Origin of the sequence: Aeromonas rivuli (assembly GCF_000820045.1) — a bacterium.
GTDB classification, from domain to species: Bacteria; Pseudomonadota; Gammaproteobacteria; order Enterobacterales; family Aeromonadaceae; genus Aeromonas; species Aeromonas rivuli.
This window is the reverse complement of the sequence record NZ_CDBJ01000079.1, coordinates 1-57,283: the sequence shown is the minus strand read 5'-3', so window position 1 is coordinate 57,283 and position 57,283 is coordinate 1. Positions and strand designations below refer to the sequence as shown.

The 57,283-nt window shown below is 61.6% G+C and carries 51 protein-coding genes, 1 tRNA gene and 1 other RNA gene (1 of these 53 cut by a window edge); 34 read left to right on the top strand and 19 right to left on the bottom strand.

Features of this window, described 5'->3' with window-relative positions; genetic code table 11:
- The 7 genes from BN1130_RS18140 to ydiJ all read right to left on the bottom strand — a co-directional run.
- On the bottom strand, positions 1-1,248 hold the 5' portion of the coding sequence (locus BN1130_RS18140; RefSeq protein ID WP_042043727.1) for an MFS transporter. It extends 15 nt beyond the left edge of the window; the window shows 1,248 of its 1,263 coding nt (coding positions 1-1,248); the start codon lies at positions 1,246-1,248; its stop codon lies off the left edge, out of view.
- A gap of 182 nt (positions 1,249-1,430) precedes the next feature.
- A complete protein-coding gene (locus tag BN1130_RS18135) occupies positions 1,431-2,639 on the bottom strand; it encodes an MFS transporter (protein ID WP_042043726.1) in 1,209 nt (402 codons plus the stop codon).
- Between the two features lie 106 nt (positions 2,640-2,745).
- Positions 2,746-3,675, bottom strand: coding sequence for a LysR family transcriptional regulator (locus BN1130_RS18130; protein WP_042043724.1), 930 nt, complete (start codon positions 3,673-3,675; stop codon positions 2,746-2,748).
- Positions 3,676-3,918: 243 nt separating this feature from the next.
- On the bottom strand, positions 3,919-5,802 hold the full coding sequence (locus tag BN1130_RS18125; RefSeq protein ID WP_042043723.1) for a DEAD/DEAH box helicase: 1,884 nt from the start codon (positions 5,800-5,802) through the stop codon (positions 3,919-3,921).
- Positions 5,803-5,994: 192 nt separating this feature from the next.
- On the bottom strand, positions 5,995-6,444 hold the full coding sequence (locus BN1130_RS18120) for a hotdog fold thioesterase (RefSeq protein WP_042043722.1): 450 nt from the start codon (positions 6,442-6,444) through the stop codon (positions 5,995-5,997).
- Between the two features lie 87 nt (positions 6,445-6,531).
- Entirely contained in the window at positions 6,532-7,020 is a 489-nt protein-coding gene (locus tag BN1130_RS18115; RefSeq protein WP_042043721.1) for a hypothetical protein, read from the bottom strand.
- Positions 7,020-10,079, bottom strand: a complete 3,060-nt coding sequence (gene ydiJ / locus BN1130_RS18110) for a D-2-hydroxyglutarate dehydrogenase YdiJ (RefSeq protein WP_042043719.1) — start codon at positions 10,077-10,079, stop codon at positions 7,020-7,022. The genes BN1130_RS18115 and ydiJ overlap by 1 nt, the downstream gene beginning before the upstream one ends.
- A 169-nt stretch (positions 10,080-10,248) precedes the next feature.
- On the opposite strand from ydiJ, the gene BN1130_RS18105 reads away from it, so the two are divergent.
- The 3 genes from BN1130_RS18105 to BN1130_RS18095 all read left to right on the top strand — a co-directional run bounded on the left by BN1130_RS18105 (position 10,249) and on the right by BN1130_RS18095 (position 13,685).
- Positions 10,249-11,175, top strand: coding sequence for a cation diffusion facilitator family transporter (locus BN1130_RS18105; RefSeq protein WP_042043718.1), 927 nt, complete (start codon positions 10,249-10,251; stop codon positions 11,173-11,175).
- Positions 11,176-11,552: 377 nt separating this feature from the next.
- Complete coding sequence (locus tag BN1130_RS18100) at positions 11,553-12,065, top strand: hypothetical protein (RefSeq protein ID WP_042043716.1); 513 nt, start codon at positions 11,553-11,555, stop codon at positions 12,063-12,065.
- Between the two features lie 498 nt (positions 12,066-12,563).
- On the top strand, positions 12,564-13,685 hold the full coding sequence (locus BN1130_RS18095; RefSeq protein WP_042043714.1) for an alkene reductase: 1,122 nt from the start codon (positions 12,564-12,566) through the stop codon (positions 13,683-13,685).
- Positions 13,686-13,752: 67 nt separating this feature from the next.
- Here BN1130_RS18095 and BN1130_RS18090 read toward each other — a convergent pair whose 3' ends face one another.
- Positions 13,753-14,772: an adenosine deaminase gene (locus tag BN1130_RS18090; RefSeq protein ID WP_042043713.1), complete on the bottom strand. Its 1,020-nt coding sequence runs from the start codon at positions 14,770-14,772 to the stop codon at positions 13,753-13,755.
- 214 nt (positions 14,773-14,986) lie between these two features.
- On the opposite strand from BN1130_RS18090, the gene BN1130_RS18085 reads away from it, so the two are divergent.
- The 4 genes from BN1130_RS18085 to asnB all read left to right on the top strand — a co-directional run bounded on the left by BN1130_RS18085 (position 14,987) and on the right by asnB (position 19,913).
- Positions 14,987-15,736, top strand: a complete 750-nt coding sequence (locus tag BN1130_RS18085) for an HAD-IIA family hydrolase (protein WP_042043712.1) — start codon at positions 14,987-14,989, stop codon at positions 15,734-15,736.
- A 60-nt stretch (positions 15,737-15,796) separates the two neighbouring features.
- The gene (locus tag BN1130_RS18080) at positions 15,797-17,401 is read left to right on the top strand and encodes a cation:proton antiporter domain-containing protein (RefSeq protein ID WP_042043711.1); all 1,605 of its coding nucleotides are present in this window, start codon (positions 15,797-15,799) and stop codon (positions 17,399-17,401) included.
- A 228-nt stretch (positions 17,402-17,629) separates the two neighbouring features.
- Positions 17,630-18,010 (top strand): cupin domain-containing protein, encoded by a 381-nt coding sequence (locus BN1130_RS18075; RefSeq protein WP_042043710.1) that lies wholly within the window; start codon positions 17,630-17,632, stop codon positions 18,008-18,010.
- 238 nt (positions 18,011-18,248) lie between these two features.
- On the top strand, positions 18,249-19,913 hold the full coding sequence (gene asnB / locus BN1130_RS18070; RefSeq protein ID WP_042043709.1) for an asparagine synthase B: 1,665 nt from the start codon (positions 18,249-18,251) through the stop codon (positions 19,911-19,913).
- A 93-nt stretch (positions 19,914-20,006) separates the two neighbouring features.
- Here the strand turns inward: asnB and ltaE are convergent, their stop codons facing one another.
- The 3 genes from ltaE to BN1130_RS18055 all read right to left on the bottom strand — a co-directional run bounded on the left by ltaE (position 20,007) and on the right by BN1130_RS18055 (position 22,434).
- Positions 20,007-21,026: a low-specificity L-threonine aldolase gene (gene ltaE, locus BN1130_RS18065; RefSeq protein ID WP_042043708.1), complete on the bottom strand. Its 1,020-nt coding sequence runs from the start codon at positions 21,024-21,026 to the stop codon at positions 20,007-20,009.
- Between the two features lie 238 nt (positions 21,027-21,264).
- Positions 21,265-21,960, bottom strand: coding sequence for an SDR family oxidoreductase (locus tag BN1130_RS18060; RefSeq protein ID WP_042043706.1), 696 nt, complete (start codon positions 21,958-21,960; stop codon positions 21,265-21,267).
- A 66-nt stretch (positions 21,961-22,026) separates the two neighbouring features.
- A complete protein-coding gene (locus tag BN1130_RS18055) occupies positions 22,027-22,434 on the bottom strand; it encodes a helix-turn-helix domain-containing protein (protein ID WP_042043705.1) in 408 nt (135 codons plus the stop codon).
- A 106-nt stretch (positions 22,435-22,540) separates the two neighbouring features.
- Between BN1130_RS18055 and BN1130_RS18050 the strand changes: the two genes are divergently transcribed.
- On the top strand, positions 22,541-23,440 hold the full coding sequence (locus tag BN1130_RS18050; RefSeq protein ID WP_042043704.1) for an aldo/keto reductase: 900 nt from the start codon (positions 22,541-22,543) through the stop codon (positions 23,438-23,440).
- Between the two features lie 78 nt (positions 23,441-23,518).
- Here BN1130_RS18050 and rbp read toward each other — a convergent pair whose 3' ends face one another.
- Complete coding sequence (gene rbp / locus BN1130_RS18045; protein WP_083940371.1) at positions 23,519-23,797, bottom strand: RNA-binding regulator; 279 nt, start codon at positions 23,795-23,797, stop codon at positions 23,519-23,521.
- 206 nt (positions 23,798-24,003) lie between these two features.
- Positions 24,004-24,555 carry a hypothetical protein gene (locus BN1130_RS18040; RefSeq protein ID WP_042043703.1) on the bottom strand — a complete coding sequence of 184 codons (552 nt, stop codon included), beginning with the start codon at positions 24,553-24,555 and terminating at the stop codon, positions 24,004-24,006.
- Between the two features lie 160 nt (positions 24,556-24,715).
- Here BN1130_RS18040 and mepA point away from each other — a divergent pair, with 160 nt between their 5' ends.
- From mepA to nuoN, 21 genes are all read left to right on the top strand, one after another.
- Positions 24,716-25,462, top strand: coding sequence for a penicillin-insensitive murein endopeptidase (mepA, locus tag BN1130_RS18035; protein WP_042043701.1), 747 nt, complete (start codon positions 24,716-24,718; stop codon positions 25,460-25,462).
- A gap of 55 nt (positions 25,463-25,517) precedes the next feature.
- Positions 25,518-26,108 carry a LemA family protein gene (locus BN1130_RS18030; RefSeq protein WP_042043700.1) on the top strand — a complete coding sequence of 197 codons (591 nt, stop codon included), beginning with the start codon at positions 25,518-25,520 and terminating at the stop codon, positions 26,106-26,108.
- Positions 26,105-26,836, top strand: a complete 732-nt coding sequence (locus BN1130_RS18025) for a TPM domain-containing protein (protein ID WP_042043697.1) — start codon at positions 26,105-26,107, stop codon at positions 26,834-26,836. The genes BN1130_RS18030 and BN1130_RS18025 overlap by 4 nt, the downstream gene beginning before the upstream one ends.
- A 24-nt stretch (positions 26,837-26,860) precedes the next feature.
- A complete protein-coding gene (locus BN1130_RS18020) occupies positions 26,861-27,478 on the top strand; it encodes a TPM domain-containing protein (RefSeq protein ID WP_042043696.1) in 618 nt (205 codons plus the stop codon).
- A gap of 177 nt (positions 27,479-27,655) precedes the next feature.
- Positions 27,656-27,743 (top strand) — tRNA-Ser (locus BN1130_RS18015).
- 54 nt (positions 27,744-27,797) lie between these two features.
- A non-coding RNA gene (locus BN1130_RS21860) (RtT sRNA) lies at positions 27,798-27,926 on the top strand.
- Positions 27,927-28,246: 320 nt separating this feature from the next.
- Positions 28,247-29,005: a flagellar motor protein gene (locus BN1130_RS18010; RefSeq protein ID WP_042043695.1), complete on the top strand. Its 759-nt coding sequence runs from the start codon at positions 28,247-28,249 to the stop codon at positions 29,003-29,005.
- On the top strand, positions 28,983-29,858 hold the full coding sequence (locus tag BN1130_RS18005) for a MotB family protein (RefSeq protein ID WP_157014085.1): 876 nt from the start codon (positions 28,983-28,985) through the stop codon (positions 29,856-29,858). The genes BN1130_RS18010 and BN1130_RS18005 overlap by 23 nt, the downstream gene beginning before the upstream one ends.
- A 255-nt stretch (positions 29,859-30,113) precedes the next feature.
- On the top strand, positions 30,114-30,518 hold the full coding sequence (locus BN1130_RS18000) for an NADH-quinone oxidoreductase subunit A (RefSeq protein ID WP_042043692.1): 405 nt from the start codon (positions 30,114-30,116) through the stop codon (positions 30,516-30,518).
- A gap of 29 nt (positions 30,519-30,547) precedes the next feature.
- Positions 30,548-31,222, top strand: coding sequence for a NuoB/complex I 20 kDa subunit family protein (locus BN1130_RS17995; protein ID WP_042043690.1), 675 nt, complete (start codon positions 30,548-30,550; stop codon positions 31,220-31,222).
- Positions 31,223-31,224: 2 nt separating this feature from the next.
- Positions 31,225-33,030 (top strand): NADH-quinone oxidoreductase subunit C/D, encoded by a 1,806-nt coding sequence (gene nuoC / locus BN1130_RS17990; protein ID WP_042043688.1) that lies wholly within the window; start codon positions 31,225-31,227, stop codon positions 33,028-33,030.
- Between the two features lie 48 nt (positions 33,031-33,078).
- Positions 33,079-33,621: an NADH-quinone oxidoreductase subunit NuoE gene (gene nuoE / locus BN1130_RS17985; RefSeq protein WP_042043686.1), complete on the top strand. Its 543-nt coding sequence runs from the start codon at positions 33,079-33,081 to the stop codon at positions 33,619-33,621.
- On the top strand, positions 33,618-34,985 hold the full coding sequence (nuoF, locus tag BN1130_RS17980) for an NADH-quinone oxidoreductase subunit NuoF (protein WP_042043684.1): 1,368 nt from the start codon (positions 33,618-33,620) through the stop codon (positions 34,983-34,985). Before nuoE ends, nuoF begins: the two co-directional genes overlap by 4 nt.
- A gap of 62 nt (positions 34,986-35,047) precedes the next feature.
- Positions 35,048-37,777, top strand: coding sequence for an NADH-quinone oxidoreductase subunit NuoG (gene nuoG, locus BN1130_RS17975; protein ID WP_042043682.1), 2,730 nt, complete (start codon positions 35,048-35,050; stop codon positions 37,775-37,777).
- On the top strand, positions 37,774-38,742 hold the full coding sequence (nuoH, locus tag BN1130_RS22420; RefSeq protein WP_042043681.1) for an NADH-quinone oxidoreductase subunit NuoH: 969 nt from the start codon (positions 37,774-37,776) through the stop codon (positions 38,740-38,742). Before nuoG ends, nuoH begins: the two co-directional genes overlap by 4 nt.
- A 9-nt stretch (positions 38,743-38,751) precedes the next feature.
- On the top strand, positions 38,752-39,294 hold the full coding sequence (gene nuoI, locus BN1130_RS22415; RefSeq protein WP_005324242.1) for an NADH-quinone oxidoreductase subunit NuoI: 543 nt from the start codon (positions 38,752-38,754) through the stop codon (positions 39,292-39,294).
- Between the two features lie 9 nt (positions 39,295-39,303).
- A complete protein-coding gene (nuoJ, locus tag BN1130_RS17960) occupies positions 39,304-39,855 on the top strand; it encodes an NADH-quinone oxidoreductase subunit J (protein WP_042043679.1) in 552 nt (183 codons plus the stop codon).
- A complete protein-coding gene (nuoK, locus tag BN1130_RS17955; RefSeq protein WP_041205926.1) occupies positions 39,852-40,160 on the top strand; it encodes an NADH-quinone oxidoreductase subunit NuoK in 309 nt (102 codons plus the stop codon). The genes nuoJ and nuoK overlap by 4 nt, the downstream gene beginning before the upstream one ends.
- Positions 40,157-42,004: an NADH-quinone oxidoreductase subunit L gene (gene nuoL, locus BN1130_RS17950; RefSeq protein ID WP_042043677.1), complete on the top strand. Its 1,848-nt coding sequence runs from the start codon at positions 40,157-40,159 to the stop codon at positions 42,002-42,004. Before nuoK ends, nuoL begins: the two co-directional genes overlap by 4 nt.
- Before the next feature lie 68 nt (positions 42,005-42,072).
- Positions 42,073-43,590, top strand: a complete 1,518-nt coding sequence (gene nuoM / locus BN1130_RS17945) for an NADH-quinone oxidoreductase subunit M (protein ID WP_042043676.1) — start codon at positions 42,073-42,075, stop codon at positions 43,588-43,590.
- Between the two features lie 49 nt (positions 43,591-43,639).
- Complete coding sequence (gene nuoN / locus BN1130_RS17940) at positions 43,640-45,103, top strand: NADH-quinone oxidoreductase subunit NuoN (protein ID WP_042043675.1); 1,464 nt, start codon at positions 43,640-43,642, stop codon at positions 45,101-45,103.
- A 71-nt stretch (positions 45,104-45,174) separates the two neighbouring features.
- Here nuoN and purL read toward each other — a convergent pair whose 3' ends face one another.
- Complete coding sequence (gene purL, locus BN1130_RS17935; RefSeq protein ID WP_042043674.1) at positions 45,175-49,059, bottom strand: phosphoribosylformylglycinamidine synthase; 3,885 nt, start codon at positions 49,057-49,059, stop codon at positions 45,175-45,177.
- 150 nt (positions 49,060-49,209) lie between these two features.
- On the opposite strand from purL, the gene mltF reads away from it, so the two are divergent.
- Together mltF and BN1130_RS22710 are read left to right on the top strand one after the other, a co-directional pair.
- A complete protein-coding gene (mltF, locus tag BN1130_RS17930) occupies positions 49,210-50,712 on the top strand; it encodes a membrane-bound lytic murein transglycosylase MltF (RefSeq protein WP_042043672.1) in 1,503 nt (500 codons plus the stop codon).
- A 192-nt stretch (positions 50,713-50,904) separates the two neighbouring features.
- The gene (locus BN1130_RS22710) at positions 50,905-51,042 is read left to right on the top strand and encodes a hypothetical protein (RefSeq protein WP_198135310.1); all 138 of its coding nucleotides are present in this window, start codon (positions 50,905-50,907) and stop codon (positions 51,040-51,042) included.
- A gap of 72 nt (positions 51,043-51,114) precedes the next feature.
- Here BN1130_RS22710 and BN1130_RS17925 read toward each other — a convergent pair whose 3' ends face one another.
- A complete protein-coding gene (locus BN1130_RS17925; protein WP_042043671.1) occupies positions 51,115-51,495 on the bottom strand; it encodes a diacylglycerol kinase in 381 nt (126 codons plus the stop codon).
- Positions 51,496-51,639: 144 nt separating this feature from the next.
- Here BN1130_RS17925 and BN1130_RS17920 point away from each other — a divergent pair, with 144 nt between their 5' ends.
- Both BN1130_RS17920 and aac(6') read left to right on the top strand, forming a co-directional pair.
- On the top strand, positions 51,640-52,704 hold the full coding sequence (locus BN1130_RS17920) for a 3-deoxy-7-phosphoheptulonate synthase (protein ID WP_042043670.1): 1,065 nt from the start codon (positions 51,640-51,642) through the stop codon (positions 52,702-52,704).
- Between the two features lie 6 nt (positions 52,705-52,710).
- A complete protein-coding gene (gene aac(6') / locus BN1130_RS17915) occupies positions 52,711-53,169 on the top strand; it encodes an aminoglycoside 6'-N-acetyltransferase (protein ID WP_042043669.1) in 459 nt (152 codons plus the stop codon).
- A 21-nt stretch (positions 53,170-53,190) separates the two neighbouring features.
- On the opposite strand, the gene BN1130_RS17910 is transcribed toward aac(6'), so the two are convergent.
- The 4 genes from BN1130_RS17910 to BN1130_RS17895 all read right to left on the bottom strand — a co-directional run bounded on the left by BN1130_RS17910 (position 53,191) and on the right by BN1130_RS17895 (position 56,642).
- The gene (locus tag BN1130_RS17910; protein ID WP_042043667.1) at positions 53,191-53,970 is read right to left on the bottom strand and encodes an ATP-binding cassette domain-containing protein; all 780 of its coding nucleotides are present in this window, start codon (positions 53,968-53,970) and stop codon (positions 53,191-53,193) included.
- Positions 53,954-54,961, bottom strand: coding sequence for a vitamin B12 ABC transporter permease BtuC (gene btuC / locus BN1130_RS17905; protein WP_042043665.1), 1,008 nt, complete (start codon positions 54,959-54,961; stop codon positions 53,954-53,956). The genes BN1130_RS17910 and btuC overlap by 17 nt, the downstream gene beginning before the upstream one ends.
- 97 nt (positions 54,962-55,058) lie before the next feature.
- A complete protein-coding gene (locus BN1130_RS17900; protein ID WP_042043664.1) occupies positions 55,059-55,835 on the bottom strand; it encodes a substrate-binding periplasmic protein in 777 nt (258 codons plus the stop codon).
- A gap of 39 nt (positions 55,836-55,874) precedes the next feature.
- Positions 55,875-56,642, bottom strand: a complete 768-nt coding sequence (locus tag BN1130_RS17895) for a substrate-binding periplasmic protein (RefSeq protein WP_042043663.1) — start codon at positions 56,640-56,642, stop codon at positions 55,875-55,877.
- 175 nt (positions 56,643-56,817) lie between these two features.
- On the opposite strand from BN1130_RS17895, the gene BN1130_RS17890 reads away from it, so the two are divergent.
- Complete coding sequence (locus BN1130_RS17890) at positions 56,818-57,171, top strand: DMT family protein (protein WP_042043662.1); 354 nt, start codon at positions 56,818-56,820, stop codon at positions 57,169-57,171.
- Positions 57,172-57,283 lie beyond the last annotated feature (112 nt).

The window sequence follows — 57,283 nt, the reverse complement described above, 5'->3', positions numbered from 1 at the left end:
ATGGGGCTCGGCCAGCTCCACATCGGGTCTGGGCTCGAGCTCGGCGCTCATGGGCGTATTGGGTGGCACCGGCATAAACTGCTGGTGCTCCGCCAGGGGAACCGGTGCTCGCACCCGCTGGCGCCATATCAGAAACAGCGTCAACAGCGCACCACAGAGGCAAAAGTAGGCAAACAACCCTTGCGGGCCAAACAGGTGGATGGCAGTCGGCGCCAAGACGGGTCCTATCATGGCTCCCAGGCTATAGGCGAGCAGCAACCCCTGGTTGGCACTGAGTACCTGATCCGGCTTGAGCTCATCACAGGCATGACTGAGGCTCAGAGGGTAGATGGAGAACGCCAGGCCCCCAAACAGGAAGATGAGCCCGGTCATCAGCCACTGAGGCTGCGGGGCTGGCAGTATCACCATCAGCAAGGCGATGACGGAGAGCAAGGCGGCAAGGACCCCGATGATGAGTCGCCGATCGAAACGGTCCGATATGCGGCCTATGGGGTACTGCAGACACATGCCCCCCAGGATCACCACGGCCATCATGTTGGCAACCCGCTCGATGGGATAGCCACTGTCGGTGAAAAACAGCGGCAGCAACCCATAGATGGCCCCCAGAATGAGACCCGAGGTCATGCTGCTCCACATGCCCGCCGGGGTGAGGCGGAACAACTCGAGAAAGCCCACCTTCTGGGGCTGGATCATGGCTGGCATGGCCACCCGGGAGAGAGCAAGCGGGATCACGGAGAGGGAGGCGGCCATGGCGCACAGGGCGAAGGGCACCAACATCATGGGATCGATGACCTTGAGCAACAGCTGACCCGCCGCCAAGGCGCCATAGAGCAATATCATGTAGAGGGACATCAGCTTGCCCCGGTTGGCCGGGGTGCTGGAGACCAGCATCCAGGATTCGAGCACCACAAACAGGCCGCCGGTGGCAAAGCCTCCCAGCAGCCTGAGTCCGGCCCAGACCCAGGGATCGACAATGAGGCCATGCAGGATGGTCAGGGTGCAGATGAGGGAGGCATAGGCGGCGTAGGCACGGATATGGCCCACCCTGATGATGAGGCGGGCATTGGCGAAGGAACCGAGCACCAGTCCGGCAAAGTAGGCGCCGGACACCAATCCTATGGCCTGCGCATCCACCTGCTCGGCCGAGAGCCGTACCGTCAGCAGTGTGCTCATCAAGCCATGACCCAGAATGAAGATCACCAGACTGATCAGCGGGGAAATCACCCCTTGCAACCGCGTTGCCACCATAAACAGGCCACCCTCATTTTCAAGCCAGAACCACACAGGCTACGGATAAATGGCGCAGGCTTCAACCCGCACGGCGCCACCCAGCTCGGTTGAACGACCGCCATGGTTCACTCAGCCCCCGTATAATCTGCCCATGGGCAGAGACAAGCTCCCCCGCGGCTTCGTTGCCAGCACCGCCTGTTTCAGACGCTGGTCGAGGGGGAGATCCCCTTGGTCATGACCCCATAGAGCAAGGCCAGCAGTGCCAACCCGAAGCCAAGGCAGCCCACCCCCATCCAACCCGCCTGCTGCCAGGCCAGCATGGCACCGCTGGAGCCCAGGGTGCCCCCCAGGAACATCGCCACCATGAACAGGGTATTGATCCTGCCTCTCGCCTCGCCCCTCAGTCCATAGATCAGGTGTTGATTGGCGATCAAGGCACTCTGTACCCCCAGATCCAGCAAGATAACCCCCATCGCCAACCCAAACAGCGAGTGCCATGTCTCAAAGAGCCCCCATGCCAGCACCACCAGTAGCGCCCCCGCCAGCACCACGGGCTTAGCGCCCACTCTGTCCGCCATCCGTCCAGCAAGCGGCGCGGCCAGCACGCCGACGATGCCGATCACCCCGAACAGACCGGCTGCTTCAGCCCCGAGACGGTACTCGGAATGGGCCAGATAGAATGCCAGCACCGTCCAGAATGCGCTGAACGAACCAAACAGCAGCGCCTGGATCAGGCTAGCCCTGCGCAGAGCGGGCTCCTCCCGCCACAGGACACTCAGTGAACGCAGCAAGCGTCCATAGCTCATGGTGGAACGAGGCAGATGCAAGGGGATCATCCTGGCCATCAACACAGCCCCCAGCAGGGCAAGCGGCGCCCCTAGCCAGAACATGGCGCGCCAGCTGGCGTAAGCGGTAATAAAACCCGCCAGGGTACGACTCAAAAGGATGCCGCTTAACAGCCCGCTCATCACGGTGCCGACAATGGCCCCCCGCCTGGCTGGGTCGGCCAGCGCCGCCGCGACCGGCACTATCTGCTGGGCCGCCGTCGCCCCCACCCCGAGTATCACTGACGCCACCATCAATCCGACGGCCCCCGTCGCCATCGCGGCCATCACCGAGGCGACTGCAATCAGCCCAAACTGCCCCACGATGAGCCAGCGGCGCTCAAGTACATCCCCCAGTGGCACCAGGAACAGCAAGCCGGCGGCATAGCCCAGCTGAGTCAGCATGGCAATCATGGGAATGGCAGGCTGATCGGGGAAATCCCGTGCCATCACCTCCAGCATCGGCTGGTTGTAATAGATATTGGCGACGGCCAGGCCACAGGAGAGCGCCATGGCGAAGATAAGCGAGCGGCTGATGGCAACCTTGGGCAAGGTTGTCGACCGGCTTGATGGCGATGATGTCATGACACTCTCCTGGTAGATGATGGGCACACCGTGGCGCGCACGAACCTGATGAAGAGAGCATAACGATGGCCAAGAGACTCCGGTAGACGAGTGATCGCCATAACACTTATTCCACCGAGGAATGGCCCTGTTCCTTGTCGGCTGTCCGCTGAAGGCCAGCCAAGGCGGCCACGAATGCCACAAACGCGCGGGACTTGGCGCTTGACTGACGCCCCGCAGGAAACAACGCCCACAATGAGAGGCGGGGAAGCTGCCACTCGGGGAGCACCCTGATCACCTCGCCACTGGCCAGCTCGGGGGCAAACATCCACTCGGAACCTATGCCTGGTCCCACGCCAGCTAGCACAGCGGCGCGAACCCCCTCGGCGGCAGACACGGTCAGCCGCCCCTGGCCGGTAAACACAACCTGCTCTTCCCCACGGCAAAAGAGCCACTGCTGGCTCATACCGGGCTGGGGGCTATAGAGCACGAGTGGATGATCTTGCAGCTCTCGCGGGGATACGGGCAGACCTCGGCTCGCAAACCAGGCTGGCGTGCCCACGACGCTCATTGCGCAGTCAGCCAGCTTGCGAGCGACCACCCCGGAATCACTCTGCTCCCCCAGCCGCAGGGCCACATCGATACCCCCCGAAATGAGATCCACGTTGCGGTCATCGAGCTGGATTTCGATCGCCAGATTGGGATGGGCAGCCAGGAAAACCGGAAGATGAGGAATAATATGCAAGCGGGCAAAGGTCACGGGGGCGCTGATCCGCAGGCGGCCGCTCACACCGGTGCGGCATAGCTCAACCGCGGCTTCAGCCTCCCTGATATCATCGAGGATCTGCCTCGCGCGCAGATAGTAGGCCTCTCCGGCTTCGGTCGGTGTCAGGCCCCGAGTCGAGCGCAGCAGCAGTCGGCAACCCAGCTTCTCCTCCTGCTGTGCAATCAGCTTTGATATCGCGGGCTGGCCGAGATGGAGTCGACGTGCCACCGCCGAAAAAGAGCCCGTCTCCACCGCCAGCACAAAGGCCTCCATAGCCCCGAGTCTATCCATCTGTTATCCCCTTCTCGCACAGGCGCCGTGAGACCATGTATCTGATATGCAACGGCCATGGTCGCAGCCGAGTGTACCGCGAAACAGGGCCATGCCTAACAACCCTGGAGATAGATACAGACAGACTCGCTCACCGCCTTATGATGACGCCTGACAAGCCCACTGCCGCTCAGCATGGGGACGGCGGCAAACAGACATAAAAAAGGCCGCTCGATGAGCGGCCTCTTGGCATGGTGTCAGCGCTTAGCTATCGCGGCGCTTGCCAGCAAATTTACGATCTTTATTGAAGCCACCTTCACGGCGCTCTCCACCCTTGTTGAACGGGCGGTCACCGGCTGGACGACGATCCTTGTTGAAAGGACGGTCGCTGCGCTGCGGGCGTGGCGCTGTGTTGCTGCCGGCAGGCACTTCGGTATAGCGAGTGATCTGCAGCGGACGCTGGCAAACACGGGCCTTCTTGATCACTTCCAGTACATCGGCGGTCATGCCCTTGGGCAGGTCGACGGTGGAGAAGTCATCGGCGATGTCGATGTTACCGATGAAACGGCTCTCGATGTTCGCTTCGTTGGCGATGGCACCGACGATTTGACCCGGCTTTACGCCGTGATGGGCACCCACGTCTACACGGTAGCGCTCCATTTCCACATCCGGGTTGTCTTTGAGCGGACGCGGCTCCAGGGACGGCATGCGACGGGCAGGACGATCGCCACGGTCACCACCATCACGGTTGCCGAAATCACGGCCACCGTCACGACGCTCGAAGTCACGACCGCTGCCAGCATTGAACTGCGGCTCAGGGATGGAGTCATCCAGCAGCAGCGGTTGGTCGCCCTGTACCAGCTTGGCCAGTGCGGCAGCCAGTTCCAGCGGATCGACAGAGTCTTCCTGGATCAGCTCGTTGACCAGGTTGTGGTACAGCTCAAGCTCTTCGCCCATCATGGTTTCCCGGATGCGCTCTTTGAACTTGGTCATGCGATGCTGGTTGATGTCATCGGTGCTCGGCATCTTCATTGGCTCGATGGCCTGACGCGTTGCGTGCTCGATGGCGCGCAGCATGCGGCGCTCGCGGGGAGCCACGAACAGGATGGCTTCGCCTTTACGACCGGCACGGCCAGTACGGCCGATACGGTGCACGTAGGATTCGGTATCGTAAGGGATGTCGTAGTTCACCACGTGGGTGATACGCTCAACGTCCAGACCACGAGCGACGACGTCGGTGGCGATCAGGATGTCCAGCTGGCCTTGACGCAGCTTGTCGACGGTACGCTCACGCAGCTTCTGCGGAATGTCACCGTGCAGGGCTTCACAGGCGTGGCCACGGGCGGCCAGCTTGCCAGCAAGCTCTTCGGCAGCGTTCTTGGTGCGTACAAACACCAGAACAGCCTCATAGGGCTCGACTTCCAGTAGACGGGTCATGGCGTCCAGCTTGTGCAGACCGGTTACCTGCCAGTAGCGCTGACGAATGGTCGGTGCAGTGGAGGTCTTGGAGACGATCTTGATCTCTTTGGGTTGCTTCAGGTGCTTCTGGGCAACGCGACGGATCTGATCTGGCATGGTGGCAGAGAACAGCGCAACCTGGCGACCGGCCGGGCACTGATCCATGATCCAGTCCACGTCGTCGATGAAGCCCATGCGCAGCATTTCATCGGCTTCGTCCAGTACCAGTGCTTTCAGGCCGGAGAGGTCCAGGTTTTTACGGCGGATAAGATCCATCACGCGACCCGGGGTACCCACGACCACCTGAGCACCACGACGCAGGGCGCGGGTCTGGGTTTCGTAAGAGGAACCACCGTAGATGGGCAGTACGTGGAAATCAGGCATGTGGTGGGCATAGCGTTGGCACGCTTCTGCAACCTGCAGCGCCAGTTCACGAGTCGGTGCCAGCACCAAAACCTGGGTGTTGCGGTTACCAGCTTCCAGACGAGAGAGCAAAGGCAAAGCAAAAGCAGCGGTCTTCCCTGTACCGGTTTGCGCCTGCCCCAGCAGATCGTGTCCCGCCATCAGGTGGGGGATTGCTGCGGCCTGGATTGGTGACGGGCGCTCATAGCCCACGTCCTGCAGCGCTTTCAATACAGGCGCGGCCAGTCCAAGCTCACTAAAAAGGGGCAGTTGTTCGGTATCAGACATAGATTCTTCCAGATTAAGGCAGGCGGCTAAACACCGCGGAATAGCAAAAGGCGGCGATTATAGCGCCACTTTGTTCTGCTGTCTTGAAAAATGTGATAGGCCTCTCAAGACGTTGGCAATTATAGAGGGATCTTGCGACTATGGCTTGCTTATTTTTCAGCCATGGTGCGTGATGGCAGATCGCAATGCTCGCTAGCCCTTGTCCCGCTTGTGTTTGAGCACGGCAACCGTTAAACGGCTGGTACAGAGTAAACGTGCCCTTTCATCCCGAATTTCTATTTGCCACACCTGAGTCGTCGCGCCCAGGTGCAACGGCGAGCAGCGCCCCGTCACTCTCCCTTCCCGCTTGGCACGCAGATGATTGGCATTTATCTCCAGACCGACGCAATAACTGTCGCTGCCAACCGACATATTGGCCGCCACCGATCCCAGACTCTCCGCCAAGACCACAGAGGCGCCACCGTGCAACATGCCAAAGGGCTGATGGGTGCGCGCGTCCACAGGCATGGTCGCTTCCAGCCAGTCGGGCCCGAAATCAGAATACTGAATATCAAGATGAGCCATCAGAGTGTTGGCCGATGTCGCGTTGAGCCGCGCCAAACTTAGGGGCTGTTGCCAGATGGCGGCTTTATCGTCGTTCATGAAATGCAGATCTCCTTAAATGAGGGTGGACCTCATGGGGGAAACAAGATGACGGATGCCCCCTGTCTGAGCGGGTCGGCATCCGCCTCACCAGGGATAACTGATGCCGGGCCAGTCAGACCAGGCAACGTCTCGCCCTGGCAAACGGGGATGGTGCCACTGCCACACCTTGCCCAGCCAGGCACATAGCTCGGCCTCCAGCACGGCGTCATCGAGGGGCGCCTCGGCCACCTTCCAGAAGAAGAGCTCCACCTCCACCTCCGGCAGCACCGAGGGGTAGAGATAGACGCCGCCCCAGAACTCGGGCTCCCGACTCGGGCTCCAGAGGCCATAGGCGAAGGAGCGCTTGGCCAGGAACTCCGATTGCTGCCAGGCCAGATCCTCCTCATGCTGGCCGAGGCTGAACTGGGCGGAAGGCCAGATATCCTGGGGGCGAAACAGCTGATGCAACTGCTCCCGCTCGCGCAACATGGCCACAAACTCCACCACAGCCTGAGCCGGGTTGACCGGTAACAACAGAAAATCCGGGTGCCGCAAGGCTTGCGGCACCCGAAACCGCTTGGGCAAGCTCAGCATCAAAGTAATTCCAAAAGCGCCTGCAGTGGATGTTTGAGTTTCTCCCCCTCCATCCGTTTCACCTGGCTGCGACATGAGTAGCCCGTGGCCAGACAACGGCCCTTGGGTAGGCGAGAGAGCGGCTCGGCCCAGCTCAAGGCGTAGATCCCCTTGGAGTTGTCCACCTGTTTGGCATCGTGACCATAGGTGCCGGCCATGCCGCAGCAACCGACCGACACGGGCTGCAGGCGGGCGCCAAAGCGGTCAAACAGGGTGCCCCAATCGCCATGGGTGGTGGGCTTGGCGGTCTTTTCGGTGCAGTGGGCAAACAGATACCAAGGTTCAGCCGCCGTCGTCTCCTCGGACGCCTTGGGCTGCGGCGCAGGGATGGACAATAACCACTCCTGAGGCAGTAGTACCTGGAAGTCGCCACGGGCAGTACCCAGCGCCTTCACATACTCATCGCGATAGCAGAGTACCAGTGAGGGATCGACCCCCACCAGAGGCACATCGAGACGGGCCAGGCTGTTGAGGAATTGGGCGCTGTTGGCCGCGGTGCGGGCGAAGGCGCGCAAGAAACCTTTCACATGCTGAGGCTTGCCGTTGGGCAAGAAGGGCAGCAGATAGGGCTGATAGCCGAGCTTGGTCACCAGTCGGACCAAATCGCGCACCACGGGCGCATCGTAATAGCTGGTAAAGGGATCCTGCACGATGAGCACCACTTTTTGGCGCTGCTCGGCACTCATGGCTTCCAGTCCGGCCAGGTCGAAGTAGCGGGCACGGTCGTCGCGCAGCGTCTCGTTCAGGGTCGGGACACTCAGCAGCGGCACATCCACCATGCCGATGCTCTTGGCACTCAGGCGCTGAGCCCACTCCTTCTCCAGGAAGAAGTTGACCAATTTCGGCGCCTTGGCCAGCCAGGGGGTGTAGCTCTCGACGGTGCCGACGAAGTAATCCTTGGGACCACGCAGGTAGCGCGCGTGGTAGAGCTGAATGAAACGAGCCCGAAAGCTCGGCACATCCACCTTGATGGGGCACTGGCTGGTGCATGCCTTGCACGCGAGGCACCCCTCCATCGCCTCCATCACCTCGTGGGAGAAGTCATACTGGCCGCGGGCGCGGGCCACCGTATTGCGAAACTTGTCGACGATGCCCTTTACCGCTAAGCCACCGCTTTGCAGCGCCACCTCTTCGGCCAGGGGATCGAAGCCCTGCTCCGCCAGCTGGCGCAGCCATTCGCGCATCAAGCCCGCCCGCCCTTTGGGCGAGTGGCGACGGTCGCGGCTGATCTTGACCGAGGGACACATGGGGGAGTCGGTCTCGAAGGTGAAGCAGAGGCCGTTGCCGTTGCAATCCATGGCGCGGGTGTAGCTCTCCCGCACCGCAATCGGGATCTGGCGGTCAAACTTGCCGCGCTTGGGACCGTCAACTGACACCAGCTCGGCGCCGCTGCCATAAGGGATGCAGATCTTGCTGGGGTTGAGGCGGTTGGCGGGATCGAAGGCGCCCTTGACCCGCTGCAGCTCCTCCCACAGCTCGCCAAAGAAGGCGGGGCTGTATTCGGAGCGAAAACCCTTGCCGTGCTCCCCCCACATCAGGCCGCCATATTTGGCGGTGAGCGCCACCACCTGATCGGAGATGCGCCGCAGCAGCACCTCCTGCTCGGGGTCGCACAAGTCCAGGGCCGGGCGCACGTGCAGCACCCCCGCATCCACGTGACCGAACATGCCGTAATCGAGGCCATGACCATCGAGCAGGGCGCGAAACTCCATGATGAAGTCCGCGAGGGATTCCGGCGGTACGGCGGTATCTTCGGTGAAGGCCACCGGCTTCTTGCGCCCCTCGGCGTTGCCGAGCAGCCCCACGGATTTTTTGCGCATGCCGTAGATGGTCTCGATGCTCGGCAGGTGGTCACACAGCTGATAGCCGATGATCCCCGCCTCCCCTTTGGCCAGCAACTCATCGATACGGCGGCACAGCTCGGTCACCTTGATCTGGTGCTCGCCCTCGTCGGTATCGGCAAACTCGACAATGTTGAGTCCCTGCAGATCCTTGCCTGGCACGTCCTGGATAAGGTCTTTCACCGAGTGCCAGATGATGTCGGCGCGAGCCAGCCCCAGCACCCGGGAGTCCACGGTTTCCACCGACAGGGCATGGGCCGCCACCATGAAGGGGGCATTGCGCAGGGCCGACGGGAAGCTGTCGTATTTGACGTTGACCAGGGTGCGATAGCGGGGAATGGGGGTGATGTTGAGGCGAGCCTCGGTGATAAAGCCGAGCGACCCTTCCGAGCCACACAGCACCCGGCTTATATCCAGTGTGTCGGTCTCGGGGTTATAAAGATGTTTGAGATCGTAACCGGTCAAAAAGCGGTTGAGCTTGGGGAAGATGGCCTCTATGTCGGCGCGGCGCTCGCGGCCGATGCGATAGAGGGTGCGATAGATCTCCCCTTCCCGGCCCTCCAGCACCAGCTTGTCGGCGAGGCGGGCTCCCGTGACGGGCTCACTGGCCATGATGTCGCCATTCTCCAGCACGGCTTTGAGGCCGAGCACGTGATCCGAAGTCTTGCCGTAGACCAGCGACCCCTGTCCCGAGGCATCGGTGTTGACCATGCCCCCCAGGGTGGCGCGGTTGGAGGTGGAGAGATCCGGCGAGAAGAAGTAGCCGTGGGGTTTGAGGTAGGCGTTGAGCTGATCCTTCACCACCCCGGCCTGGGCGCGCACCCAGCCCTGCTCCAGATTAATTTCCAGGATCTGGTTCATATGACGGGAGAGATCGACGATAATGCCGCCGCCCAGGGACTGGCCATTGGTGCCGGTGCCGCCGCCGCGAGGGAAAAAACTCAAGGTGGCGTACTCTGGCCCCTGAGCCAGCTTGAGCATCACCGCAATATCATCCGCGCTGCGCGGATAGAGTACCGCTTGTGGGACTACCTGATAGACGCTGTTATCCGTCGCCATCGCCAACCGGCTTGCATAAGACTTTTCGATATCACCACGAAATGCGCTTCGCCCTAGCAACTCAAGAAACTGCAGGGTTGTGGGTGACAAACTGTCCTGGTAATCGAGTCTCGGGATCATGAATCCTTGTTGCCTTCCATTGCTTGATGCCGGCATACCGGCGACTACGACGGCCCGACACGGCTGCGTTGGCCGAGTCGTGGGCGGTCAGCTCACATGTGGCGGCCAGTATATCAGCTAGAAAACCGCTTGCGATCGGCAATATTCACCATTTGAAAGGAGGATTGTTATGGCTCACCTCAGCCATGTTATCAGTACGTTTATCACCACCGAGAAACAGGCGCTGACCCTGTCACTGTTTGGCTGCATCAGCTTCGCCATCTTCGGGATCGGCTATGGCCTGTTCGCCGGTTCCAACGCCATCATGCTCGATGGCATCTTCACCCTGTTCAGCATGGGTATGACGGGCTTAGGGTTAATCACCGCCTACCTGGTGACCCGCCCCTCCGACGCGCGCTTCCAGTACGGCTACGCCCATTTCGAGCCCATCACCAACGTCATCAACGGCACCATCATCTTGCTGCTCTGTCTCGGCGCTCTCCATAGCGGCATCACCTCCCTGATGGAAGGGGGACGGGAGATAGACCTCGGTCACGCCCTCATCTATGCCGCCGTCTGCACCTTCTTCTGCGCCATCATTTACCGCGTCGAGGCGGCGGTGGCCGAGCGCGTCGATTCCGAACTGGTGCGGGTCGACTCCAAGGAGTGGCTGGTCGATACCCTGCTCAGCGCCACCCTGCTCATCGGTTTCGTGGTCGCCATCGGCCTCGACGCCCTCGGTTATGGCCACTACAACCGCTACATAGACCCCGTGCTGGTCACCCTGCTCGCCCTGTGTGCCACCCTGATCCCCATCAAGGTGCTCGGTCGCAACCTGCGGGAAGTGTTGAAAATCGCCCCCAAGGGGGATGTCTCGGCGCGGGTCGAGCGCGAGATAGACGCCCTGCGCCAGCGCCATGGGATCGAGTGTTACAGCCATCTGGCCAAGAGCGGCCGTCGCTTCGATCTCGAATTGAACATACTGGTGGCCCCGGATCAGGAGTGGCCCATAGAGCGCCAGGATGCCCTGCGCCAGGAGCTCTGGTCCCGCCTGGGCGATACCCTGGGGGATGCCTGGCTCTCGGTCTGCTTCACTCGCGAGAAACGCTGGCTCTGATCCAGCGCTTGCCATCCTGATGCAACGCGGGGCCCCGTCGCCCCGCGTGACAAATGTCCCAAACAGGGCCTCCTGCAGCCCGCTGCCTCGCCTAGCGTCACGCTCGCCGCCCCTCTCCTGCCCGTTATTGCTCTGTTTTTTTTAATCTTAAAACCATTGACAGGGAAAACCGTTTGTCGAGTCCCTTGAATCAATAACCATTTTCAGCAGCACAAAAATTTTCGAAAATTTCGTTGCTAAAATTAAGTAGGCCAGCTATTTATTTTCGCCAAGGACAAACGGCAGACTACGCGCCGAAATACAGTGATGTTGTTATCCACCAAACAATAAAAACAAATACACTTATTCCACTTTGTTAAACAGTTAAGGTAAGTCCCATGAAAAAGGTGTTGATCACAGTATTCGCATTGACCATGGCGGGCACCGCCAGTGCTGCCCTTCCCCAACTTAATTACGAGTGCCCGGGTCAGATCCAGATGCACAGCGATGAGGGTGGCCCCGTCTATATCAATGGCAAGGAGGCCAAGCTCAAAAAGTTCAGCGACGACTTCTATGAGGCCAAGAGCGCGGGGGTCACCCTCTCCATCAGCAACACCGGGGGCCAGTACGATGTCTCCTATACCAGCAAGCAGGGCTCTGGCGTCTGCCAGCCGACTGCAGCTGCTGGGCAAGCTGCCCCAGCCAATAAAGCCAGCGCCGCCGAGACCGCCTGTCTGAAGGCCGTAGCAAGCAAGACTGGGACAGCCGTCAGCAAGCTCAATGTGCTCGAGGTACTGGACTCCGAAGCAGGAGTGGGTGTCACCATTGAGGTTCCAGGTAGCCAGGCGCCCTGGTCCTGCCTGAGCGACAAGCAGGGTCATGTGCAGGGCGCCGCCTCGACCGGGTCCTGAGTCAGCCACGGTGCCCGAGTGTGAGGCGGACACCCAGCATCGGGCTGGTTGGCTCACAACATGGGAGGCATTGCCTCCCTTTTTCATTCCTCACTGTCATCCTCGTTGAGAGAGACGGAATATAATGACACCGGGAAACATACTCCTGCATGATTAAAAATATCCTTTCATGGGTTTAATTGATGCAGATCAACACTGCCTGTATCAGTGAGTGTATTCCAACGCTGAATGCAATACCCGGCGTCAATATAGTGTTCAATGTGAATGGGTACCGGTTGTTACATTGCGCTCTGCCCATATAAATAGTTAATAAATACTCCACGCTTATTCATACCAGGCGATGATGAAGCGCTCGCGCTCTGGGATAATGCGCTATCACGGCTCCCATTCTCGCCCCCAATTATTGTCATAAACGCAGCACTCTTTTGAAAATATGCGGGTTTATCTCAATGATATGCCGCGCTAGAGTGGCCCCATTCACCCGATGAGGACACCCGAATGAGCCACGATCCCCTGTTTTGTCCGCTGCGCCTCGGCCAGTTGCACCTGAACAACCGTATCGTCATGCCCCCCATGACCCGCTCCCGCGCCAGCCAACCGGGAGATGTGGCCAACGCCATGATGGCGACCTATTACGCCCAGCGTGCCGAGGCGGGTCTCATCATCAGCGAGGGCACCCAGATAGATCCCCTTGGCAAAGGCTACGCCTGGACTCCTGGCATCTATAGCCCAGAGCAAGTTGCTGGCTGGAGACAGGTCACCGACGCCGTACATGGCAAGGGAGGGGTCATGTTCGCCCAGCTCTGGCACGTGGGTCGGGTGACTCATCCGGATAATATTGGCGGCGCCCAGCCCATCTCGGCTTCCGCCATCCCCGCGGCCGGGGTCAAGGTGTTTGTCGACAACGGCAGCGATGCCCCCGGCTTTGTCGAGAGTGCCCTGCCCCGCGCCATGACTCAGGATGACATAGATGCCGTGGTCGGCCAGTTCCGCCAGGGTGCTCGCAATGCCATGCTGGCTGGCTTTGACGGCATAGAGTTGCACGCCGCCAACGGCTATCTCATCAACCAGTTCCTCGACTCCGAGTCCAATGACCGCACCGACGGTTACGGCGGCTCCCTTGAGAACCGTCTGCGTTTCCTCAAGGAGGTAACCGAGGCAGTCTGTGCCGAGATAGGTGCCGATCGGGTTGGGGTGCGGCTCGCCCCGCTCACCACCCTCAACGGCACCGTCGATGCGGATCCTCAGACGACCTATCTTGCCGCCGCGACCCTGCTGGGGGAGCTGAATGTCAGCTATCTGCACATCGCCGAAGCTGACTGGGAAGACGCTCCCCTGATGCCCGTCGATTTCAAACAGGGACTCAGGGCCGCCTTCCCCAACACCCTCATCTATGCGGGCAAGTACGATGGTGCACGGGCACGGGCCGCCATCCATGAGGGCTGGGCCGATATGATAGGCTTCGGGCGACCCTTCGTGGCCAATCCGGACTTGCCGACCCGGCTGCGCCACGGTTATCCCTGGACGCCCCACGATCCCGCCACCCTGTTTGGTGGCGCCGAGCAGGGCCTCACCGACTATCCCGTCTACGGCTCGCAGGCTGAGCCGCAGCCCGCATAACATACTTAAATAGCAGAGGGCCCCGCGGGGCCCTCTTCGTTATGCCATTTTCCCCCTCACCCGGGCCTCAGCTCAGACTGACCCCCTGGCAAGCGGCATAACCGAGGATGCTGCGAGTCAGCCGCGCCTTGGCTGCCAGATTGAGCCAGCTCGCCTCCACCGCGTTCAGACTGAGACGACACAGCTGCTCGCGGCTGGCACCAAGCCCCTCGACCAGGGCGCGCATGTTGGCGTCCATATAGCCCCCGAAGTAGGCGGGATCGTCCGAGTTGATGGTGACGCAGAGCCCCTGCTCGAGCAGGGTCAACACATTGTGGTTCGCCATGGAGGGGAAGACCCCGAGCCGCACATTGGAGAGTGGGCAAACCGTGAGGGGCAACCGGGTGTCGGCCAGAAAGCGCAACAAGTCGGGATCGTCGGCGCAGCGTACCCCGTGGTCGATGCGCCGTACCCCGAGCTGACGGATGGCCTGCCAGATGTAGTCTGCCGGCCCCTCCTCCCCGGCGTGGGCCACCAGCCCCAGTCCCAGCGCCTTGGCACGGGCAAACAGGCGGGTGAACTGCTCAGGCGGATACCCCAGCTCGGACGAATCGAGCCCGATCCCATGGATCCTGTCCAGCCAGGGGTCGGCCTCGGCCAGAGCCGTCAAGGCCGCCTCCTCCCCGAGGTGGCGCAGAAAACTCATGATAAGCCGGTAACTGATGCCCAGTTCGCCCTCACCACGCAACAACGCCGCCTCTATCCCCGCCAGCACCGTCTCGAATGGTACACCCCTGCTGGTGTGCGCCTGAGGATCGAAGAACACCTCGACATACACCACCTGCTCACTCGCACAACGCTGCAGATAGGCCCAGGTGAGATCGAAGAAATCCTGCTCCTGGCGCAACACATCGCAGCCCTGATAGTAGAGGTCGAGGAAAGATTGCAAGCTGTCGAACTGATAGGCAGCCTTCAGAGTGGCCGCCTCGGTCCAGGGCAGGGTCAAGCCGTTGCGCGCCGCCAGACGCAGCATCAGGGCGGGCTCCAGGGTGCCTTCCAGGTGCAGATGCAGTTCCAGCTTGGGCAAGCCCGTGATGAAGTCATCCATGATGTTACGTCCTTGAGTAAAGTAGTGGCTGGTCAGGTTTCATTAGGTGCCATGGCTGCCCGGCCAGCGACACAGACAACAGCGGAGGCAGCTTGGCGCAATTGCTGTCACACCTTGTCATCAAAGGGGCATATAATGGCGGCACAAAAAAGATAACCGATTGAAGACATTTAAGAATGTCTGTGCCTCATCTCTGCCCCTGCAAGGAGTTTACATGAAGAAAAACGTCATCTGTGATATCGACGGTGTCATATTGCACAACAACGATCTCATCCCGGGGGCCGATCACTTCGTCCATCGCCTGCTGGAGCAGGGCAGCAAACTCCTGTTCCTCACCAACTATCCGGCCCAGACCCAGAAAGATCTGCAGAATCGCTTCCGCTCCGCCGGCATCGACGTGCCCGAAGAGAGCTTCTATACCTCCGCCATGGGCACCGCCGATTTCCTCAAGCGCCAGGATGGCAAGAAGGCCTATGTGATAGGCGAAGGGGCCCTGACTCACGAACTTTACAAGGCGGGCTTCACCATCACCGACATCGACCCCGACTTCGTGGTGGTGGGCGAAACCCGCAACTACAACTGGTCCATGATGCAACTGGGCGCCAAGTTCGTGGCGCAAGGTGCCCGCTTCATCGCCACCAACCCTGACACCCATGGCCCCATGATGCATCCAGCCTGCGGCGCCCTCTGTGCTCCCATAGAGCGCATGACCGGCAAGAAGCCGTTTTACGTGGGCAAGCCGAGCGCCTGGATCATCCGCGCGGCACTCAACCGGATGGAAGCCCATTCGGATAACACCATCATCATCGGCGACAACCTGCGTACCGATATCCTGGCCGGCTTCCAGGCGGGACTGGAAACCGTGCTGGTCCTGTCCGGGGTGAGCAAGGTGGCCGACATCGATCAGATGCCGTTTAGCCCCAACCACATTTTCAACTCCGTGGTCGATATCGACATCATCTGAGGTAGTTGGCGGCGGCCCAGCGTACAGAGTCAAGGGCGCCGCCCGGAAAATGGTAATTGTATGGAACCTGTACTGATCGCCGTGGCCTTCGCCTGCGGCATGCTGGTCAACCTGATAGGCCTGCCTCCCCTGCTCGGCTTTCTCGCCGCCGGCTTTATCCTCAACGGCATGGGCTATGAAAACAGCCCGGCCCTGAGTGAGCTGGCGGATCTCGGGGTCACGCTGCTGTTGTTCACCATAGGGCTCAAGCTGAATGTGCGCACCCTGCTGCGCCGCGATGTCTGGGGTACCGCCAGCCTGCACATACTGCTCTCCACCTTGCTGTTCACCCTGGTACTCCTGGTGTGCAAGGGGCTGGGCATGGCCCTGGCCATGTCTCTTGGCTGGCAGCTCGCCGTGTTGCTGGGCTTTGCCCTGTCATTCTCCAGCACGGTGTTCGCGGTCAAGGTGCTCGAGGAGCGCAGCGACATGAATGCCCTCTATGCACGCCTCGCCATCGGCGTGCTGGTGATGCAGGACATTTTCGCCGTCGCCTTTCTCGCCATCTCCAGTGGCAAGCTGCCGAGCATCTGGGCGCTCTGGGTGCTGGGGCTGCCTCTGCTGCGCCCCCTGCTTTGCAAATTGCTGGAGCGGGCAGGTCATGGAGAGTTACAGGTGCTGCTTGGCATCTTCCTGGCCCTGGTAGTGGGCGCCGCCGGTTTCGAGGCGGTTGGACTCAAGCCAGACCTGGGGGCGCTGATCATCGGCATGATGCTGGCCTCCCACCCGGCCGCAGCGGGCCTTGCCAAGGCGCTGTTCAATTTAAAAGATCTCTTCCTCATCTGCTTCTTCCTGACCATTGGCCTCAACGGTCTGCCGACCCAGGACGCCATGTGGATAGCCTTTGCCCTGGTACTGGCCCTGCCATTCAAGAGCGCGCTCTACTATCTGGTCTACAGCGGCGCCCACCTGAGGGTGCGTACCGTGCTGCTCTCTACCCTGGCGCTGACCAACTTCTCCGAATTCGGCCTCATCGTGGCCGCCATCGCCGCCAAGGCGGGCTGGCTCTCCCATGAGTGGCTGATTGCTCTGTCGCTGGCACTGGCGGCCAGCTTCATGATCTCGGCCCCCCTCAACAGCCAGAGTGAACGCATCTATCACAGACTCGGCAACTGGCTGCGCGGCTTGCAGGCCCGGGAACTGCATCCGGAAGACAGACCCATTGAACTCGGCGATGCCGAGGTGATCATCCTCGGCATGGGTCGCATCGGCCAGGGCGCCTACTTCGAGCTGGAACACAAATATGGCCCCGTCATCCTGGGGGTGGAGAATGACGCCAGCAAGCTGCCGGCCCTGCGCGAGCGCAACATGAACGTCATCGAGGGCGATGCGACCGATACCGACTTCTGGGACAAGGTGCTCATCTCCAACCAGATCAATCTGGTGCTGCTGGCCATGCCCCACCATTCGGGCAACCTCTATGCCATCGAGAAGCTGCGCAGCCATGGCTTCACCGGCCAGATAGCCGCCATCGTCCGCTTCGAGGACGATATCGAATCCTTGCGCGAACAGGGGGTGGATGCGGTGTTCAACGTCTATGACGAGGCTGGCAGCGGCTTCGCCCGCCATGTCATCAAGGGGGTAAAAGGGCCTGAGGAGCTTGGCAAGGCGCGCTCAATCGTTTAGTTTATCTTTCCAACCGTTAAATAAAACAAACAAGGGGCCAGGATGGCCCCTGCTAGCCACCGCCATAGACCCGAGTCACTGCCAAGGAGGCACAATGCTGACCCTCGCTCTATCCAGACACTCTGCCAATAGCTGTGCCATTCAGCCCCTCGATCAACCTGAACAGGTTGCCAATGCGTGTGCCATGCAAGCCCGCACTCAGCCTCAATCCCCTGCCAAGGGGGTTTCATGCTGACCCTGAAAGATTGGACCCTGCTCGACCGCCAGAGCGTCACCCCCTCCTCCCTTGTCCCCTCAAGGGACAAAATCAAAGCCGGTCACCCTGAGCAGACACTCTGGAACCACTACTCGGATCCGAGCCAGCAGTTTCACGTCGGCTTCTGGTCCTGTGAGCCGGGCCGCTGGGCCATTCACTATACCGAGCATGAGTATTGTCAGCTGATCGAAGGGGAGGTGTGCATCCACGACACCCTGGGCGGCCAACTGCGCCTCTCCCCGGGGGATCAGTTCGTCATTCCGGCTGGCTTCGTCGGAGAGTGGGAGACCCTGACCCCTTGCCGCAAGCTCTATGTGATCTTCGAACAAACGGGTGGGTCAGCCTCCCAATAAACGAGCGGTGAAATGGCGTCAGGGACAGCGAAATCCAGCAGGGTGACGTATACGTCAACCAACTTGACGCCAAGGTCAGGTTCGCGGCTCATGGAGAAAGCGGCCAGAGCCCTGATTTTGTGCGGTGTTGCCGCTTGCAAAAGGTTTTGGCGCTAGGCATTGTGAAAGACGAGGAATGTAAATGGAATTTCGAGCCCAAACGTGGGGGGCTCAATAAAATTAAAGAGGATTTACATCAATGTGTTCAATATTCGGCATTCTGGACATCAAGTCTGACGCAGCCAGCTTGCGTAAATCGGCGCTTGAAATGTCCAAGCGACTACGTCATCGCGGACCCGACTGGTCCGGCGTCTACAGCTCAGACAAAGCCATTCTGGTCCACGAGCGGCTGGCCATCGTCGATCCGGGCAATGGCGCCCAACCCCTCTACAACCCGGCGCGCAGCCACGTGCTGGCCGTCAACGGCGAGATCTACAACCACAAGGAGCTGGAGAAAGAGCTCAAGGTGGACTTCCAGTTCCAGACCAAGTCTGACTGTGAGGTATTGCTCGCGCTCTACCAGGAGAAGGGCCCCGCCTTCCTGGATGATCTCAACGGCATCTTCGCCTTCATCCTCTATGACGCCGAGCAGGATGCCTACCTGATTGGTCGCGACCACATGGGGATCATCCCCCTCTATACCGGCCGCGATGAACATGGCAACTTCTATGTCGCCTCCGAGATGAAGGCCCTGGTTCCCGTGTGCAAGAGCGTGGAAGAGTTCCCGCCCGGACACTATCTGTGGAGCAAGGATGGCGAGCTGACCCAATACTATCAGCGCGACTGGCGCGAGTTTGACGTCGTCAAGGACAATCCTGCCTCGGTAGAGGAGCTGCGTGCCGCCCTGGAAGCGGCCGTCAAGCGCCAGCTGATGTGTGACGTCCCCTACGGCGTACTGCTCTCCGGCGGGTTGGACTCCTCGGTCATCTCGGCCATCACCAAAATTTATGCCGCCCGTCGCATCGAAGACGATGGCAAGAGCGAGGCCTGGTGGCCCCAGTTGCACTCCTTCGCCGTCGGCCTGGAAGGCTCGCCAGACCTGGCCGCCGCCCAGAAGGTGGCCGATCATCTGGGCACCATTCATCACCAGATCCACTTCACGGTGCAAGAGGGACTCGATGCCCTGCGGGACGTCATCTATCACCTCGAGACCTATGATGTCACCACCATTCGTGCCTCGACCCCCATGTATCTGATGGCACGTTACATCAAGGCGATGGGCATCAAGATGGTGCTGTCGGGAGAGGGATCGGACGAACTGTTCGGCGGTTACCTCTATTTCCACAAGGCGCCAAACGCCAAAGAGTTCCACGAAGAGACGGTGCGCAAGCTCGATGCCCTGCATCTCTACGATTGCCTGCGCGCCAACAAGTCCATGGCAGCCTGGGGCGTGGAAGGCCGCGTGCCCTTCCTCGACAAGGAGTTCATGGACGTGGCGATGCGCATCAATCCTGCCGCCAAGATGTGTGGCAACGGCAAGATCGAGAAACACATCTTGCGCCAGGCCTTCGAGGAGCTGTTGCCCCACGAAGTGGCATGGCGCCAGAAGGAGCAGTTCTCAGACGGTGTAGGTTACTCCTGGATAGACAGCCTCAAGGCCATGGTCGAGATCGAGGTGACGGATCAGATGTTCGAGGCGGCGGCGTATCGCTTCCCCATCAACACCCCGCTCACCAAGGAGGCCTACTACTACCGCAGCATCTTCGAGGAGCACTTCCCCCTCGAATCTGCCGCGCGCTGTGTGCCCTACGGCAAGTCCGTCGCCTGCTCCACCCCCACGGCGCTTGAGTGGGATGCCAAGTTCAAGGAGATGGCCGACCCGTCCGGGCGCGCCGTGCTGGATGTGCATCAACAGGCTTACTAAGCCGGTGCCTATACGTTCCGATAACGAAAAAGCGCAGCCAAGGCTGCGCTTTTTTATGGCTCCCGTTTGATGAAGCGGGAGCCCTGACCCAGCCTAGCGCCCCTGACAATACTCGCTGAAGGCGTCGATCACCTCGGCCACATCATCGTCGGTTATCTGCAAATGGGTCACCAGCCGCATCTCGCCATAGCCGGAGAAGAGGATGCCGCGCTCCTTCATGAAGGCCAGCAGCGCGCTGCTGTCTCCCTGGGTCAGCTGCAAGAACAGCATATTGGTCTGCACCTGGCTCACATCCAGCTTGATGCCGGGCAACCCGGCCAGCCCCTCGGCCAAACGGCGAGCACGGCGATGATCGTCTGCGAGACGCGCGCACTGGTGCTCCAGGGCAAACTGGCCGGCGGCGGCGAGGAAACCTGCCTGACGCATGCCACCCCCCACCATCTTGCGCAGCCGTCTGGCGCGCTGGATCAAGGCGCCATCCCCTACCAGTACCGATCCCACCGGTGCCCCCAACCCTTTGGACAGGCAGAGCGAGACGCTATCAAAGGGGGCGGCAATCTCAGCAAGGGAGACCCCGCTTGCCACGGCGGCGTTGGCAACACGGGCACCATCCAGATGCAGCTTGAGACCATGTTCATCGGCAAAATCACGGGCCTGATGCAGGTAATTCAGGGGCAGCACCTTGCCATTGTGGGTATTTTCGAGGCAGAGCAGCCGCGCCTGGGCGAAATGGGGGTCATCGGGCTTGATGGCCTGTTTGAGATCGCTGAACGCCAGGGTGCCGTCTGCCTGCATGGGCACGGGATTGAGCGCCACCGACCCCAGCACGGCACTGCCCATGGCCTCATAGCGATAGATGTGAGCGCCATTGCCAAGCAAGGCCTCTTCGCCCCGTTGGCAGTGAGACAACACCCCGAGCAGGTTGGACATGGTGCCCGAGGGGACAAAGAGCGCGGCCTCCTTACCCAGACGGGTGGCGGCATAAGCCTCCAGGGCATTGACGGCGGGATCCTCGCCATAGACATCATCGCCCACCTGGGCGTGCAGCATGACTTGACGCATGGCGTCTGTCGGTTGGGTTACCGTATCACTTCGTAGATCGATGTAGCGCATCCTGTCCCTCCAATGGCAAGAGCCTGACGTTAAGCCAGCTGAGCCCTGTTTGGCAAGGAGGATGGCCTATGAAAGCCCTACTACCAGGGCAGGTGATACCCTGCCAGCACCTGCCTGTCGCCCCGATGAACCGTTTTCACTCTGCAGATGGAAACCGAACTACCAGGGCAGGTGATTCCCGACCAGCACCGGCCTGTCGCCCCGATGAACCGCATTCACTCTGCAGATGGAAACCCTATTACCAGGGCAGGTGATGACCGGCCAGATCCTGAAGCTGGCCCGAGTGCGCCGGCCCCAGTGTGCGAATGGCATCGAGCAGCAGTGGCGCAACCTCGGCGGGGGGACGCACCGTCTCGGCAGGCGGCATGGTCAACAGAGGATCGCGCAGGGGGGTATGCATGGGGCCTGGGTGCAGCGCCACCACCGCCGCCCGGGGGAAGCGCTCGCGCCACTCAAGCGCTAGCGTCTTGACCCCCATGTTGAGGGCCGCCTTGCTCATCCGATAGCTGTAGTGTTCCCCTTGCTGGTTGGCGGTCAGGCTGCCTTCGAGATCCGAGAGGGTGATGAGCAGGCAATCGCTCTCTGCCGTCATGCGCTGGCTCAGATAAGCGCCCAGCGCCAGGGTTGGCCAGGCATTGGTGCGCACACTCTCGCACAACCAGTGAGGATCGACCTCCTCTACCCGGCGCTCCGGCATGAAGTGCAGATCATGGAGCACTCCTATGGTGTTGATGATGACATTCGGCAACCTCTCAAAGAGGGTGAACAGAGCCTCGAACGCCAGGGGATCCACATCCAGCATGGGAAAGGTGGCGCCAGCCTCTATGCCAGGCGGCACATGACGCCCCGCCAGGACGAAGGGTTCATTGCGCCGCGTCAATTCAAGGGCCAGGGCCGTCCCCAGGCCACCACTTCCCAAGATAAGGTATTCCATTACCCACCCCATGCTCGTCGATTTCCCTTGGCTTTCAAGGGTAACAGATATCCCTGAACACGCCGTTCACGCCTCGTCCAGGTGCTTGCCGAATTGGCGGGCCATGGCGAGATCGAGAAAGCCATCGGCCCGCTTGTGGCTGCGCAGGAACTGGTAATAGGCGAGCAACCGGACCAGGGCCTCCTCATCCGGCAGGGCCATGGTCGCATCCTGCTCGCAGATCAGGGTCCGTGCACCCTGCAGCGCAAGCCTGTCGACCACTTCGGCCTGGCGATAGAGGTAACCGCAGCCGGTGGCCAGCCACTCCAGAGAGCAGTTGGCGGCCATGGCAATCTGGTTTGCCTTGGCAAAGCCGGGCTCGGCCCCCTTGAGATACTTGCGAATGAGCGCCTCGCCCAAGCCCACCTTGCGGGCGAAGGCGCTCACGCTCATCTCCCCCATCAACTCCCGCAATCGCGCAGCAAAGCCTTCCATATCTCTCCCAGTCAGAACCAAAGTACGAATGACGACGGGCGCTATTATTGCCTTGCCCGGGCGCAAGGGCCAAGATAAGCCCAGCATTTATCCCAAGGAGAAGACAATGACAGTATCCCGCCTGACCCTGCACCCCCAGGGGCCCGAATTCTCTCGCATCATCATGGGTTACTGGCGCCTGATGGAGTGGCAACTCACTCCGGCCGCCCTGCTGGATCTCATCAAGTACCACCTGGATCTCGGGGTCACCACCATAGATCACGCCGATATTTATGGCGGCTATCAGTGTGAAGAGGCCTTCGGCAAGGCGCTGCGCCTCGATCCCTCCCTGCGCACGCGCATGGAGCTGGTCAGCAAGTGCGGCATCGCCCTCACCGCCAAGCCTGAACACGCCCTCAACCATTACAACACCAGCAAGGCGTATATCATCGCCAGCGCCGAAGCCTCCTTGCAGAAGCTGGCCACCGATCACCTGGACTTGCTGCTGATCCATCGCCCGGATCCCCTGATGGATGCCGACGAAGTGGCCGAGGCCTTTATCGCCCTCAAGCAGGCGGGCAAGATCAAGCACGCTGGCGTCTCCAACTTCACCGCGCGCCAGTTCGAGCTGCTGCAATCGCGTCTGCCCTTCCCCCTGGTCACCAACCAGTTGGAGATCTCCCCCCTCAACATGGATCTCACCCTGGATGGCACTCTGGACTTGTGCCAACAGTTGCACATCAGCCCCATGGCCTGGTCTTGCCTGGGAGGCGGCAGCCTGTTCCACGATGGTCGCTATGAACACCTGCGCCACGAGCTGGAGCGGATCCGCGAAGAGAGCGGTGCCCAGACCATAGAGCAAGTGGTATACGCCTGGGTGATGATGTTGCCAAGCCGGCCGCTGCCCATCATCGGCTCGGGCAAGCGCGAACGGATCGCCAGCGCCGTCGCCTCGGAGGCGGTGCACCTCAGTCGCCAGCAGTGGTTCCGCATTCGCAAGGCGGCCCTGGGCTACGACGTGCCCTGATCCTCATCGACAGGCTACATCAGGCACAAACAAAAACGGCATGGGGAAACCCATGCCGTTTTGCCTTATCGAAGCACCTCAACGATGACGCTGGGGGCGACCACGTGGTGCATCTGTCTTCGGTTTGGCCTGATTGACCGTGATGGTTCGTCCACCTATCTCGGTGCCATGCAAATCGGCGATCGCCTTCTCGGCCTCACCGTTTACCGGCATTTCAATAAAACCGAATCCCTTGGACTGACCGGTATCGCGGTCGATGATGATATCGACCTTCTCTACCTGTCCAAACTGGCTGAATACGGTTGTCAGTTCGTCGGCCGTCATCCGGTACGACAGATTTCCTACGTAAATCTTCATGCCATCCACTCTCGAGTCAGGGTGCCTTCTCTATGCAATCACCGATGCAGCAGCAGGGCACAACCGCTACGCCGGACTGGCCAGGGCATCATGTCCTGGCACTCCCCGCCTGACCACTCAAGCCATTGATCTCTCGAGTAAGTCCGGCGGCAAGTTCAATTCGAGTAACAGGCAGTATCTGAGCTTAACCCCAAATTGTCTAGAAATTAATCAGCCCGATTCGGCACCAGTTTGGCCAATATTCGGCTCAGTGCCGAGTGGCCGTGCCAGGCCCGTTTAAAGCCAAATCGATAGATCCCCGGGCTTATCTCGTGGGCCGTCTCACCAGTCAAACCCAATACCTCGGCGGCCTCATCGAGATCATCCGGGGCCAGAGCCAGGTCCAGGCTGAAGGCGAGCCACTCCCCGTTATGACCGACCCGCCGTTCGCGATCCACCTCAACCAGCGCCCCTCGCGCTATCGCCTTGGCCCTGTCTTGCGAGCCGTTGATGAGGTAGAGATATTCTGCATCCCAAGCAAGTTCCGCCATGCGCCAGGCTTGCCAGTGGCGGGGCACCAGCATCATCAGCAGCACTATGCCGCCAAAGATGACGCCGACCCAGGGCAAAAGACCCATCTGGGGGTAGCCCTGCCAGAGCGCGACCCCGACCGCTCCCAGGCTCAACAGCAGCAGGCTCACCATGGCGGGATAGAAGCGCCCGGCCGGTGGCTGCAACCAGAAAATGCCATCCTTGCCGACCAGCTCACTCGCTTTCATCATCTTGTTCCTCTATTCAGATCCCCTTCGAGGGGCGCATTGTGGCAATAAGGTTGGAGCCGATGCAAGGTCGTGGTCCCCACTGGCCCTGCCCCCCGCTCTATTGCTATGCTGGTGACGCTCAAAGGACACCCCTTTTCCCGTTCTCCGAGAGGGCATCATGCTTATCGCCACCCTGCTCCTGCTGACCAGTACCCTGCAACCCGAAGCCATTGGCGGTTATGCCGGGGGCTGCCTGAAAAACGGCATGGCCCTGCCGCTGACCGGCCCCGGTTATCAGGTGATCCGCACCAAGCGGCTACGCTACTACGGCCACCCCGAGCTGATTCAATACCTAGAGGGACTGGCGAGCCAGACCAAGATGGCCGGTTTGCCGGATCTCTACATCGCCGATCTCGCCATGGCCCGCGGCGGCCCCTTCAGCTCGGGTCACCGCAGCCACCAGACCGGCCTCGATGCCGACATCTGGTTTCGCATGGCGAACAAGCCTATCAGCCGCTGGGAGCAGGATGCCCCCAAGGAGTGGGCGCTGATCGATGAGCCAAGCTACCGAACCCTGCCGGGTCGCTTCGGTCCCCAGCAGATGACCCTGCTGCGCCTCGCCGCCCAATCCCCCGATGTGACCCGCATCTTCATCAACCCCGTGCTCAAGGCCGAGGTGTGCAAACGTGCGCCAAGCGAGCCCTGGGTGCAGAAACTCAGACCCTGGGTCGGCCATTACAGCCACTTCCATGTGCGGTTGCGCTGCCCCATAGGCAGCCCTGACTGCCTGCCCCAGGCCCCCATACCGCCGGGCAATGGCTGTGGCGCCGAACTCAGCTCCTGGATCAAGGACAAACCGCAACTCCCCAAGACCTCGACCATCTACAGCAAGCTGCCGCAACTGCCGGGCCGTTGTGAGGGGTGAGCACAGGCTGTATGGTGTGCGGGTCAATATTGAAAAATCACTGGAGAACAACACGATGGCTACGAGTATCTGGCGCCCCTTCGGTCGGGCCTTCCTGCTGCTGTCCCTGCTGCTGACCCTGACCGGTTGCGGCATGAATACCATCCCGACCCTGGATGAACAGGTCAAGGCGAGCTGGGGTCAAGTGGAGAACCAGTATCAGCGCCGCGCCGATCTGGTGCCGAACCTGGTCGCCACCGTCAAGGGCTATGCCAGCCACGAGCAGGAGACTCTCAAGGCGGTCACCGACGCCCGCGCCCGGGTTGGCAGCCTGCAGGTAAGCGATCCGGCCCAGCTCAAGCAGTTTGAGGCGGCCCAGAACCAGCTCAGCAGTGCCCTGTCACGGCTCATGGTGGTGGTAGAACGCTACCCGGATTTGAAGGCGGATCAACAGTTCCTCACTCTGCAAGCCCAGCTTGAGGGGACGGAAAACCGTATCTCGGTGGCCCGTCGCGACTACATCGAGGCGGTGCGCCAGTTCAACACCGAGCTGCGCACCTTCCCCGGGGTGATCTGGGCCAAACTGCTCTATTCGGATCTCGAACCCAAGCCAAGCTTTAGCGCCAAGCCAGGTGCCGATGAGGCCCCCAAGGTCAGCTTCCAATGAATTCGATGATGCGCTGGCTGCTGCCCTGTCTGCTGTTGTGGACGGCGGCGCTGCAAGCCGCCCCCACCTTCCCGGCCCTCAGCGGCCAGGTGGTCGACGAAGCCCATCTGATGTCGCGCAAACAGGCTCATCAGCTGACCCAGCAACTGGCTGCCTTTGAAAAACGCAGCGGCATCCAGCTGGTGGTGGTGTCAATTGACAGTCTGGACGGCAATACCATCGAAGAGTACGGCTATCAACTGGGGCGCCACTGGGGCATTGGCCAGAAGGAGCACAACAACGGTGTGCTGCTGCTGATCGCCCAGGATGAGCGCAAGGTGCGCATCGAAGTGGGCTATGGGCTGGAGGGCGCCCTGCCCGACGCCATCGCCGCCAACATCATCCAGACCCGGATCCTGCCTGCCTTCAAGCGCGGTGACATGGTGGCCGGCATAGTCGCCGGCAGCCAGGGCATCATGCAGGCCCTGGCCGGTGAATACAAACCGGTGGAGGTGGCCAAGCAGCAGGACAAGCTGGGCGGCCCCTGGCTGTTCATCCTGATGGTGATAGTGATGATCGTGCTGCACAACCTGCGAGGCGGCGGCGGGGGTGGCTCCGGTGGCCGCCGTCGGGGCGCCTATCTGGCCGGTGGCTTCGGCGGTGGTCGCGCCGGCGGTGGTTTTGGTGGTGGCGGCTTCAGCGGCGGTGGCGGCAGTTTTGGGGGCGGTGGTGCCTCCGGTGGCTGGTGATCTGGAATACAAAGAGACAACATAATGATTTCTAAACAGTTTTATCACACCTTACAGGCCAAGGTACGCCAAGCCGAGCAGGCCACTGACGCCGAGCTGGTCACCGTCTTGGCCCCGGCCAGTGACGGCTATCGCTACATTCCGACCCTGTGGGCTGCACTGCTGGCCATGCTTACTCCCTTGCTGGTGTTCCAGCTCGGCTTTTGGCTCGGCTGGTACGAAATACTGCTGACCCAGTGGGCTGTCTGGCTAGTCCTGACCTTGCTGTTTCACTGGACCCCCATCAAGATGCTGCTGATCCCGAAGAAGGTCCGCCAGCACCGGGCAGCCCTGATGGCGCGGTTGCAGTTTATCGAGCAAGGCTTGCATCGCACCCACGATAGGCTGGGGGTGCTGATCTTCGTTTCGGTGGCGGAACACTATGTGGAGATCCTGGTCGATGACGGTGTCGCCAAACACATAGACAATGCCCAATGGCAGCAGATCATCGACGACTTTACCGCCCGCATCCGCAAGGGCGAGGTCGAGCCCGGTTTCATCGAGTGTGTGGCCCGCACCGGTGCCATATTGGCCGATGCCTTCCCGCCCACCAATGACAAGAACGAGCTGCCCGACAGCCTGATCATTTTGGATAAACCCTGATCCGGCTTAAAAAACCGGCATTCTGCGCAAGGGATAGGCATTCGATAAAGATTCTGAAAAATAAGGGGAAAAGTGTTTGACCCCGAGTCAGCTTTCCCCTAAATTACGCCCCGTTCCAACGCAACAGCGCAGCGAACCACGTGGTGATTGAACACGTTAAACAGCAGTCAAAAATTTGGTGAGGTGTCCGAGTGGCTGAAGGAGCACGCCTGGAAAGTGTGTATACGGCAACGTATCGAGGGTTCGAATCCCTCCCTCACCGCCAAATTGAAAAACCGACCTCAGGGTCGGTTTTTTGCATCTGGTGGCACAGCAAAATCTGATGCCCATGGAGGGAGGGTGAGAACCCTCGCCGGGTTCGAGCAGAGCAGCTTGCTGCGATGAACGGCCAACGGCCGCCCCGAAGGGGTGAGCCACGCAGTGGCGAATCATCCCTCCCTCACCGCCAAATTATAAAAAACCGACCTCAGGGTCGGTTTTTTGCTTTGTGGCATTGACGACTCTCGCCCGGCCAGAGGCGATGTCACCGCCTCCCCCTTCGCAGCTACCCGCTCACCCTCTTCTCTCCCGCCATATCACCGTCACCCAGCCAGTTCGGCACAACCCCATCCCCTTAATCCTCATGATGTTGCCGCCAAGGCCGAAACAGGATCTACCGCCAGCCTGGTTTTACCTCTCAATAATGGTTCACAAGTTGGATATCATTTTGAAAAACTGATAGTTAAGTACCTACACTAGCCAGAGTTAACTACACAGGGGTCTGGATACATGAGTCTGATCGGTTTGCTGCTAGCCTTGATTGCCATATTGGGCGGCAACATGCTCGAAGGTGGTCATCCCAGTGCCCTGCTCAATCTGCCCGCCTTCCTCATCGTGATCGGGGGCACTGTCGGCGCGGCCCTGACCCAATTCCCTTTCTCCGTGGTTGGCAGAACCTTCAAGCGCTTCAAATGGCTCATCACCCCCCTTCGCCTCGACATGCAAGAGCAGGCTCAACTGCTGGAAACCCTGGCAGGCAATGCAAGGCGCAGCGGTATGCTGGCGCTGGAAGCCATGATCGACGACATCAAGGATCCCTTCTTGCAAAAGGGGGTGCAGATGATGGTCGACGGCTACGAGAAGACCAAGATCCACGAGGTGCTGGAAAACGAGATCGAATTCGAGCAGGAAGATCTCGAGCAAACCGTCAAGTTTTATGAAGCCATGGGGGGTTACTGTCCCACCATGGGGATCGTCGGTGCCGTGTTTGGCCTGATCCATGCGATGGGTCTGCTGGATGCCCCAGACCAGCTTGGGGGGGCCATCGCGGTGGCCTTCATCGCCACCATCTACGGGGTGGGCGCGGCCAACCTGATCTTTCTGCCATTTGGCAACCGCTACAAAGGATTTGCCCATCAGATCAGGCACTACAAGGAGATGACTCTGACCGGCATCCTCTGCATCCTGGACGGCGAATCACAGCAACGGCTGCAAGTGACTCTGGAACCCTATCTCGGAGGCCATGATGGCCAAAAAGAAAAAGGCTGAATCCCCGGAGAACCATGAGCGCTGGCTGGTCTCCTATGCCGATTTCATGACCCTGCTGTTCGCCCTGTTCGTGGTGCTCTACTCCTTCGCCATGACCAAGCAGTCGGAAACCCGGGTGTTGATCCAGGGTCTCATTGAGTCGCTCGGCAAGATCGGGCTCATCTCTCCTCCCGCGGGCTCGCCGGTGATGCAAGGGGGCACCGGGATCCTCGAGCCCGATCCCAGCATCACGCCGGCTGTCCCCCAAGCAGAGCCGGTACTGAGTACAGAGGCACCCACGGTGGCGACCGATCCCTTCAACGAAACCATTGGCGCCTCGGAGAAAGCCAATGCGGCGGAGTCCTGGCCCCATAAGAGCAAGGAGCAGGAGTGGGCAACCACCACCAAACAGAAACTGGATCAGCAGCTCAAGAGCCAGATTGAATCCAAAGAACTGGAGGTAGAGCAGCTCGGCAGCCAGCTGGTGATCCGTATCGGCGAGAAGAGCCTGTTCCCTGCAAACTCGGCCTTCCTCCAACCCCAATTCATTCCTCTGGTCAACAAGGTCTCCGATACCCTGGCAGATATCCCGGGTATGGTGGTGGTCACCGGTCATACCGATGATTCACTGACGGCGATAGAGCTTTATCGCAACAACTGGGAGTTGTCGGTGCTGCGGGCGGCATCCATAGTCCACACCCTGCTGACCAACCCGAAGATCGATGCCAGACGAGTCATCGCTCAAGGGGTGGCCGACACCCAGCCTCGCTTTGCCAATGACACCCTCGCACACCGGCAGGCCAATCGGCGCGTCGAGATAACCCTCTCACAAGGCAAAGCCGCCGAACGAACCCTCCCCCTCCTCACCCCCTGATAAAAAGATCCCCCCATGGGGGATCTTGGCTTTGCCGCGCCCTATTTCTCCTGCCACCGACAGCACGCCTCCGCGTTTCACGGCGATTAAAAATCATTCTCGAATGAGAAGTTTGACCCCGGTAGCAAAAAGCAATTTCTCCTTGCCCTGATTAATAATTGGCCTGATGAAATGACATATAAATCAGTATGGAAGTGCCATACTGCGTGACAGGATTGTTGTGTCACATGATTAATTTTGTTAGGGAAAACCTATATGTTTGCTGATGTCGCTGTCCAGCATTGGGCCTTTGCTGTCTATGTCATTGGGGCCATCTGCATCTGTCTGACCATGATAGGCGTCGCGGCCTTGCTGGGAGGGCGAGCCTATGGCCGTGCCAAAAACAGACCCTTCGAATCCGGCATCGATTCCGTCGGCAACGCCCGTCTGCGTTTCTCCGCCAAGTTCTACCTGGTCGCCATGTTCTTCGTCATCTTCGACGTCGAGGCGCTCTATCTCTTCGCCTGGTCCGTCTCCGTTCGGGAAAGCGGCTGGGTCGGTTTCATCGAAGCCACCATCTTCATCACCCTGCTGCTGGTAGGCCTCATCTACCTGTGGCGCATCGGTGCCCTCGACTGGGCCCCGAAGAAACGCGTCCTGACTGACAAGAAGCCAGACTGATTTACCGATTATCCCTTTGAGGTTGCACCATGAAGTACACCCTGACCCGGATTGACCCGGATGCGCCCGTTGAGCGCTACCCCCAGGAACAGCGCCAGACCGTCGATGACCCACTGGCGCAGCAGGCGAGCCGCGGCATCATGATCGGGCGCCTCGAAGAGGTGCTGCAAGACACAGTCAACTGGGGCCGCAAGAACTCCCTCTGGCCCTACAACTTCGGTATCTCTTGCTGCTATGTGGAGATGTGTACCGCCTTCACCTCCCCCCATGACGTGGCCCGCTTCGGCGCCGAAGTCATCCGGGCTTCGCCCCGTCAGGCGGATTTCATGGTGATCGCCGGCACCCCCTTCATCAAGATGGCGCCCGTCATCCAGCGCCTCTATGAACAGCTGCTCGAACCCAAGTGGGTCATCTCCATGGGCGCCTGCGCCAACTCGGGCGGCATGTATGACATCTATTCCGTGGTGCAGGGGGTGGACAAGTTCCTGCCGGTCGACGTCTACATTCCGGGCTGCCCGCCCCGTCCCGAAGCCTTCCTGCAGGCCCTGATGCTGTTGCAGGACTCCATCGGCAAGGAGCGCCGCCCCCTCTCCTGGACGGTGGGCGATCAGGGGATCTATCGCCCCCAGATGCAGGCCGAGAAGGATCGCAAGCGGGAAGAGCGCATCCAAGTCACCAACCTGCGCACGCCGGATGAGATCTGACCATGAAACTGACTCGAGAATTCCCAAGCAACTACACCATGGCCCAGGGGCAGACGGCGGATCACGCCGATGCCCAGGTGGTCGGCGAGCTGTTTGCCCATTTCGGCGCCGAGCGCTTCACCGTCCAGACCACCCGCACCGGGGTGCCGGTGCTCTGGCTCTCCCGCGATCTGCTGCTGGACGTGATGGGCTTCTTGCAAAAACTGCCCTCCCCGTTCGTGATGCTGTTTGATCTCAGCGCCACCGACGAGCGAATGCGCAGCCACCGCCACGGCCTGCCGGGCAGCGACTTCACCGTCTTCTACCACCTCATTTCCATCGACCGTAACGCCGATGTGATGCTGAAGGTGCCGCTGATGGAGAGCGATCTGCACCTGCCGACCATCAGCCGTCACTTCCCCAACGCCAACTGGTACGAGCGGGAAGTCTGGGATCTGATGGGCATCACCTTCGACGGTCACCCCCATCTCACCCGCATCATGATGCCCAAGAGCTGGCAGGGACACCCGCTGCGCAAGGACTACCCGGCCCGGGCCACCGAGTTCGATCCCTTCATGCTCGACGCGGTCAAGCAGGATCAGGAACAGGACAACCTGCTGTTCAAGCCCGAAGAGTGGGGCATGAGCCGGGGCAACGAGAACGAAGACTACATGTTCTTGAACCTCGGCCCCAACCACCCCTCCGCCCACGGCGCCTTCCGGCTGGTGCTGCAGCTCGATGGTGAGGAGATCCGCGACTGCGTGCCCGACATCGGCTATCACCACCGTGGTGCCGAGAAGATGGGTGAGCGCCAGTCTTGGCACAGCTACATCCCCTACACCGACCGGGTCGAGTACTTAGGGGGGGTGATGAACAACCTGCCCTATGTGCTGGCGGTCGAGAAGCTGGCGGGGATCACCGTGCCCAACCGGGTCGACATGATCCGGGTGATGATGTCGGAGCTGTTCCGCATCCAGAGCCACCTGCTGTTCCTCGGTACCTATATCCAGGACGTGGGGGCCATGACCCCGGTGTTCTTCACCTTCACCGACAGGCAGAAGATCTACCTCATCATCGAGGCCATCACCGGTGCGCGCATGCACCCTGCCTGGTTCCGCATCGGCGGCGTGGCGCACGATCTGCCGATCGGCTGGGCCCGCCTCATCCAGGACAACCTGCTGAGCTGGCTGCCCAAGCGGCTGATGGAGTATGAGAAGGCCGCCATGCGCAACAGTATCTTGCGCGGTCGCACCATAGGCGTCGCCGCCTACACCACCGCGCAGGCGCTGGCCTGGGGTACCACGGGCGGCGGTCTGCGCGCCACCGGCCTCAACTTCGACGTGCGCAAGTGGCGCCCTTACTCCGGCTACGATCAGTTCGAGTTTGAGGTGCCGGTGGGCAGCAATGGCGATGCTTACGATCGCGCCACCGTGCGCATCGAGGAGATCCGCCAGAGCATGCGCATCATAGAGCAGTGCATGAAAAACATGCCGGAGGGACCCTTCAAGGCGGATCACCCGCTCACCACACCGCCGCCAAAAGAGCGCACCCTGCAGGACATCGAGACCCTGATCACCCACTTCCTGCAAGTGTCCTGGGGGCCCGTGATGCCGGCCGCCGAGTCCTTCCAGATGATAGAGGCGACCAAGGGGATCAACAGCTACTACCTGACCAGCGACGGCTCCACCATGAGCTACCGGACCCGGATCCGCACCCCGAGCTTTGCCCACCTGCAGCAGATCCCCTCGGTGATCCGCGGCCAGATGGTGTCGGATCTCATCGTCTACCTGGGCAGTATCGATTTCGTTATGTCGGATGTGGATCGTTAAGTCCCCGCAGTGACGGGACAAGAAGAATAAACGACAAAAGGTTAAGTCATGAGCCAGCAATGTCAGTGCAAAAATACATCGTCCTCAGCGGGACAGAGTGCGTGTCAGGGCAAGGGCGACGGATTCGCCCTGAGCCAGGCCGAGCGCGACGCCATCTTGCATGAGACGCACCACTACGAAGATCCCCGCGCCGCCAGCATCGAAGCACTCAAGATAGTGCAGCAGGCGCGCGGCTGGGTACCGGATGGTGCCATCCATGCCATCGCCGCCGAGCTGGGCATCCCCGCCAGCGACGTGGAAGGGGTCGCCACCTTCTACAGCCAGATCTTCCGCCAGCCGGTCGGCCGCCACATCATCCGTGTCTGTGACAGCATGGTCTGTTACATCAACGGCCATGAGCAGCTGCTGGCGGGTCTGAAAGATGTGCTGGATCTGGCCCCCGGCCAGACCTCGGCCGACGGCCGCTTCACCCTGCTGCCGGTCTGTTGCCTCGGCAACTGCGACAAGGGGCCGGCGCTGATGATCGACGACGACACCTTCGGCGGGCTGGATGCGATCGGCTTGCTTAAAACCCTGGAGGCTTACCCATGAGCCTGGCATCCCTTGGCACCGCCAACCGCACCCCCCGAGCCCCCGAGACCCATCCCCTCACCTGGCGGCTGCGCGACGATGGCCAGCCGGTCTGGATCGAGGAGTACCAGGCCAAGCAGGGCTACGAAGCCGCCCGCCGCGCGCTGGGCCAGATGAGCCCGGACGAGATCGTCAGCACCGTCAAGGACGCGGGCCTCAAGGGCCGCGGTGGCGCCGGCTTCTCCACCGGGGTGAAGTGGGGCCTGATGCCCAAAGACGAGAGCATGAACATCCGTTACCTGCTCTGCAACGCCGACGAGATGGAGCCGAACACCTACAAGGATCGGCTGCTGATGGAGCAGCTGCCCCACCTGCTGATCGAGGGGATGATCATCAGTGCCCGGGCCCTCAAGGCCTACCGCGGTTACATCTTCCTGCGTGGCGAGTATGTGGATGCCGCCATCCACCTGCGCCGCGCGGTGATCGAGGCCAAGGCAGCCGGCCTGCTCGGCAAGAACATCCTGGGCTCGGGCTTCGACTTCGAGCTGTTCGTCCACACCGGTGCCGGTCGTTACATCTGCGGCGAAGAGACGGCGCTCATCAACTCCCTGGAAGGGCGCCGCGCCAACCCGCGGGCCAAACCCCCCTTCCCCGCGATCGTAGGCGTCTGGGGCAAACCGACCTGCGTCAACAACGTCGAGACCCTGTGCAACGTGCCCGCCATCATAGGCAACGGCGTCGAGTGGTACCAGGGATTGGCGCTGCCAGGCTCGGAAGATCACGGCACCAAGCTGATGGGCTTCTCCGGCAAGGTGAACAACCCGGGTCTGTGGGAGCTGCCCTTTGGTATCACGGCGCGTGAGCTGTTCGAGGGCTATGCCGGCGGCATGAAACCCGGTTATCGCCTCAAGGCCTGGCAACCGGGCGGTGCCGGCACCGGCTTCCTGCTGCCCGAGCACCTGGATGCCCAGATGTATGCGGGCGGCATCGGCAAGGTCGGCACCCGTATGGGGACGGGCCTCGCCATGGCGGTGGATGACAGCGTCAACATGGTCGGACTCTTGCGCAACATGGAGGAGTTCTTCGCCCGCGAATCCTGCGGCTGGTGCACCCCCTGCCGCGATGGCCTGCCCTGGAGCGTCAAGATCCTGCGGGCTCTGGAGCGAGGCGAAGGCCAGCCAGAGGATCTCGCCACCCTGGAGCAGCTGGTCAGCTTCCTGGGGCCGGGCAAGACCTTCTGCGCCCATGCCCCCGGCGCCGTCGAGCCCCTTGGCAGTGCCATGAAGTACTTCAGGTCCGAGTTCGAGGCCGGGGTCAAGGCCCCCCATGACAATCACAAGCTGTTCAAGGGTATCCAGCCCAATCTGCTGGGCGAACGCTGGTAACACGAGGCGTCATGCCTGCTGCGAGCCATGGATTTTATCTAATTTGATGTCAGGGAAGTTGTATGGCCACCATTCATATAGACGGTAAAGAGTTCGAGGTAGACGGGGCAGACAACCTGCTGCAAGCCTGTCTGTCGCTGGGTCTGGACGTCCCCTATTTTTGCTGGCACCCGGCGCTCGGTAGCGTCGGCGCCTGCCGCCAGTGTGCGGTCAAACAGTATCAGAATGCCGACGACAAGCGCGGCCGCCTGGTCATGTCCTGCATGACGCCGTCTACCGATGGCAGCTATATCTCCATCGAAGACGAAGAGGCGAAGGCGTTTCGCAAGACGGTGGTGGAGTGGCAGATGACCAACCACCCCCACGACTGCCCGGTGTGTGAAGAGGGGGGCGCCTGCCACCTGCAAGACATGACGGTGATGACGGGCCACAACAGCCGTCGCTACCGCTTCACCAAGCGCACCCACCAGAATCAGGATCTCGGCCCCTTCATCAACCACGAGATGAACCGCTGCATCGCCTGCTATCGCTGCGTGCGCTACTACAAGGATTACGCCGGCGGCGAGGATCTGGGTGTCTACGGCGCCCACGACAACCTCTACTTCGGCCGGGTCGAGGATGGCACCCTGGAGAGCGAGTTCTCCGGCAACCTGGTGGAGGTCTGCCCCACCGGCGTCTTCACCGACAAGACCCATTCCGAGCGCTACAACCGCAAGTGGGACATGCAGTTTGCCCCCAGCATCTGCCAAGGGTGCTCGGTCGGCTGCAACATCAGCCCGGGGGAGCGCTATGGCGAGCTGCGCCGCATCGAGAACCGCTACCACGGTGCCCTGAACCACTACTTCCTGTGCGACCGCGGCCGCTTCGGCTACGGCTATGTCAACCTGGCCGACCGCCCCCGCCAGCCCCTGCTTCAGGATGGTAACGACCGACTCGCCATCACGGTGGATGGCGCCCTCAACCGCGCCGCCGATGCCCTGCGCACCGCCGCTGGCGTCATCGGCATCGGCTCGCCCCGCGCCTCGCTGGAGAGCAACTTCGCCCTGCGCGAGCTGGTGGGTGCCGACAACTTCTATTGCGGTGTCGAGCAGAGTGAATGGGCCTGCCTGCAGAAGATGCTGCATATACTGCAGCACGGCGGCGTGCGTACCCCCAGCCTGCGCGACATGGAGGAGGCCGACGCCATCCTGGTGCTGGGTGAAGATGTCACCATGAGCGCCGCCCGCATCGCCCTGGCCCTGCGCCAGGCGGTCAAGGGCAAGGGCCGCGAGATAGCCCGCAAGCTGAAGGTGGATCTGTGGCAGGTCGCCGCGGTGCAGACCCTGGCTCAGAATGAGCGTTATCCGCTGCTCATTACCAGCCTCGACAGCACCCGTCTGGATGATGTGGCTGCAGACAAGCTGCATGCACCTTTTGATGATCAGGCCCGGCTCGGCTTTGCCATCGCCCACCTGCTCGATGGCTCGGCCCCGACCCCGCACGGCTTGAGTGCCGATCAGCAGGCCCTGGCCACCCGCTGGGCCGAGCTGCTCGGCAATGCCAGGAAGCCGCTCATCATCGCCGGCTCCGGCGCCCGCTCCCAGGCCCTGATCGAGGCGGCCAGCAACATAGCCCGCGCCCTCAAGGGGCGTGCCCAGGAGGTGAGCCTGGCGCTGGTGGCCCAGGAGGCCAACAGCCTGGGGCTGGCCATGCTGGCATCTTCCGATGCGCCGCTGGAAGCCGCCTTGAGCCGCATCGAAGGGGAGCAGAAGCTGGCGCTGATCACCCTGGAGAACGATCTCTATCGCCGCGCCGCGCGCAACCGGGTCGATGCCGCCCTCGCTCGTCTGCAACATCGGCTGGTGGTCGATCACCAGGACACCCAGACCGCTCAGCAGGCGGATCTGGTGCTGCCCGCCGCCAGCTTCGCCGAGGCCGACGGCACTATCGTCAACATGGAAGGTCGCGCCCAGCGCTTCTTCCAGGTCTATGCCCCCGCCTTCTACGACGCCGATATCCAGGTGCGCGAGAGCTGGCGCTGGCTGGCGGCGTTGCAAGGGGCGCTGGATAGAAAACCCCTGCGCTGGAATAACTTTGATGAGGTAAGTGCTGCTTGCGCCGTCAGTACCCCGCTGCTGGCCACCATGGGGGAAGCCGCACCCAATGCCGGCCTGCGCATCCGCGGCATGAAGCTCGCCCGCGAGCCGCACCGCTACAGCGGCCGCACCTCCATGCTGGCGGATCAGAACGTGAGCGAGCCCAGGGTGGCGCAAGACGCCGACTCGCCCTTCAACTTCTCCATGGAAGGCTTCGCCGGTGCCCGCCAGCCGCTGCAACAGGTGCCCTTTGCCTGGGCGCCGGGTTGGAACTCCCCCTCCGCCTGGAACAAGTTCCAGGACGAGGTGGGTGGCAACCTGCGGGCCGGGGATCCCGGCCGCCGCCTGCTGGAACCGGGTGAGGACAACCTCGGCTGGTTCGACAGCATCCCGACTCCCTTCCAGGCCCAGGAGGCGCTGCAAGTGGTGAGTTATGACCAGCTGTTCGGTGGAGACGAGCTCTCCGCGCGCAGCCCCGTCATCCAGGCCCGCATGGGGGACCCCGAGCTGGTGCTGAACCCGGTCGATGCCGCCCGTTTGGCCCTTCATGCCGGCAATCTGGTGGCCTTCTCCTGGGGTGGTCACCACTGGCGGCTGACCCTGCGGATAAGCGAACGGCTGGCACCGGGTCTGCTCGGCCTGCCCCTGGGCGCCCATGGTCTGCCGACCGCGCTGCACCAGGCCTATGTGACTGACTTGCAGGAGGCCATCGCATGAGCAATGAGCTGATCGATCTGTTGCTGGAGGTAGGCAAAGCCTTGATCGTGCTGGTGGGGATTGTGGGGGCTGGCGCCTTCATGAGCTTCATCGAGCGCCGTCTGCTGGCGCTCTGGCAAGACAGGTACGGCCCCAACCGGGTGGGCCCCTTCGGCCTGCTGCAACTGGCGGCCGACATGGTCAAGATGTTCTTCAAGGAGGACTGGATCCCGCCGTTCGCGGATCGCCGGATCTTCGTGCTGGCCCCCATCATCGCCTTTACCGCCTTCATCCTGGCGTTTGCGGTGGTGCCCATCACCCCCACCTGGGGCGTGGCGGATCTCAACGTGGGGCTGCTCTACATCCTGGCCATAGCAGGGCTGGCGGTCTACGCCGTGCTCTTTGCCGGCTGGTCGAGCAACAACAAGTACTCCCTGCTCGGCAGCCTGCGCGCCTCGGCCCAGACCCTCTCCTACGAGGTGTTCCTCGGCCTCTCCCTGATGGGGATCGTCATCCAGACCGGCAGCTTCAACCTGCGGGAGATCGTGGAGGCGCAAGCCGGATTGTGGAACGTGATCCCCCAGTTCCTGGGCTTCATCACCTTCCTGTTTGCCGGGGTTGCCGTCACCCACCGTCACCCGTTTGACCAGCCGGAGGCCGAGCAGGAGCTCGCCGACGGCTATCACATCGAATACGCGGGTATGAAGTGGGGTCTGTTCTTCGTGGGCGAGTACATCGGCATAGTGCTGATCTCCTCCCTCATCGTGACCCTCTTCTTCGGTGGCTGGCACGGCCCCTGGTTGCCGCCCTTCATCTGGTTTGCCCTGAAGACCGCCTGTTTCATGGTGTTCTTCATCCTGCTGCGGGCCTCCCTGCCCCGCCCGCGCTTTGACCAGGTGATGTCCTTTGGCTGGAAAGTCTGCTTACCGCTTACCTTGCTCAACATGCTGGTAACCGGCGCCGTAGTGCTGATAAATGTGCAGTGAGGCACGACTATGAAAATTACTAGCATTATCAAGGGTGTTGGCACCCAGTTACGCAGCCTGGGGATGGTTTTCTCCCATGCCTGGCGCCCCCGCGAAACCCTGAGCTACCCGGAGCAGCAGGTCTATGCCGCGCCCCGTTTTCGCGGTCGCATCGTGTTGACCCGGGATCCGGACGGTGACGAGCGCTGCGTGGCGTGCAACCTGTGCGCCGTGGCCTGCCCGGTCGGCTGCATCTCCCTGCAAAAAGCGGAGCGGGACGACGGTCGCTGGTACCCGGAGTTCTTCCGCATCAACTTCTCCCGCTGCATCTTCTGCGGTCTGTGTGAAGAGGCCTGCCCCACCACCGCCATCCAGCTGACGCCGGATTTCGAGATGGGTGAGTATCGCCGCCAGGATCTGGTGTACGAGAAGGAAGACTTGCTGATCAGCGGCCCCGGCAAATACCCGGACTACAACTTCTACCGCATGAGCGGGATGGCCATCGACGGCAAGCCCAAAGGGGATGCCGAGAACGAAGCCAAGCCCATCGATGTCAAGAGCCTGCTGCCCTAGGAGTCAATCATGGAACTGGCATTTTATGCCGCGGCCCTGGTCGCCGTTTACAGCACGCTGCGGGTCATCAGCACCAGCAACCCCATGCATGCGCTGCTCAATCTCATCATTTCGCTCATCGCCGTGGCCATGATCTTCTTCTGCCTGGGAGCCTCCTTCGCAGGCGCCCTGCAGGTGATCGTCTACGCCGGCGCCATCATGGTGCTGTTCGTGTTCGTGGTGATGATGCTGAACTTAGGGAGCGCCCAGGATCAGGAGCGCAACTGGCTCACCCCCATGACCTGGGGTGGGCCTGCCCTGCTCTCCCTCATCCTGCTCGGCTTCCTGGCCTACGGCATTCTCGGGGTCACCGGCGGTGAGCTCGGGCAGACCGACGTCAGTGCAAAAGAGGTCGGCATCGCCCTGTTCGGCCCCTATGTGCTGGCGGTGGAGCTCGCCTCCATCCTGCTGCTGGCAGGTCTGGTGACCGCCTATCACCTTGGCCGTGAAGACAAGAGCGGGGAAGTGCTTTCCGTCCCCAAACCCACCGCTCGCCCATCCCAGGAAGGAGGTCAGCAATGAGTGGTATCCCCATGGAGCACGGCTTGCTGCTCGCGGCAATTCTGTTCTGCATCGGTTTGTGCGGTCTGCTGATCCGCCGCAACCTGCTGTTTATCCTCATGAGTATCGAGATCATGATGAATGCGTCCGCCCTGGCGTTCGTGGTGGCGGGTAGCCGCTGGGCCCAGGCCGACGGCCAGATCATGTACATACTGGTGATTTCTCTGGCGGCAGCGGAGGCCAGTATCGGCCTCGCCCTGTTACTGCTGCTCTATCGTCGTTACCACACCCTGAACGTGGACACTGTGAGCGAGATGCGCGGATGAGCCTCTTATTCCTGACTTTCCTATTCCCCCTGCTGGGATGGCTGGTGCTGGCCTTCTCCATCGGCCGCTTCGGTGAGCGCAGCTCGGCACTGATCGGTGTCGGCAGCATCGGTCTGTCGGCCCTGACCACAATCTGGGTTGGCATCGATTTTCTCGGCAACGTGCCAGAGGGCGGCGTCTATACCCAGACCCTGTGGCAGTGGATGTCGGTGGGTGAATTCCAGCCCACCTTCCGTCTTGCACTGGATGGGCTGTCGCTGACCATGCTGGGGGTAGTGACAGGGGTGGGTTTCTTCATCCACCTGTTCGCCTCCTGGTACATGCGCGGAGAAGAGGGGTATTCCCGCTTCTTCACCTACACCAACCTCTTCATCGCCAGCATGGTGTTCCTGGTGCTGGCCGATGATCTGCTGTTCGTCTACCTCGGCTGGGAAGGGGTGGGGCTGTGCAGCTACCTGCTGATCGGCTTCTACTACCGCAACCCGGCCAATGGGGCGGCGGCCCTCAAGGCCTTCGTGGTGACCCGGGTCGGCGACGTCTTCCTCGCCATCGGGCTCTTCGTGCTCTACCGCGAGCTCGGCACCCTCAACATCCACGAGCTGCTGGTGCGCGCCCCGGCGATGTTTGCCGAGGGCTCCCCTGCCCTGTCGTTCGCCTGCCTGATGCTGCTCGGTGGCGCTGTCGGTAAATCCGCCCAGCTGCCCCTGCAGACCTGGCTGGCAGACGCCATGGCGGGCCCGACCCCGGTCTCGGCACTGATCCACGCGGCCACCATGGTGACCGCCGGTGTCTACCTCATCGCCCGCACCCACGGCCTCTTCCTGCTTGCCCCGGAAATCCTCCATCTGGTGGCCCTGGTCGGTGCCATCACACTAGTGCTGGCGGGCTTTGCCGCCCTGGTACAGACCGACATCAAGCGGATTTTGGCTTACTCCACCATGAGCCAGATAGGCTACATGTTCTTAGGCTTAGGGGTCGGCGCCTGGGAAGGGGCCATCTTCCACCTGATGACCCACGCCTTCTTCAAGGCGCTGTTGTTCCTCTCCTCTGGTGCGGTGATCATCGCCTGCCACCACGAGCAGAACATCTTCAAGATGGGGGGCCTGCGCAAGAGCCTGCCCCTGGTCTATGCCTGCTTCCTGGTGGGGGGCTCGGCCCTGGCCGCGTTGCCGCTGGTCACCGCCGGTTTCTACAGTAAGGACGCCATCCTCTGGCAGGTGCAGGCCAGTGGCCAGAGCGCCCTGCTGTGGGCCGGTCTGGTGGGGGCCTTCCTGACCTCCCTCTACACCTTCCGCCTCATCTTCATCGCCTTCCACGGCAAGCCGCAAACCGAGGCCCATGCCGGTCACGGCCTAGCGCACAAGCTGCCGCTGCTGGTGCTGCTGGTGCTCTCCACCGCGGTGGGTGCCCTGATAGTGCCGCCGCTCGCCGGAGTACTGCCGGCAGGCCCCGGGGATCATATCGAAGAGGGACGCCACAGCCTCGAGATCCTCTCCGGCCTCATCGCCGTGGCAGGTATCGCGCTCGCTGCTTTCCTGTTCCTTGGCGAACGTCGTCTGGCAAAAAGCATCGCAAATAGTGCTCCTGGCCGCGCGCTCAGCACCCTCTGGTTCAACGCCTGGGGCTTTGACTGGTTGTATGACTGGATCTGGGTCAAGCCCTACCTGCTGGCGACCCGCTTGCTTGGCAAGGACCCGCTGGATCGGATGATGAACCTGCCCGCCGTACTGGCACACAGCGGTCATCAGATGCTGGCCTGGACGGTGTCCGGCAAGTTGCGCTGGTACGCAGCCTCCATGGGGATGGGCGCCGTCCTGATCCTGGCGCTGCTGCTGCTCGGCTGATCCATGAGCCCAATATGTGTGGCAGGCCCGGGGCCTGCCCGACTAGAACCTAGACGAGAGCTGATATCGTGACCTTACTCTGGATCTTGTTAATTCCTTTTATCGGCGGCTTGCTCTGCTGGCAGATGGAGCGGCTCGGCGGACAATTCGTTCGCTGGGTAGCCCTGCTCTCCATGAGCGCCTGCCTGGTGCTCTCCGGTGCCATCTGGCTCGGCGGTGACTTCTCCCTCGCCAGCCCCGGCCTCCCCGTCTGGGCGGCCGAGTGGCAGCAACCCTGGATCCCCCGCTTCGGCATCTCATTGCACCTGGCGGTAGACGGCTTGTCGCTCCTGATGGTGATGCTCACCAGCTTCATCGGCGTGCTGGCCATCCTCTGCTCCTGGAAAGAAATCGTGCAGCGCATCGGCTTCTTCCACCTCAACCTGCTGTGGATCCTGGGGGGCGTGCTCGGCGTCTTCATGGCGGTGGACCTGTTCCTCTTCTTCTTCTTCTGGGAGATGATGCTGGTTCCCATGTACTTCCTGATCGCGCTCTGGGGCCATTCGGTTACCGACGGTAAATCCCGGATCAACGCGGCCACCAAGTTCTTCATCTACACCCAGGCCAGCGGCCTCATCATGCTGGTGGCCATCCTGGGGCTGGTACTGACTCACCACGCCGCCACCGGCGTCTTTACCTTCAACTACCTCGACCTGCTCAACACCCCGATGAGCATTGGCGTACAGTGGCTGCTGATGCTGGGCTTCTTCATCGCCTTCGCGGTCAAGATGCCGCTGGTGCCGCTCCATGGCTGGTTGCCGGACGCCCATAGTCAGGCACCGACCGCAGGTTCCGTGGATCTGGCGGGCATCTTGCTGAAGACCGCCGCCTACGGCCTGCTGCGCTTCACCCTGCCGCTGTTCCCGGAGGCCTCCGCCCAGTTCGCCCCCTACGCCATGCTCCTTGGCCTGTTCGGCATCGTCTACGGCGCCCTGCTGGCGTTCGCCCAGACAGACATCAAGCGGCTGGTGGCCTACACCAGCATCTCCCACATGGGTTTCGTGATGATCGCCATCTACTCCGGTAGCGAGCTGGCGCTGCAGGGCGCCGTGGTGCAGATGATCGCCCACGGCCTCTCCGCCGCCGGCCTCTTCATCCTGTGTGGCCAGCTCTACGAGCGCCTGCACACCCGGGACTTGCGCCTGATGGGCGGCCTCTGGGGTCGGCTGCGTTACCTGCCCGGCGTCATGCTGTTCTTCTCGGTGGCCTCCCTTGGCATGCCGGGCACCGGCAACTTCGTCGGCGAGTTCCTGATCCTCATCGGCAGCTTCCAGGTGGCCCCCATCATCACCATCATCGCCACCTTCGGCCTGGTGCTGGCCTCGGTCTACTCCCTCATCATGCTGCAGCGCGCCTGCTTCGGAGCTCCCAAGGACGAGAGCGTCCTCAAGGGCCTGGACAGACGGGAGCTGGCCATGATGCTGACCATAGCCGGTCTGCTGGTGCTGCTCGGTCTCTACCCGCAACCCGTGCTCGACACCGCCAGCAGCAGCCTGCTGAGCGTGCTGCACTGGTACGCGCTGCCAGCCACAGGAGCACTGCAATGATGCCCTCTGTTTCTCTCTCCCTTTCCTTGTCCACGCCGGGAGCCTTGTCATGACGTTTACCGCCGCCCAACTATTGGCCCTGCTGCCCCTGTTGCTGACCACGGGGGCCATGGTCGCCCTGATGCTCGCCATCGCCTGGAAGCGCTGCGATGACACCGCCTTCGTGGTGACCATCACAGGCCTCAACCTGGCGCTCTTCTCCTTAGCCATCGTCATGGCCCAGGGGGATCAGGGGGTCACTCCCCTGCTGCAAGTGGACAGCTACGCGGTCTTCTACATGGGGCTGGTGCTCATCGGCGCCCTGGCCACCTGTACCTTCGGTCGCTCCTGGCTCAAGGGCTACCCGGACAACCGGGAAGAGTTCTACCTGCTGCTGCTGATCGCCACCGCCGGTGGCCTGGTGCTGGCGGGTTCCCGCCATCTCGCGTCACTGTTTATCGGGATCGAGATGCTGACCCTGCCCATGTTCGGTCTGGTGGGTTATGCCTACCGCGAGCGCCATTCCCTGGAGGCCAGCATCAAGTACATGGTGCTCTCCGCCGCCGCTACCGCCTTCCTGCTGTTCGGCATGGCGTTGCTCTATGCCCAGGCGGGCAGCCTGAGCTTCAGCGATCTCGGTCTGACCCTGGCCCAGAGCCCGGCTCACCAGCCACTGCTGATGGGGGGCTTTGGCCTGATGCTGGTGGGCTTTGCGTTCAAGTTGTCCCTCGCCCCCTTCCACCTCTGGACCCCGGACGTGTACGAGGGCGCCCCGGCACCTGTGGCCACCTTCCTCGCCACCGTCAGCAAGATAGCCGTGTTTTGCGTGCTGCTGCGCTTCTACCTGGCGGTGCCGGCCACCTCGGATCCCATGATCCACTGGCTGCTGGCGGCCATGGCGGTCATCTCCATCGTGGTCGGCAACCTCTTGGCGCTGATCCAGACCAACATCAAGCGGATGATGGGTTACTCCTCCATCTCCCACTTCGGCTACCTGCTGGCGGTGGTGGTGGCGAGCCGCCTCGGCCAGATGCCGGTGGAAGCGGCCGGTGTCTACCTGCTGATGTACCTCTTCACCAGCCTGGGGGCCTTCGGCGTCATCAGCATGATGTCCAGCCCCTATCGCGGCAAGGATGCGGACTCCCTGCACAGCTATCGCGGCCTGTTCTGGAAACGCCCCTACCTGACCGCCGTCATGACGGTGATGATGCTCTCCCTGGCGGGTATCCCCATGACGCTGGGCTTCATCGGCAAGTTCTACCTCATCGGGGTGACGGTCGAGGCGCAACTCTGGTGGCTCTGCGGCGCCATAGTGCTCGGCAGCGCCCTGGGGCTCTACTACTACCTGAGAGTCATGGTCACCCTCTACCTGCGCGAACCCGGCATGCAGCTGCGCGATGCCAAGGCCGACTGGGCCTTCTCCTCCGGCGGGCTGGTGGTGCTGCTCTCCGCCATCATCGTCTTGGCCATGGGGATCTATCCCCAGCCGGTCATCAGCCTGGTGCAGGGCTTCCAGCACCTGGTACTCCACTAACCCGCTCCCCCCAGCGATAAAAAAACCGGCCAGTTGGCCGGTTTTTCATTGCTGCAGAGTATCTGGCGGGATTAGCCCAGACGCACCCGAGCGTTTCTGAACATCCGCATCCAGGCGCCATCCTCGCCCCAGTTGTCCGGGTGCCAGGAGTTCGCCACGGTGCGGAATACCCGCTCAGGGTGCGGCATCATGATAGTCGCGCGGCCGTCCGTGGTGGTGACCGCAGTGATGCCCGCCGGTGCCCCGTTCGGGTTGGCCGGGTACTGCTCGGTGACCTGACCGCGGTTGTCCACGAAACGCAGCCCCACCAGACCGCTGGCTTGCAACGCGGCAAGGTGAGCGGCATCGCGCAGCTCCACCCGTCCTTCCCCGTGGGAGACGGCGATGGGCATCACAGAGCCCGCCATGCCGGCGAAGAAGGCGGACGGAGAGTCCTGTACTTCCACCAGGCTGAAGCGCGCCTCGAAGCGCTCGGAGCGGTTGCGCACGAAGCGCGGCCACAGATCGGCCCCCGGAATGAGGTCACGCAGGTTGGACATCATCTGGCAACCGTTGCACACCCCCAGAGACAGGGTGTCGCCACGCTCGAAGAAGCGCTGGAACTGCTCGCGGGCGCCGTCGTTGAACAGGATGGACTTGGCCCAGCCTTCCCCCGCCCCCAGCACGTCGCCGTAGGAGAAGCCGCCACAGGCCACCAGACTCTGGAACTCTTCCAGCTTGATGCGACCGGACAGGATGTCGCTCATGTGCACGTCCACGGCAGCAAAACCGGCACGATCGAAAGCGGCGGCCATCTCCACGTGGGAGTTGACCCCCTGCTCGCGCAGTACCGCCAAACGAGGAGAGACCCCGCGAGCGATATAGGGCGCAGCCACATCCTCGGACGGATTGAAGCTCAAGGAGGCATGCAGACCCGGGTCGGTCGCATCCTGGCGAGCGGCGTGCTCCTGATCGGCGCACTCGGGGTTGTCCCGCAGGCGCTGCATCTGCCAGCTGGTCTCACCCCAGAGGGTGCGCAGGGCGGTACGACTGGCACGATAGACCTCTTGCCCGGCGCGGCTGAACCGCAGGCTGTCCTGGTCGTCGACGCTGCCGATGACATGGACGCAGGCGGCCAGGCCATGGCCCGCCAGCAGGGTCATGACGGCTTCCTTGTCGGCACGGCGCACCTGAATGACGGCACCCAGCTCCTCGTTGAACAGCGCGGGCAACAGCTCGCCACCGACGCGATCGAGCTGGATGTCGAGGCCGCAGTGACCGGCGAAGGCCATCTCGGTCAGGGTGATGAACAGGCCACCGTCGGATCTGTCGTGGTAAGCCACAATCTTGCGATCCGCCACCAGCGCCTGGATGGCGTTGAAGAAACCCTTGAGCTGAGTCGGATTGTCAAGATCCGGCGCGCTGTCGCCCAGCTGGCGGTAGACCTGAGCCAGGGCGGAGGCGCCCAGGCGCTGCTTGCCGTTGCCAAGGTCAATCAGGATGAGATCTGTCTCGCCGAGATCGGTACGCAGCTGCGGGGTGACGGTGTTGCGCACATCCTCGACCCGCGCGAAGGCGGTGATGAGCAGGGAGAGCGGCGAGGTGACGCTGCGCTCCTCGCCATCTTGCTGCCAGCGGGTCTTCATGGACATGGAGTCCTTGCCGACCGGGATGGTGATGCCAAGGGCCGGGCAGAGCTCCTCACCCACCGCCTTGACCGCCTCATAGAGACCGGCATCTTCGCCAGGGTGACCGGCGGCAGACATCCAGTTGGCGGAGAGTTTGACCCGCTTCAAGGAGCCGATGTGAGCCGGTGCCAGGTTGGTGAGCGCCTCGGCCACCGCCATGCGAGCGGAGGCCGCGTGGGAGAGCAGCGCCACCGGGGTGCGCTCCCCCAGGGACATGGCTTCGCCGTGATAGCTGTCATAGGTGGCGGCGGTGACGGCGCAATCGGCCACCGGGATCTGCCAGGGGCCGACCATCTGGTCGCGGTTGACCAGACCGGTCACGCTGCGATCGCCAATGGTGATGAGGAAGGACTTCTCCGCAACCGTCGGCAGGCGCAATACCCGCTCGGCGGCATCGGACAAGGTAATGCCATCGAGCATCAGGGCCTTGCCCTGGGCGGGCAGGCTCTGCACATCGCGGTGCATCTTGGGCGCCTTGCCGAGCAGCACGTCCAGGGGCAGATCGATGGGCTGGTTGTCAAAATGGGCATCGGAGAGCGTGAGATGCGGCTCGGCGGTGGCGGTACCGATGACGGCGTAAGGGGCGCGCTCGCGCTCGCACAGGGCCTTGAACAGCGCCAGCTTCTCCTGAGGCACCGCCAGTACGTAGCGCTCCTGGGATTCGTTGCACCAGATCTCCAGCGGGCTCATGCCCGGCTCGTCGCTCGAAATGGCACGCAAATCGAAACGACCACCGCGCTCACCGTCGTTGACCAATTCAGGCATGGCGTTGGAGAGGCCACCGGCGCCCACGTCGTGGATGAAGGCGATGGGATTCTCGTCACCGAGCTGCCAGCAGCGATCGATCACCTCCTGGCAGCGACGCTCCATCTCGGGGTTGTCACGCTGTACCGAGGCAAAGTCGAGATCCTCGGCGGACTGGCCTGAGGCCATGGAGGAGGCCGCGCCGCCCCCGAGGCCGATGTTCATGGCCGGGCCGCCCAGCACGATCAGGGCCGCGCCCACCGGGATCTCCGCTTTTTGCACATGCTCGCTGCGGATATTGCCAAGGCCGCCGGCCAGCATGATGGGCTTGTGGTAGCCACGCACTTCGACGCCATTGTGGCTCGGCACCAGCTCTTCGAAGGTACGGAAGTAGCCGAGCAGGGCCGGACGGCCAAACTCGTTGTTGAAGGCGGCGCCGCCCAGCGGCCCCTCCTGCATGATGTCGAAGGCGCTGACGATGCGGCTCGGCTTGCCGAAATCCTGCTCCCAGGGCTGTTCGAAACCGGGGATGCGCAGGTTGGAGACGGAGAAACCGACCAGACCGGCCTTGGGCTTGGCGCCGCGTCCGGTCGCACCCTCATCGCGGATCTCGCCACCGGAGCCGGTGGCGGCGCCCGGGAAGGGGGAGATGGCGGTCGGGTGGTTGTGGGTCTCCACCTTCATCAGGATGTCGACCCGCTCCTGGTGATACTGATACTCACCCTTGCTGCTCGGGAAGAAGCGGCCACCCTGGCTGCCTTCCATCACGGCGGCGTTGTCTTTGTAGGCAGACAGCACATAGTCCGGGGTCTGCTCGAAGGTATTCTTGATCATCTTGAACAGCGACTTGGGCTGGCGCTCGCCATCTATGGTCCAGTCAGCGTTGAAGATCTTGTGACGACAGTGCTCGGAGTTCGCCTGGGCAAACATATAGAGTTCGATGTCGTTGGGGTTGCGACCGAGCTTCTGGAAGTTCTCCACCAGATAGTCAATCTCATCCTCGGCCAGGGCCAGACCCAGGGCGATGTTGGCGGAAGCCAGGGCGGCGCGACCACCGCCCAGCACGTCCACCTGGGTGAAGGGGCGCGGGGCCTGATGGGCAAAGAGGGCGCTCGCCTGCTCGGGGGCGCTGAACACTGTCTCCATCATGCGATCATGGAGCAGGGCCGTTATCTCGGCGTGCTGGGCCGCATCAAACTCGCCTTCCACGTAATAGGCAATGCCACGCTCGAGCCGCTTGACCTGGGTCAGGCCGCAGTTATGGGCGATGTCGCTTGCTTTGGAAGACCAGGGGGAGATAGTGCCGGGACGGGGGGTAACGAGGAAGAGTTGGCCGCTGGGGGCGTGTTCGGGGATAGTCGGGCCGTAGCGCAGCAACCGTCCCAGTGTCGTTCGCTCCGCATCCGAGAGCGGCGCCGACAGCTCGGCAAAATGCACATATTCGGCATAGATACTGCTTATCTCGAGTCCTCTGTGCGCGAAGCTTTGCAGCAACTTGTTGATACGAAACTCAGACAGTGCAGGCGCACCTCGCAAGATTTCCATATGACCTTTCTCACCAAGTTTTAATGTGTGGGGGGATTTGAGACGCGCGTATTATAGGGATCCCTCCCCTGCCGGACAAACGTTTTTATCCACGGCGCCGGTGTGACTCGCCTCGGACTCTCTGGTATAAAGGAGCCTCTTTTTTGACAAATGCCGAATTTTTCAACAAGGGTACTCGCCTACTTGCGCCACATTGTTCGACTATTTCTCGCCGTGATCATGACGCTGCTCCTCGCCAGCTGTGACTTTCACACCCCCTCCAGCCAGCTGGAGCAGATCCGTCAGCGAGGCGAGATCCGGGTCGGGACCCTCTACGGGCCCACCTCCTATTACCAGAGAGACGACACCGCCTTCGGTTACGATTACGAACTGGCGCAATCCTTTGCCGACTGGCTCGGCGTCAAGCTGACCATCATTCCAGTCAACACCAGTGCCGAACTGGTCGGGCTGCTTGAGGGTGACAAACTGGACCTCGTTGCCGCCGCCATCGTCGTCACCCCGGAGCGCCGAGCCCAATTTCGCTTCGGCCCCGGTTTTTACCAGGTCTCCCCCAAGCTGGTCTATCGCAACGGCGCCCGGCGCCCGCGCAGCCTGGATGACATAGACGGCAAGCTGGTGGTGGCCCAGGGTTCGAGCGGTGAAGATCTGCTCAAGGAGTTTCAGGTATCCCACCCCACACTCAGCTGGCAAGCCGATCCCAAGTCGGACACCGAGGATCTGCTCAAGATGCTGGCCGAGGGGAAAATTGACTACACCATAGTGCAAAATACCGTGCTGGCACGCACCCAGCGTTACTACCCCGAGCTTGCCGAGGCGCTCACCCTCTCCGACAGCCAGACCGTGGCCTGGGTCATGAACCGCCTGCCCGATGACAGCCTCTATGCCAGCGTCATCGACTTCTTCGGCCAACGCTTCATGGATGGCGCCATCGCCAAGCTCGACGAGAAATATTTTGGCCATGTGCAGAACTTCGATTTTGTCGATACCCGCACCTTCCTGCGCCGGGCCAAGGAGCTGCTGCCCAAGTATCAGGAGCTGTTCAAGCAACATGCCCTGGAGATTGACTGGCGCCTGCTGGCCGCCATCAGTTATCAGGAGTCCCACTGGGATCCTGCTGCCCGCTCCTACACCGGGGTGCGCGGCATGATGATGTTGACCGAAAACACCGCCAAGGCCATGGGGGTGAACGATCGAACCCACCCGGAGGAGAGCATTGAAGGGGGGGCCCGCTACCTCAAGCTGATGGTCGACAAGGTGCCGGACTCGGTACCCGAGGACGAGAAGGTGTGGTTTGCCCTCACCGCCTACAACATCGGTTATGGCCACATGATGGATGCCCGCCGCCTGACCAAGCAGCTGGGCAAGGATCCGGACAGCTGGGGAGACGTCAAGGAGGTGCTGCCGCTGCTGCAACAGGCCCGCTGGCACAGCAAGGTTCGCTACGGCTATGCCCGCGGTGGCGAGGCGCGCAACTATGTCAACAACGTGCGCCAGTATTACCAGAGCCTGCTGTGGCTGGACAACGAACAGCAGAAGGCGCAACGGCGTGAGGCGCTGGACGAGGACGACAACGAGCCCGTCAGCGATGAGGCTTCTCACCCAAGTCCCATCGCCGAGGTAGTGAGCCGGATCACGGGGGTCGAACAAGGCTGAATCAAGCGTCTGTCTAAGCCCGCGCAAGCCTGCTATCATCCTGTCACATCGGAGCCTATCCGAAATTGTTTTTGTCCCTCACATCCTCAGGTCGAGATAGCAGACAGCACTTTCAGATGGGCTCCACCCTTAAGTTCCAATGATGTCACCGGACGGCCATCGGCCTGTCATGCCATTTAGGAGGAGACCAAGATGCAAAAACGTAGAAAGACTCGTCTGGTCAAAGCGACAAAGAGCGGCTGGAGCCCCAGGCGCAAACTCAAGCTCAATGACACCAAACGCAAGATCTGGCGCCGCAACCGCTCCTACACCCTGCTCATCGCAGAGTGAGCCAGCCAAAACCGGACCAAGAATAAAGGCGCCATCAGGCGCCTTTATTCTGTGCTAAATCATCTCGCAAGCTTACCACCAGCCGAGCAGATTACGTCCCGCCAGGGCGCCCCACACCACCACATTCAGTGCCAGCACGAGGAAGACGGCGGCCGAGCCCAAATCTTTGGCCCGTCCAGACAACTCATGATGTTCTGAGCCTATCCTGTCCACCACCGCCTCTACCGCCGAGTTGAGCACTTCGACAATCACCACCAGCCAGCTCACCGCGATCAGCAGCAATATCTGGTTGAGATCCCCCCCGACCCAGAAGGCAAGCGGCATCAACAGCAGGATCAGCACCAGCTCCTGGCGGAAGGCGGCCTCGTTGAGCCAGGCTGATTTGAGCCCCTTCATGCTATAGCCGGTTGCATTGATGATCCGGGTCAGACCGGTCGCGCCAGGTTTTGCCACAAAAAACTACCTCGGGTAGGGATGAAATGGCCTCACATCCTATCAGAGCCGCCCAAGGTTTCAATCGACAGGGTTTTGCTTTATTTTATCTCTTTGCTTTTTCGCCGCCTGTGGCTATGCCACCCACTCGAGACTTGAGTTTGTATGTCCATTCACACCGATGAATTGCGCACCCGGCGCCTGGAGTCCCTCATCACCCCGAGCGAACTCGCCGCCGCCTTCCCCATTACCGACAAGATCGCCCAGAACCTGCTCGATGCCCGCCGTGATGTCGAGGCCATACTGGCCGGTAACGACCAGCGTCTGCTGGTGGTAGTGGGGCCCTGCTCCATCCACGACCCCATTGCCGCCCTCGACTATGCCGCCCGGCTCAATGCCCTGCGCGACCAATACCAAGAGACGCTGTGCATCGTCATGCGCACCTATTTCGAGAAACCGCGCACCATAGTCGGCTGGAAGGGGCTCATCAACGATCCGCGCCTGGACGGCAGCTTCGACGTCAATGAAGGACTCAAGCTGGCGCGCAAGCTGCTGGCGGACATCAACGCCCTGGGTCTGCCCACCGCCACCGAGTTCCTCGATATGGTGACCGGTCAGTACATCAGCGATCTCATCACCTGGGGTGCCATAGGCGCCCGCACCACCGAATCCCAGGTCCACCGCGAGATGGCCTCGGCGCTCTCCTGCCCGGTCGGCTTCAAGAATGGCACCGACGGCAACACCCGCATCGCCATCGATGCGGTGCGCGCCGCCCGCCACAGCCACATCTTCTACTCGCCGGATAAAGACGGCAAGATGACCATCTATCGCACCGCCGGCAACCCCTATGGTCATGTGATACTGCGTGGCGGCCACAGGCCCAACTATGATACCGCCAGCGTGGATGAAGCCTGCGAGGCACTGGCCATGGTCAACCTGCCCGAGCGGCTGGTGGTGGATTTCAGCCATGGCAACAGCTTGAAGGATCATCGTCGCCAGCTGTTGGTGGCGCAGGATATCTGCGATCAGCTGCGCCGTGGCCGCACCGGCATCGCCGGCATCATGGCCGAGAGCTTCCTGGTCGAAGGCCGTCAGGATGTGGAGAACGGCTGTGCCGCCACCTTCGGCCAGAGCATCACCGATGCTTGCCTCTCCTGGGACGACACCGAGACCCTGCTGGCCATGCTGGCCGAGGCGGCCCAGGTACGCCTTGCCAAGCGGCAGGCCTGAGTGCTGATGACGAACGCCGACTGGCGGATAGTGCCCCTCGACGAGACGCTGCTGGCGCAGTGGGCAACCCTGCGCCAGCAGCTGTGGCCGCACCATGCACTCTCAGCCCATCTGCAGGAAGGTGCCGAACTGCTGGCCAATGCCCATCTCAATACCTTTCTGGTGCTGGATGAGCAGAGCCAGGCGGTGGCCTTTGCCGATGCGGCCCTGCGCCACGATTACGTGAACGGCTGCGAGAGCAGCCCGGTGGTCTATCTGGAAGGGGTCTATGTGCAGCCGGCTTCGCGCCGGCGCGGGTTGGCCCAGGCGTTGATTGCTCGGGTGGCGCAGTGGGGCCACGAGCGGGGTTGTCGCGAACTGGCCTCCGATGCCGCCATCGACAACCTCGCCTCACAGCAGCTGCACCAGCGACTCGGCTTTGCCGAAACGGAGCGGGTCGTCTTCTTCAAAAAGGCCCTCGGCTGACGCCAGGGCCTTGCTTGTTTCTCACAGACTCGGCATAAACCAGACCCGTCCCCCCGCCTCCAGCCGGTTGGTCCTGATCTGGAACACCCTCTCTAGCAGGGCCTCGTCGATAAGCTCAACCCCGCCCTCGCACACCATCTCCCCCCCTTGCAGACAGAGCATTCGATCGGCCCAATCGATGGCAAGATTGATGTCGTGAATGGCCATCACCACCAGCAATCCCTGTCGACTGACCGACTTGAGCAGGCGCAGCAGCGCCAGCTGGTGATGCAGATCCAACCCGGCCAGGGGCTCGTCGAGCAGCAGCAGGCGTCCCGCCGGATTGAGCCCGGGCCAGACCTGCAACAGGGTGCGGGCGATCAATACCCGCTGCTGTTCCCCCCCCGAGAGCCGGCTGAAGTCCCGCCCGAGCAGCTGATCGAGCTCCAGGGCCTGGCACAGCGCTGCCATGGCCTCTCGGGCAGCCTGGCTGACGGCGCCGGACTCGCCAAGGCCCAGCGCCAGCACTGAGAACACCGGGGTATGAAACAGATGGGGTTGGCGCTGAGGCAGCATGGCCCGGCGTCTGGCCAGATCCGGCAGACTCAGGGAAGCCAGTGTGTCTCCGGACAAGGTGATGCAGCCCTCGGCGGGGAGCAGACCGGCCAGGGCGCCGAGCAGGGTCGATTTCCCGCTGCCATTGGGGCCAAGCAGGGCCACCAGCTGGCCGCCCTGCCAATCGAGGGAGAGGGGAGCCAACCGGCCCGCCAGGCTCAGTTGCCGGGCGCAGAGCAGCGCCTTGTCATCAACGGGGCTGATCATGGGATTGCCTGAGCAGAAGATAAATAAAGAGAGGCGCGCCGACCGAGGCGGTCACCACCCCAATGGGCAACTCCCCCGCCGCCAGCAGGGTGCGGGCACAGAGATCCGCCCCCAGCAGCAGGGCGCCCCCCCCCAGGGCGGAGGCGGGCAGCAAGAAGCGCTGATCGCTCACCCCGCACAGACGCAGCAGATGGGGCACCACCAGACCGACGAAGCCAATGACGCCGCACAGGGCCACCGCGAGCCCGGTCAGCAGACAGACCGCCAGCACCAGACGCACCCGCAGGCGATGCACATCCAGCCCCATCAGGCGGGCCTGGGTCTCCCCCAGCAGCAACTGCTGCAGCGCCCTGCCCTGGCGGATCAGCCAGAGCAGGGTCAGTGGCATCAACAGCCACCACCAGCCGAGCTGCTGGCTGCCATAAGCCAGGCTGCCCATCATCCAGAACATGAACTCGCGCACCGACCCGTCGTCGGCGAAATACATCAGCCAGGTCATCACGGCGTTGGTGAGTATGCCGATGGCCACCCCGAGCAAGAGCAGGCGAGCATGACCCAGATGGGCGCGGCGGGCGGCCAGCAGCAGCAGGAGCGTCACCAGCAAGGCACCGCCGAAGGCGGCCAGGGAGAGGGCCCAGCCCGGCAGCGCCATGTCGGCGCCCTTGGCCAGGGCCATGGCCAGCATGGCGGCAAGACCGGCGCCGCTCGACACCCCAAGCAGGCCGGGCTCGGCCACGGGGTTATGGAGCATCACCTGCAACACCGCGCCGCCGCAGGCCAGAGAGGCCCCCGCCAGCAGAGCGAGCAGGGCGCGAGGCAAACGCAGCTCCAGCAGAATTTGCTGCTCCAGCGGCCCCAGCGGCTGCCAGGGCAGCACCATAAAGGCGCCGACGCAGAGCGAGAGCAAAAACAGCAACAGGGTCAGGCAGAGCAGGCCAAGCAGCAGCCGCTGCTGCCAGCGGCGCTGACGGGCGATCAAGGTGGTAAACAAGGCATATCCCGGGCAGAGGTCTGTGGGTCAAACACCGAGGGTGCCGATATGGCCCCTCGTCATGGCCGTCATGATAGCAAGGCAGAGGGCCCCGTGGTCAAGGCGATGTCGCGGGCAGCACCGGAACCGTCGCCATCGGCGGGTAATAGCGAGCGACAATCCGGGCCAGCTCACCGCTTTTCACCGTCTCGGCCAGGGCCTGTTCTATTTTGACGCCCAGCGCCTTGTGCGGGGAGAGGCGGCTCATGGCCAGGTAGACCCCCTCCTGCTCTGGCGGGCGATAAGTCGTCTTGACCAGCCCCGCCGGGTTATGCCTGGAGAGGATGTAATCCATGTGGCAAGAGCCCGCGACCATCACCTGCAGGTGATCGCGCATCAGCATGCCCAGCAGTTGCGTCTCGGTCGGCACCCCATGCTTGTCGAGCTGCGCATCATTGTCAAAACGGGCGAAGTGGGCTGACTTGAGCACATAACCTACCTGATGGGCGCCCAGATCCTGATAATTGCGGATCTGGCCCGCCAGATCGGGACGGGCGTAGAAGGCTGGCGGACAGGCGATGTAGGGCGGTGACAGATACTCCACATAGCGCTCGCGCTCTAGGGTCTTGGCAATGCTGAACACCATGTCGATCTCCCCCACCTCGGCATACCTCAATACCCGCCCCCAGGGGTAGATCTTGACGATGAATTGCAAACCGGTATGCCGCTCCAGGGCCTGGATCAGGTCGATGTCGATGCCGCTCATCCGACCCTGTCCATCCACCATGATGAAGGGGGGCCACTCACTGCTGGCCACGGTCAGGGTTCTCGATGGCGCAGCCATCAGGCCAAAGAGCGGCATCAATAGCCAGCAGCCCCATATCCATTTCAACATCGAACCTCCCCATCCATGATATCTATGCAAGGCGACTCATCATTCGCCCGGTTTATAATGGGACGCCAACTGCGCCAGCTCACCACTCGCCACCAGCTCGGCGAGGGCGGCCTGGATCCGCTCTTTTAGCGGCTGGGCCTTTGAATGTTTGCTCATGCCCAGATAGAGAGTGACGGGTTTATCCGGGCGGTAACGGGTCTTGATAAGGCCCGCCGGGTTGGCGAGACTCAGGGCGTAATCAACCTGGCAATCCGTGCCTATCATCAGCGGCAGGTGGCCGCGTGAGACCATGCCGAGCAGTTGCTCCTCGGTGGGCACCCCATGCTTGTTGAGGCTCTTGTCTTCATCGAAGGGGCTGAAATAGCTCGATTTGAGCACATAACCCACCTCGTGATGGGCCAAGTCTCCATAACGGCGGATCTGGGCAGCGAGCAGCGGCTCGGCATAGAAGGCCGGGCGGCACTGATAATACGCCGGTTGCAGATAGTCGATAAAGGCGGTGCGCTCCGGAGTCTTGGCCAACCCTATCATGAGATCGACCTGGCCGGTTTGCATGCGCTGCAGGGCGCGTCCCCAGGGGAAACGCTCGACCTTGATGGGGATATCGAGATGGCGCGCCAGGGCCGCCAGAATATCCACATCCAGTCCCTCGAAGCGGCCATCGGCCTTGAGTATGCGAAACGGGGGCCAGACGTCGGTCGCGACCGTCAGACTGGCGGGCTCCCCCTCACCTTCCTGTGATCCTTGCGCTTCCTGCGCCAGGCTGGCCCATATCAGGACAACAGATAGCCAGCTCCACTTGAACATTCCCTGTTTTCCTCGCTGAGATGGTTCGCTAAAAATACCTTGAAGAGGGGCTTATGGATATGACTCGACTGAGATATAACAGGCGCCATTGCGCCAAGGAGCCACTCATGAGCCCCGTTTCGGTCCGCATCAAGTGGGTAATCTGCACCCAATCCCTCATGTCAAGGAGCCACCCATGAATCCTATTTTGACCAGCATCGGACTGTTAATCTGCAGCAATGTCTTCATGACCTTTGCCTGGTATGCCCACCTCAAGGAGATGAACCACAAACCCTGGATCATCGCCGCCCTGGTGAGCTGGGGCATCGCCCTGCTCGAATACCTGTTCCAGGTCCCCGCCAACCGGATAGGCCATACGGTACTCAATGTGGGCCAGCTCAAGATCTTGCAGGAGGTGATCACCCTCACCATCTTCGTGCCCTTCTCGGTCTTCTATCTCAAGGAGGATCTCAAGTGGGACTACCTCTGGGCCGGGTTTTGCATCATGGGGGCGGTCTTTTTTGTGTTCCGCGAGAAACTCATGAGTTGATAAGCAGATACAATCTGTTTGATTACTCACATCATTGACGGCTAAGCGAGACGAGTCATGGATCTGCACGAGATGCTGAAGCTATTGGCGAGTGTATAGGCTCTAGTGAATC

What these genes read in the sequence shown, in the direction of transcription:
- ltaE (WP_042043708.1), bottom strand. Translation starts at nt 21,026, where the DNA reads ATGCGCTACATCGATCTACGAAGTGATACGGTAACCCAACCGACAGAC.
- purL (WP_042043674.1), bottom strand. Translation starts at nt 49,059, where the DNA reads ATGGAAATCTTGCGAGGTGCGCCTGCACTGTCTGAGTTTCGTATCAAC.
- BN1130_RS17995 (WP_042043690.1), top strand. Translation starts at nt 30,548, where the DNA reads ATGAAGTACACCCTGACCCGGATTGACCCGGATGCGCCCGTTGAGCGC.
- ydiJ (WP_042043719.1), bottom strand. Translation starts at nt 10,079, where the DNA reads ATGATCCCGAGACTCGATTACCAGGACAGTTTGTCACCCACAACCCTG.
- BN1130_RS17895 (WP_042043663.1), bottom strand. Translation starts at nt 56,642, where the DNA reads ATGTTCAAGTGGAGCTGGCTATCTGTTGTCCTGATATGGGCCAGCCTG.
- BN1130_RS18100 (WP_042043716.1), top strand. Translation starts at nt 11,553, where the DNA reads ATGAAAAAGGTGTTGATCACAGTATTCGCATTGACCATGGCGGGCACC.
- nuoN (WP_042043675.1), top strand. Translation starts at nt 43,640, where the DNA reads ATGACGTTTACCGCCGCCCAACTATTGGCCCTGCTGCCCCTGTTGCTG.
- BN1130_RS18095 (WP_042043714.1), top strand. Translation starts at nt 12,564, where the DNA reads ATGAGCCACGATCCCCTGTTTTGTCCGCTGCGCCTCGGCCAGTTGCAC.
- BN1130_RS18135 (WP_042043726.1), bottom strand. Translation starts at nt 2,639, where the DNA reads ATGACATCATCGCCATCAAGCCGGTCGACAACCTTGCCCAAGGTTGCC.
- mltF (WP_042043672.1), top strand. Translation starts at nt 49,210, where the DNA reads ATGCCGAATTTTTCAACAAGGGTACTCGCCTACTTGCGCCACATTGTT.
- BN1130_RS18075 (WP_042043710.1), top strand. Translation starts at nt 17,630, where the DNA reads ATGCTGACCCTGAAAGATTGGACCCTGCTCGACCGCCAGAGCGTCACC.
- BN1130_RS18105 (WP_042043718.1), top strand. Translation starts at nt 10,249, where the DNA reads ATGGCTCACCTCAGCCATGTTATCAGTACGTTTATCACCACCGAGAAA.
- nuoF (WP_042043684.1), top strand. Translation starts at nt 33,618, where the DNA reads ATGAGCCTGGCATCCCTTGGCACCGCCAACCGCACCCCCCGAGCCCCC.
- BN1130_RS18090 (WP_042043713.1), bottom strand. Translation starts at nt 14,772, where the DNA reads ATGGATGACTTCATCACGGGCTTGCCCAAGCTGGAACTGCATCTGCAC.
- BN1130_RS18130 (WP_042043724.1), bottom strand. Translation starts at nt 3,675, where the DNA reads ATGGATAGACTCGGGGCTATGGAGGCCTTTGTGCTGGCGGTGGAGACG.
- nuoK (WP_041205926.1), top strand. Translation starts at nt 39,852, where the DNA reads ATGAGTGGTATCCCCATGGAGCACGGCTTGCTGCTCGCGGCAATTCTG.
- mepA (WP_042043701.1), top strand. Translation starts at nt 24,716, where the DNA reads ATGCTTATCGCCACCCTGCTCCTGCTGACCAGTACCCTGCAACCCGAA.
- BN1130_RS18005 (WP_157014085.1), top strand. Translation starts at nt 28,983, where the DNA reads ATGGCCAAAAAGAAAAAGGCTGAATCCCCGGAGAACCATGAGCGCTGG.
- BN1130_RS18030 (WP_042043700.1), top strand. Translation starts at nt 25,518, where the DNA reads ATGGCTACGAGTATCTGGCGCCCCTTCGGTCGGGCCTTCCTGCTGCTG.
- BN1130_RS18010 (WP_042043695.1), top strand. Translation starts at nt 28,247, where the DNA reads ATGAGTCTGATCGGTTTGCTGCTAGCCTTGATTGCCATATTGGGCGGC.
- BN1130_RS18085 (WP_042043712.1), top strand. Translation starts at nt 14,987, where the DNA reads ATGAAGAAAAACGTCATCTGTGATATCGACGGTGTCATATTGCACAAC.
- BN1130_RS18125 (WP_042043723.1), bottom strand. Translation starts at nt 5,802, where the DNA reads ATGTCTGATACCGAACAACTGCCCCTTTTTAGTGAGCTTGGACTGGCC.
- nuoJ (WP_042043679.1), top strand. Translation starts at nt 39,304, where the DNA reads ATGGAACTGGCATTTTATGCCGCGGCCCTGGTCGCCGTTTACAGCACG.
- nuoE (WP_042043686.1), top strand. Translation starts at nt 33,079, where the DNA reads ATGAGCCAGCAATGTCAGTGCAAAAATACATCGTCCTCAGCGGGACAG.
- BN1130_RS17920 (WP_042043670.1), top strand. Translation starts at nt 51,640, where the DNA reads ATGTCCATTCACACCGATGAATTGCGCACCCGGCGCCTGGAGTCCCTC.
- BN1130_RS18040 (WP_042043703.1), bottom strand. Translation starts at nt 24,555, where the DNA reads ATGAAAGCGAGTGAGCTGGTCGGCAAGGATGGCATTTTCTGGTTGCAG.
- BN1130_RS18020 (WP_042043696.1), top strand. Translation starts at nt 26,861, where the DNA reads ATGATTTCTAAACAGTTTTATCACACCTTACAGGCCAAGGTACGCCAA.
- BN1130_RS17890 (WP_042043662.1), top strand. Translation starts at nt 56,818, where the DNA reads ATGAATCCTATTTTGACCAGCATCGGACTGTTAATCTGCAGCAATGTC.
- BN1130_RS18055 (WP_042043705.1), bottom strand. Translation starts at nt 22,434, where the DNA reads ATGGAAGGCTTTGCTGCGCGATTGCGGGAGTTGATGGGGGAGATGAGC.
- BN1130_RS18025 (WP_042043697.1), top strand. Translation starts at nt 26,105, where the DNA reads ATGAATTCGATGATGCGCTGGCTGCTGCCCTGTCTGCTGTTGTGGACG.
- nuoI (WP_005324242.1), top strand. Translation starts at nt 38,752, where the DNA reads ATGAAAATTACTAGCATTATCAAGGGTGTTGGCACCCAGTTACGCAGC.
- BN1130_RS17910 (WP_042043667.1), bottom strand. Translation starts at nt 53,970, where the DNA reads ATGATCAGCCCCGTTGATGACAAGGCGCTGCTCTGCGCCCGGCAACTG.
- BN1130_RS18060 (WP_042043706.1), bottom strand. Translation starts at nt 21,960, where the DNA reads ATGGAATACCTTATCTTGGGAAGTGGTGGCCTGGGGACGGCCCTGGCC.
- BN1130_RS18050 (WP_042043704.1), top strand. Translation starts at nt 22,541, where the DNA reads ATGACAGTATCCCGCCTGACCCTGCACCCCCAGGGGCCCGAATTCTCT.
- rbp (WP_083940371.1), bottom strand. Translation starts at nt 23,797, where the DNA reads ATGAAGATTTACGTAGGAAATCTGTCGTACCGGATGACGGCCGACGAA.
- nuoH (WP_042043681.1), top strand. Translation starts at nt 37,774, where the DNA reads ATGAGCAATGAGCTGATCGATCTGTTGCTGGAGGTAGGCAAAGCCTTG.
- nuoG (WP_042043682.1), top strand. Translation starts at nt 35,048, where the DNA reads ATGGCCACCATTCATATAGACGGTAAAGAGTTCGAGGTAGACGGGGCA.
- BN1130_RS18080 (WP_042043711.1), top strand. Translation starts at nt 15,797, where the DNA reads ATGGAACCTGTACTGATCGCCGTGGCCTTCGCCTGCGGCATGCTGGTC.
- nuoC (WP_042043688.1), top strand. Translation starts at nt 31,225, where the DNA reads ATGAAACTGACTCGAGAATTCCCAAGCAACTACACCATGGCCCAGGGG.
- nuoL (WP_042043677.1), top strand. Translation starts at nt 40,157, where the DNA reads ATGAGCCTCTTATTCCTGACTTTCCTATTCCCCCTGCTGGGATGGCTG.
- BN1130_RS22710 (WP_198135310.1), top strand. Translation starts at nt 50,905, where the DNA reads ATGCAAAAACGTAGAAAGACTCGTCTGGTCAAAGCGACAAAGAGCGGC.
- asnB (WP_042043709.1), top strand. Translation starts at nt 18,249, where the DNA reads ATGTGTTCAATATTCGGCATTCTGGACATCAAGTCTGACGCAGCCAGC.
- BN1130_RS17900 (WP_042043664.1), bottom strand. Translation starts at nt 55,835, where the DNA reads ATGTTGAAATGGATATGGGGCTGCTGGCTATTGATGCCGCTCTTTGGC.
- BN1130_RS18115 (WP_042043721.1), bottom strand. Translation starts at nt 7,020, where the DNA reads ATGCTGAGCTTGCCCAAGCGGTTTCGGGTGCCGCAAGCCTTGCGGCAC.
- BN1130_RS18120 (WP_042043722.1), bottom strand. Translation starts at nt 6,444, where the DNA reads ATGAACGACGATAAAGCCGCCATCTGGCAACAGCCCCTAAGTTTGGCG.
- BN1130_RS18000 (WP_042043692.1), top strand. Translation starts at nt 30,114, where the DNA reads ATGTTTGCTGATGTCGCTGTCCAGCATTGGGCCTTTGCTGTCTATGTC.